Genomic DNA, 49,705 nt, shown 5'->3' with positions numbered 1-49,705 from the left:
CCGAACCGCTTGGCCGCCGCCCGGCGGGACTGCCCGCCCTCCACGGCGGCAATGAGCCGCGAACGCAGGTCCAGGGAAAGAGGTCGCGTCATGCCGGCTGGCCTCCTGCTCCAGCCCGCACCTTGAAACATGTCCCGCAGAAAAGGGGAATCCCAATACGATTCCGTCAGACAGAAAATCGCTCTAGAAAATAAATCCTGCTTATGCGTGGCGGATTCGATTTTGGGTGACTGAGATGCCGGGTCTACAGGGTGAGAGCGGAATAATCTGCAAGCCCAGCCTTGTTGGAGATTTCACCGCCCGCGGGTGATCTCCACGCCGACGCTGGCGCAGTCGGCGAAGGCGTCCAGCTTTTCCAGGCGGATGGTGGCGCTCTGGATGCGGGAATCGGCCAGGAGGTCGGCGGCGATGCGCTCGGCCAGGGTTTCCAGCAGATGCACATGGCCCTGCCGCACCAGGGCGGTGACCCGGTTGACCGCATCCTCGTAGGAGACGACGGCGGTGATCTCGTCGCGGACCTGCGGTGTCCAGTCGGCCACAGTCAGGTCGAGATTGATGCGCAGGCGCTGGGCCGCCCCCTTCTCGCGGTCATAGATGCCCACCAGCGCCGGCAGCACCAGATCGCGCACGAAGATGCGCGCGGGCGAACGCTTGACGCTGTGGATCTGCACGGGGACGGGGGCCGGCCGGGTGACCTGGGCGAACAGGGTCTTGGTCTTCATGGGGCCGGCATCTAGCACCCGGAGCCGCCCCGGCACAAGGCCGCGCACCCCGGTAAAATCGGGGCACGGAGGCGCAGAGGAAGCAGGGCTCAGGCCGCCGGCGCCCTGTCCGGCCCGGCCTCCCGCCCGGCCTGCCACCCGGCTTCCTGCTGGCGCAGCTCGCGCGGGCCGGGCGCCCGCTGCAGCAGCAGGGCCAGATAGAGGAAGAAGGTCACCGCCGTCGGCGCCGACAGGGCATTGTCGGTCAGGCTGTAGATGCCGAGGCAGAGCAGGGCGGTCCAGGCCATGATCCGGATCTCCGCGGGCTGGCCGCGGGTCTGGCGCCGCAGCAGCGCCAGCAGGCCGGTGACGAACAGGCCGAGGCCGACCCAGCCGCCATCCACCAGCAGCCGCAGATATTCGTTGTGCGGCGCGCGGATATTGCCGGGGATATGGGCGTCCAGCATGAAGATGATGCCGGTGCCCAGGCCGCGGCCGATGACGGGATTGACCTTCAGCACCTCGCCCGCCAGCTCCCAATAGAGCATGCGCCCCATGAAGTTCAGCGATCCGCCGGTGTCGCCGGGGCTGCCGGAACTGACGAAGCGGCTGATCAGCGCGTCGGCGAAGGCGACCACGAACAGGGCCAGACACAGGCTGCCGGCCAGCAGGATGATGAAGCGGCGCTCGACGCCCAGCACGCGGAAGGGCAGCAACAGCAGCAGCGACAGGGCGTAGAGCATGCACAGCGCCAGCGGCATGCGCCCCAGCGTGGCCAGCAGGATGGCCAGATTGACCGCGGCCAGCAGCCAGAACACCCGCCGCCGGTCCAGGATGGCCTCGTTGAGGGCGGCGACGAAGCCGGTGAAGCAGAGCGAAGCCAGATAGGCCGGAATGGTGCCGCCCTGCAGCCGCAGCACGTTGGAGATGGGATCGATCTCCAGCATGCGGCCCAGACCCGCCGCCTCCTCCGCCAGACCGCCGACGACGCTGAGGGGCGGCAGCAGGGCGATGACCCAGATCAGCCGGCGGCAATCCTGCGGCCGGTAGGCCAGGTTGAAGACGATGAAGACCGATCCCAGCCCGATCAGCGATTTGATGATCTGGAACCGGGTCAGGGCGGGATAGAGGTCCGGGTTGAACAGGCTGTAGAAGGCGATGACCGTCATGGCCAGCAGCGGCCAGTTGGTCCGGCGCAGCAGCCCGAAACGGGCGGCATAGAGGATCAGCACCCCCAGCAGCCCCAGCTTGTACCAGGAACTGCCCTCCATGCCGCCGATCGGGTCCAGATACTCCTCCGGCCGCAGCGCCATGAAGGCGGTGAGACCCAGCAGGTACAGATCCGGCCGCAGCAGGCCGCCCAGGGCCAGCAGGGCCAGGATCACCAGCCCGTACAGCATCAGCACCAGCGTCGGCTTCAGCACCGCCAGCGCCAGGATGGCGGCCAGGGCCAGGCCCGACAGGGTCAGCAGCAGCCGCAGGCGCGGCTGGTCGGGGGCAAGATCGGTGCTGCTCATGGCCGGGTGGTCGTCCGCTCCGCTGTCACTGCCGGCAGCTAACGCCGGCCCCCCGGCCACAGCCAACAAAGCATTCGGGCTAACCAGAGTTTCGCACCGCGGGAGAGCCGTTGCCCGCCCCGGTGCGCACAGCCTTTAATCCGACACGCGCTTCATTCTTCGGACGATCATGACCGCATTGACTTCACCGGCGCGCCTGTCGGATCTGGACGGGCTGCGCGGCTGGCTTTCCCTGTGGGTGGTCAACGCCCATGTGGTGCAGTTCGCCCTGCTGCGCGAGACCTATCCCGGGTCCCGTCTGGCCGGCCTGCTGGGCAATGGCGAGCTGGCGGTGGCCGTGTTCGTCATCCTCAGCGGATTCGTCATCGGCCGCCAGCTGCGGGTGGCACCGGAACCCTATGCCATCTTCATCCTGCGGCGCTTCCTGCGGCTCTATCCCGCCTTCCTGCTCTGCTTCGCCGCCGGGCTGCTGCTCTATACAGCACTGCCCCTGTTCGCCGCCCACAAGGCCGATATGGCGGAGCATGTGCTGCTGCACCTGTCGCTGATGCATGGGCTGGTGCCGGACAGCTGGCTGCCCGGCAGTTCCACCGCCTTCCTGGCGCCGGGGTGGAGCGTATCGGTGGAATGGCAGTTCTATCTGCTGGCGCCGCTGATCGCCGCGGGTCTGGCGCTGCCGCGGCTGCGCTGGCTGGTGCTGGGGGGCTGCGGCCTGCTGGTGCTGGCCATGGGGCAGGTGCCCCTGGCCTGGGCCAAGCCCAGCTTTCTGCTGCTCTGCCTGCATCTGTTCCTGCTGGGCATGCTGACCGACCGCTGGCTGGCCGCCATCGCCGCGGGACGGCTGCCCGGCGACGGGCCGGTGCGGCTGGCGCTGGCCGTGGCCATCGCGGCCGCCCTTGCCCTTCTCAACCTGCCGGTGGCGGCCTGGCTGCTGGTGGCGCTGATGCTGATGCCGGGATCGGAGCGGCTGCCCGTGCTGGGGCGTCTCTGGGCTGTCAGCATGACCGGTCCGCTGGCCCAGTATCTCGGCCGCATCAGCTATTCCCTTTATCTCGTGCATTACCTGGTGCTGGAAGCCGTGGCCTGGGGCGCCGGCGCCTGGTCCGGCCTGCGCGGCCCGGCGGTGCTGCCGCTGCTCTATCTCGGGGTCCTGCTGTCGCTGGGGCTGGCCGATCTGATGGTCCGCACGGTGGAACAGCCGGGCATCCGCATGGGCCGGCGGCTGGCGCGGGCCCTGCTGCCGGGCACCCGCGCCGGGTCCGGCGCGTTGTCCTGAGAACCGTCCCGGATTTTCTTGAGGTTACCGGATGCAAGAGCCCCTGGTGTCGATCATCGTCCCCGTCTGGAATGCGGCGCGGACCCTGCGCGAGACGCTGGAATCCGCCCTGGCCCAGACCTGGCGGTCGCTGGAGCTGATCGTCGTCGATGACGGCTCGCAGGACGCCACCGCCGGGATCGCGGCCGAGCTGGCGGCGCGCGACCCGCGGGTGCGGCTGCACCGCCAGCCCAATGGCGGCTGTCCCGTGGCCCGCAACACCGGCCTGCATCTGGCGCGCGGCGAGTTCATCGCCACCCTGGACGGCGACGATCTGTGGCAGCCGACCAAGCTGGAGAAGCAGATGGCGCTGATGCAGGCCAGCGGGCCGGGCACGGCCCTGGTCTATTGCTGGTCCTGGGCCATCGACGAGCGCAGCCGCGTCATTCCCAACGGCATCATCCATGCCTTCAGCTTCGACGAGAATCCGTTCCCGCCGCTGATCATGTACGGCTTCATCGGCAATGGCAGCACCATGCTGATGCGGAAGGCGGCCATGCTGGCCGTGGGCGGATACGACACCAGCCTGCCCCATTACGACGAGGGCATGATGGCGCTGCGTCTGGCCGAGCGCTGGCGCTTCGCCGTGGTCCCGGAATTCCTGGTCGGCTATCGCATCCTGGCCACCAGCCTGTCCCACCGCACCCATGAGACCGAGCAGTTCCACGCCGAACTGCTGGACCGGCTGCAGGCCGAGCATCCCGAGCTGCCGGCCTGGCTGTTCCGCCTGACGCGGGCCAAGTTCGAGCTCTATGCGGCCAAGCGCGATCTCAAGGTCGGGCGGCACCGGCGCGGTCTGGCCCGGCTGGCGCGGGCCATGGCGCTGGACCCGCTGCTGCCCCTGACCATCCGGCCCAAGGGCGTCGTGGCCCAGCTGGCCCGGCTGACCGGCCGGGAAATGGCGGGCCGGGTGCCGGCCGAGCATTTCCTGCGCGTCGGCGACCGGCTCGACCGGGCGGGGGCGCCGGTGATGCCGCCGCTGGAGCGCCGCCGCCGCGCCCGTGTCGCCACCCTGGCGGCGCACAAGCCGGCCGGGGCGCCCCCGCGTCTGATGCTGCCGGCGGCGTCATGAGCGCAGGGGGCCCGCCGCCAGGCCGGTGAGCCGCAGGCCCAGCGTGTAGAGGCCGATCCCGGCCCCGATCAGCAGTGTCAGGGCCGCAGCCGGCGGGAGGTGGTCCGGCAGCAGCCGGGCCAGGGCGGCGACCAGCGCGGCCATGCCGGCCGCCAGCAGCAGCGGCGACCAGGCGGCGGCCAGGGCCGCCCGCGGCAGGGCCGGACAGAGCCGGTGCAGCCGTCCCGCCCACAGGCCCAGGCCCAGCAGGGCGCAGGCCGGATCGACCCAGGCCACGGCCGTCAGGCCCTGGGGCAGGGCCAGCAGCACGGCCGTGATCTTGACGAAGGCCAGCAGCAGGTTGGTGCGGACAGCCTCGCCGCCGCCGCCCAGGGCGCGCAGGGCCGCGATCAGCAGCCAGGCCAGGGCGGTGAACAGCCCGCCCAGCGCCAGCAGCGGCAGCAGGGCGGCGGCGTCCGCCCAGGCCGGCCCCAGCAGGGCGGCCAGCAGCGGCCCGGCCACCACGGCCAGTCCCAGGAAGGCGGGGGCGGCGGCCAGGGCCAGCAGACCGGCCTGCCGCCGCAGCGGGTCCGCCGCCGCGCCCGGCGGCAGGCGCGACAGGTCACGGAACAGCAACGGCCCCGCCACCCCGGCCAGGGCGAAGACCAGATTGTCCACCAGCCGCCGCGCCAGCCCGTAAAGGCCCAGCGCCGCCGGCCCGGCCAGGGTGCCGATCAGCACCCGTTCGGCCTGCAGCACCAGGAAGCCGGTGATCTTCATCGCGGTGCCGTCGGCGGCATCGCGCAGCAGCCGGACGAGGTCCGGGCGGGTGATCCGCGGCCGGGGCAGCCCCAGCCCGGCCACCAGCAGGGCCAGCTCCAGCCAGCGCAGGGTGGCCTGGGCCGCGACCATGGCCAGGGCGCCCTGGCCCCAGGCCGCCAGCAGCACGGCCAGTCCCCAGGCCGGGCCATGCGCCAGCACGCCGCGCAGGGCCAGCAGCCGAAACCGCTGCTGCCGGCGCGCCAGCCCGTCGAGAACGGCGGCTGGGCCGGTGGCCGGCAGGGACAGCGCCCCCAGCAGCAGCAGGGTCATGAAGCCCGGCCCCGCCGCAGTCCCCGTTGCTGCCGCTGCCGCTGCCGCGGCGGCGGCCAGCAGGGCCAGCACCAGAAGCCCGGCCAGGGCGCTGGCCCAGACAGCCGTGGCAAGCCCCCCGCGGGTCAGGCGCTGCCGGCGCAGCACGGCGTCGGTCAGCCCGTCCAGCAGCAACCCCTGGAGAAAGGTCAGGGCCAGCAGCACCAGGGCGGCGGTGCCGAAGGCCTGTGGCCCGATCAGCCGCGCCACCAGCAGCGCGCCGGCCAACTGCGCGCCCTGCTGGCTCCAGCGGTCCAGCACGGCCCAGCCGCGTCCGGTGCGTCGGCGGCTGTGCATTCGGCGGCTGTGCATGGGATCAGGCCGTGGCCGCGCCGGAGCGGGTCAGACGCCGGCGGACGGCCCCCAGCAGGTGCAGCACCTCGCCCCGGATGCGGTCATGGACCAGCAGGGCCGAGCCAAGCCAGGTCAGGCACCAGACGCCGGCGCCGACCAGGACCAGGCTCCAGTCGTGGCCGGCCGGCACCAGCGTCAGCACGGCCAGCATGGCGGCACCGCAGGCGGCGGTCATGGCCAGGCTGGGGCCGGTCGCGCGCCACAGGTCGGCCAGGGTGAAGTCCAGCTTCATCTTGATCGGGCGCTGCATGATCCAGGCCTTGATGCCCCAGTCCACCACCAGCGTGGCGGCCAGCCAGGCCAGTGACAGCTGGGCGGCGCCGATGCAGAGGGCCAGCCGGGCCAGCTGCGACCAGGCCAGCCGCCGCAGCCACACATCCAGCGTGCCCAGCACGATGACGAACTGGATCGACAGATGGGTGAAGGGCATGAACAGGCCGACGCCCGACAGGATGCGCACCACGGGCACCGCCTCGTCCCACTGGTGGCCCAGCAGCACGCCGACCAGCGGCTCGGCGAACAGGAAGACGAACAGGAAGAAGGGCCAGCAGGCCGCCGACAGGAAGGCCAGCTTGGTGGTGTAGAGCGGCTTCAGATCCCGCCCCTCCCGCGTGGCGGCGCCCAGCGCCGGCAGGATCACCGGCGTCACCGCCTGCAGGATGACCTTGTCGAACAGGGTGTTGACGGCCTGCGCCCGGTTCAGCAGGCCGACGGCGGCATAGCCCAGGAAGACCTGCCCCACCACCAGCGTGCTGGTATTGCCGAACTCGTGCAGGATGCCCATGCCGGTGGCCAGCCGGCCGAAGCGGAACACCTCGCGCCAGCGCGACAGGCTGGGCTTGCGCACGGGATAGCGCTTCAGCAGCAGCAGGGCGCAGACAGCACCGGACAGATGCTCCGCCGCCATGCCCCAGGCCAGCGACAGATAGCCGAAGCCCTGCCAGGCCAGGATCACGGACACCGCCACATTCATCAGCGTCTTGAAGGTGCCGATGTAGAACAGCGTGTCGAACCGCATCTGCCGCTGGGTCATGGCCATGATCGGCAGGGTCAGCGGCTGGACCAGCAGGCAGACCGCCAGGATGGACACCGTGGCCGCCAATTGCCGGTCCCAGACCAGTCCCACGCCGAAGGCGGCGGCTAGATAGACGCAGGCGGCACAGGCCAGCGACACCAGCAGCGACAGGCCCAGCGCCGTGCGCTCCCGCTCCGGCGTCAGCGCCGTCTCCTGGATCAGATATTTGGTCAGGCCGAACTCGGCCACCACCAGGATCAGCATCATGATGGCCTGGCCGGAGGCGAAGACGCCGAAATCGTCGGGCGACAGCAGGCGGGCCAGCAGCACCAGACTGACGATGCGGACCATCTGCGAGCTGTAGCTCTGGGCGAAGGAGAACAGGAAGGAGCGCCGGATCATGCGGCACGCGTGGGCTGCGGGGTGCCCAGGCGGGGGGGCGGCCCCATGCGGTAGCTGTCGGCCAGGCCGCGGTACCATTGCTCCCGCCAGAGCATCCAGAAGCGCTTGCGCGACGGCGGCAGCGGCCGCACCAGCGGCGCCGCCGCCCGGTAGAAGGCCAGCCGGGCGGCGACGGCCAGCGGCAGGGCGCCGATCATCGGGCCGCCGCCGCCGCGGTCCGGGTCGAAGCGGCGGATGCCGCGGCCATGGCGGTAGGCGCGGCCCAGGATCCAGCCTTCGTCCATCTGTTCCGGCCGGATCATGTGGTGAACCAGGGCGTCGGCCACGAACCAGGCCCGGTGGCCGGCCCGCTCCAGCCGCGTGTTGAACTCCGTCTCGCTGCCCATGGCATAGGCGGGGGTGCCGTCGGGTCCGACCGTGTCGTCGAACCGGTGTCCCTGGCGGAAGACCGCCGCCCGGATGGCCATGTTGGGACCCCAGACCAGGGAGGCGGCGCAGGGACCCTCCTGCTCCTGCGTCACGGCATAGAGCACGTTCAGCGGCAGCTTGAACCGGGCCATCCAGTCCGGCGGGTCGTGCGGCCAGAAGGGGCGGATGGCGCCGCCGAAGATGTCATGCTCCCGGTGCGCATCCGCCGCGGCCCGCAGGCGCAGAAGCCAGTCCGGCTCCGGCACGGCGTCATCGTCGGTGAAGACGAACAGATCGCCCTCGGCCTGGGGCAGGGCCCGGTTCAGGGCCCGGTTCTTGCCCTTGCCGGCTTCACGCAGCAGCGTCAGCGGCAGCCGGCCGACGAAGGAGGACAGGATGGCGGGCGTGTCGTCGCTGCTGCCGTTGTCCACGGCGATCAGGCGCCAGCCACCCCGCGGCGCGATCAGGCGCGTGTAGGCCTCCAGCACCCGCGGCAGGGTGCGGGCCCCGTTGTGGGACGAGAAGATGACGGTGAGCATGGACCCCAGATCCCTCCGCTGCCGGTCTGTCCGGCGGGTAACGCGCGGGAGCCCGACCGGGCACGGGGCGCACGCCCTTCGCGTGCCGTCGAAGCCAGGGGAACCATAGGCAGAGCGGAGGGTGGCTGTCGCGGCACCTTGCGCGGCTATCCAGACGGTTAGTCGGGGGGCAAGGGCGGTAAAGCCGGCGTGGCAGGGCTGGCAGGGGGTGTTTCGCCGCGATAAGGTGGTGGCGGATTTCCCGGCATGAGGACGCCATGCGGTATGAACAGGAGTTGGCCCAGCGGGCAACGGTGATGCGCAAACTGGCGCGGTCGCTGTCCGATGCGGTCGTCCAGTTCGAGAAGAGCGTGGGTCAGACCCTGCGCACCTTTCCCGACTACAAGAAGGCCCGCGCCCAGTATCTGGAAATCCAGTCGATGATCTTCACGATCAGCGACAAGGCCGAGGAGGCGCCGCGCCAGGGCGTGCCGGAGGATCTCAAGGGCTGGCTGGTGCGCATGCGCCTGCGCGGCATCGCCGCCTTCACCCGCATCAGCCTGGCCTTCTTCCGCCATCCGCCCGACATGCTGGTGCATGCGTTGGGGGCTTACGAGATCCTGGAGATGGAGCGCGACGCCTTCGAGGGGGTGCTGCGCGACTATGACATGATGCTGCTGGAAGCGGCACTGGACGACAAGACCTCCGAGGAGCTGGACAAGGTCCGCCTGGAGATGGAGGAGATCGTCGGTCTGCTGGAAGAGCTGCTGAAGACGGCGCCGCCGCCCTTGCAGCGCTTCGGGGATTAGCGCCGGCCCCTGCCGGCGGGACCGATCCCGCATCGGCTCCCACATCGGCCGTGCGGCGCTTCGGGGCTGGATTTCTGACGGGGCCGCGCCCATTTGCCGGAAACGATGCCGAAAGATCCGCTCCCGACTGTCCCGTCCCACCATACCGCGGGTGGGTTCCGCAATCCGCCCGGAAGTCCGCAGCGCCAGCCGGGGTCCTGGCGCGCCATGCTGTCCTTCCTGAGACGCACGTCGCAGAAGGGCGGCCAGCCCGTCGCCATTCCAGACGGTCATGTGCTGCCCCTGGCCGAAGCGGAGGCCCGGCTGGCGGCGGCCCGTGCCGCCGGTCAGGACAGCATCACCTGGCTGTGCCATGCCTGCTTCCTGATCCGCCTGGGCGGCCTCACCATTCTGACCGATCCCTGGCTGTCCGACTGGGCCAGCCCGCGGCCCGGCTGGGGGCCGAAGCGCTATGTGCCGCCGGGCCTGCCGGTGGAGCGGCTGCCGCCGGTCGATCTGGTGCTGCTGTCGCACAGCCATTACGACCATCTCTGCGTGCCGACCCTGAAGGCCCTGGCGCGGCGGGGCATCCGCACCGCCGTGGTGCCGCTGCGGCTGGCGCCGCTGGTGCGCCGGCAGGGATTCACCAGCGTGCAGGAGCTAGATTGGGGCGACAGCCACCGTCACGGCGGGCTGACGGTCACGGCGACGCCGGCCATCCATGCCAGCGCCCGCGGCCTGTTCGACAGGAACCGGACGCTGTGGTGCTCCTATGTGCTGGAAGCGGGGGGGCGCAAGCTCTGGTTCGGCGGCGATTCCGGCTATCACGCCCCGGTGTTCCGGCAGATCGGCGCCGCGCACGGCCCCTTCGATCTGGCCATGATCGGCATCGGCGCCTATGACCCGCGTCCGCTGATGCGCCCGGTCCACACCACGCCGGAGGAAGCGGTGGCCATCGCCGGCGATATCCGCGCCCGCCGCATCGTCGGCATGCATTGGGGCACCGTGGTGCTGACGCTGGAAGATCCGTTCGAACCGCCGGCCCGCTTCCGCGCCGCGGCGTCCGCTGCCGGGCTGGATCAGGCCTGGCTGCTGCGCATCGGCGAGACACGGGGGTTGGCCGGCGCGGCAGACGGCGACGGAGGAGCCGGCGTGGGCTGACCCGCTGTCCCGGCGGGAGGCCTTGTCCCGTTGGTTCTGTCCGGGCGCCGCTGCGCCCGATCGTCAGCGCCGGTCGGCGTCATCCGGAGTGCGGGCAGGGGGACGGCTCAGTGCCGGACGTCCCAGGTGAACTCGACCCGGCAGGGGGCGTTGGGCATGGCGGCGATGGGGTTCATCTGCAGCCAGGTCCAGAAATCGCGGAAGGACAGCTGCGGACGGGCCTGGGCATAGGCGCCGAATTGCCGCGACACCCGCTCGCTCAGGGTCCGCGTCACCTCCTCATAGGCGACCTCCGGCACGCCATGGGTCACCGCGACCTCGCCCAGGCGGGGGTCGGCGGCCCGGAAGGTGTGGGCGCCGTTGCGGAACGCATATGCAACCTTGATCGGCTCGTCCTGATACATCATGTCCATCCTCGACCGGATATGGAACATTATGTATCGGCCATATCGGTTAATGGAAAGAAAAAATCACATGCGCGCGGCGCAGTGCAGCAATCGGCCGCAGATGTCCGGGCCTGGGTATCCAGGCCTGGGTATCCGGGCCGGCGCTGCGTCCGCAGCCGGCCCGGATGCTCCTGACCGAGCGGCCGGTCTTACTCGATGACGATCTTCGGACCGGCGCGGCGGGGGCCGGCGCCGATCTTGGCCCAGACCGTGCTCGCGATCTGGCGGTAGACCTTGGCGTGCTCGCTGTCCGGGCGGGCCATGACGATAGGCGTGCCGCCGTCGCTGGTCTCGCGGATGGCGATGTCCAGCGGCACTTCGCCCAGGAAGTCCACGCCCAGCTTCTCCGCCTCGGCCCGGGCGCCGCCATGGCTGAAGATGTCGCTGCGGTGGCCGCAGTTCGGGCAGCAGAAATAGGACATGTTCTCGACGATGCCCAGCACGGGCACATCGACGCGGCGGAACATGTTCAGCCCCTTGCGGGCGTCCAGCAGGGCGATGTCCTGTGGCGTGGAGACGATGACGGCGCCGGCCAGGGGCACATTCTGGGCCATGGTCAGCTGGGCATCGCCGGTGCCCGGCGGCATGTCCACCACCAGCACGTCCAGCTCGCCCCAGGCCACGTCGCGCAGCATCTGCTGGATGGCGCTCATCACCATGGGGCCGCGCCAGATCATCGGCGTGTCCTCGGCCACCAGGAAGCCCATGGACATGACCTTGATGCCGTAATTCTCCATCGGCTCCAGGGTCTTGCCGTCGCGGCTGTTCGGCTTGCCGGTGATGCCCATCATGCGCGGCATGGACGGGCCGTAGATGTCGGCGTCCAGCAGGCCGACGCGCTGGCCGTTGGCGGCCAGGGCCAGCGCCAGGTTGGCGGCCGTGGTCGATTTGCCGACGCCGCCCTTGCCCGAGGCGACGGCGACGATGGCCCGCACGCCGGGAACGCCGGCCTTACCACCACCACCCTGGGGGCCACCCTGGGCCGGCGCGGCGCCATGGGAATGACCGCCGTGCCCGCCATGGCCGCCATCATGGCCGCCACGGCCCGGCATCTGCGGGCCGGCGCGATGGGCGGTGAGGATGGCCGTCACCGAGGTGACGCCGCGAATGGAATCGACGGCCTTCTCCGCCGCCTGGCGCAGGGGCTCAAGCGCCGGACCGCGCTTGGGATCGACCTCGATCGAGAAACCCACATTGCCGCCCTTGATCGCCAGGCCCGAAATCATGCCCAGGCTGACGATGTCGTTCCCCCTGTCGGGGTCTTTTACGGTCCGGAGCGCGTCCAGAACTTGGGCTTCGGTGACCTCGGCCATGGTTGAAAACTCCAATCCCTTCCCAATATTGGCAGGCATCTCTCGGCCGAGAGGCTTCCCTGCGCAGCCCCGGATATATACGGTGGGGACCCAGGCGAGGAAAGGACCGCGGCACGAAAGCCGGGGCTCTCCCGGAACGGTTTCAAGCAAAGGGTCGGTGAACATGCCCTGGAACAATCAAGGCGGCGGTGGAGGCGGCGGACCGTGGGGATCGCCCCCCGGAGGCGGCGGAAACAACAATCCCTGGGGCCGGCCATCCGGTGGCGGCCAGCCGCCGGGACCCGATCTCGACGATCTTCTGCGCAAGGGGCAGGAGCGGTTCAAGCGCATGGCGCCGGGCGGTTTCGGCAGCGGCAAGGGCGTGGCCCTGGTCGTCGGCGTTCTGGCCGCCCTCTGGCTGGCCAGCGGCATCTACCGCGTGCAGCCCGACGAGCGCGGTGTGGTTCTGCGCTTCGGCGCCTATGAGCGCACCACGGAGCCGGGCCTGCGCTACCATCTGCCGGCCCCGATCGAGCGGGTGCAGATCGCCCAGGTCACGACCGAGCGGCGGCTGGACATCGGCTATCGCTCGCAGGGTGATTCCCGCCGTCCCGGCGCCAGCGACGTCCCGGACGAGTCGCTGATGCTGACCGGCGACGAGAACATCATCGACATCGACTTCACCGTCGCCTGGAACGTCAAGGACGCGCCGAACTTCCTGTTCAACATCCGCGATCCCGAGCAGACCGTGCGCAAGGCCGCCGAAAGCGCCATGCGCGAAGTCATCGGCCGCACCGAGATCCAGCCGGCCCTGACCGAGGCGCGCTCGGAGATCGAGCAGTCCACCCGCAAGCTGTTGCAGGAGATGCTGGACGACTACGCCGCCGGCATCGAGGTGCAGCGCGTGCAGCTGCAGAAGGTGGACCCGCCGGCCCCGGTGGTCGACGCCTTCAACGATGTGCAGCGCGCCCGGCAGGAGCGCGAGCGCCTGCGCAACGAGGCCGAAGCCTACCGCAACGGCATCATCCCCACCGCCCGCGGTGAGGCCGAGAAGCTGATCCAGGAGGCCAGCGCCTACCGGGAGCAGGTGGTGAGCCTGGCCCAGGGTGATGCCAAGCGCTTCCTGTCGGTGCTGGAGGCCTATAACCAGGCGCCCGAGGTGACGGCGCGGCGCATGTATCTGGAGACGATGGAGGAGGTCCTGGGCAAGACCAACAAGATCATCCTCGACGGCAAGAACGGTGCCGCCGGCGCCCTGCCTTATCTGCCGCTGAACGAGCTGCTGTCCCGGCAGTCCGGCCAGCCGGCCCAGCCGCGCCAGTAAGGAGCGACCGCGATGAGCAAGAAGCTGGTCTCCCTCGGCGTTCTGGTGCTGGTCCTGGCGATCGTCGCCACCGGCGCCATGTTCACCGTCCCCCAGACCCAGCAGGCGCTGGTGCTGCAGTTCGGCTCCATCGTCCGGTCCGAACAGGACCCGGGCCTGAAGTTCAAGATCCCCTTCGTGCAGGACGTGGTCTTCCTGGAGAAGCGCGTGCTGGACGTGGACCCGCCGGTGGAGCCGGTGCTGCTGGCCGATCAGAAGCGGCTGGAGGTCGATGCCTTCGCCCGCTACCGCATCACCGATCCGGTGCTGTTCTATCAGCGCTTCCGCACCGAGGCCAACGCCCAGAGCCGTCTGGCCTCCATCGTCAACTCCTCGCTCCGCCGTGTGTTAGGGTCGGTGACGCTGCTGGCGGTGCTGTCCCAGGACCGGGCCAAGGTCATGGCCCAGATCAAGGAGCAGGTGAACATCGAGGCCCGCGCCAACGGCATGGAGATCGTCGATGTGCGCATCCGCCGGGCCGATCTGCCGGAAGCCACGTCCCAGTCCGTCTATCAGCGCATGAGCTCCGAGCGTGCCCGTGAGGCCGCCGAGGCCCGCGCCCAGGGACAGGAGCAGGCCCAGCAGATCCGCTCGCGGGCCGAGCGCGAGCGCACCGTGATCCTGGCCGAGGCCCAGCGCGACTCCCAGGTGCTGCGCGGTGAGGGCGACAACCAGGCCATCCGCATCCTGGCCGAAGCCGCCGGGCGCAATCCGGACTTCTACCAGTTCTACCGCTCGCTGGAGGCGTACCGGACGGCGCTGAAGGACGAGAACACCTCGCTGGTTCTGTCGCCGGACAGCGAGTTCTTCCGCTTCTTCGACAGCATGTCCGGCGTGCAGGGCAACACGGCCGGTTCCCGCCGTTAAGCCCGGCCCGTCCCCGTCAGCCGGGCCGGAGACCGCTCCGGTCCGGCTGAATTCTGTCCGCCTCCCCCCCCCTCGCCTCTGCCGTGCCGCCAGGGACATGACCCCGTGACCGACCTCGTGACTGCCCTGGCCCTCGTCCTGGTGATCGAAGGGCTGCTCTACGCCGCCGCCCCGGCGGCCATGAAATCCATGGCCGCCAAGGCCTCCGATACGCCCGACCGCCTGCTGCGGCGTGTCGGACTGATCGCCATGACGTTGGGCGTGGCCCTGGTCTGGCTGATCCGGCGTTAGAGGAGGGCCGGCGACGCGGCCTGCAACGCGGCCAGACGCGAAGGGCGGCCAGACGCGAAGGAATGCTTCGCGCCGCCCGTGGCTCCGCCTATAGTATGTCGCGTGCAGGGTGCCCAGCAGGGGCGGGGACCCGGCGCGCCGCCACCGCATCGCGGAGCTGACGGCCAGCGTTTCCCGAAGGCCAGCGGTCCTGGACCCGGGGCCGTGGACGGGTGACGTCGGACCGTGGGACAAGGGGCGGCCATCGCAAGGCCCATGGAGATTGACGTGACCATACCCGTTCGCTCCCGCCCGATGCAGGCCCGGCCGGCCCTGGCTCGGCTGGTTCCCTGGCTGCTGATCCTGACGCTGCTGGCGGCGCTGCTGTCCGGCGGGCTGGTCCATGCCCGGAGCGCGCCGGAGAGCTTCGCGCCCCTGGCCGAGCGCATCCTGCCGGCCGTGGTGAACATCTCCACCACCCAGACCATCCAGGCCAACCGCCAGGGCCGCAGTCCGGTTCCCATGCCGGAATTCCCCCCGGGATCGCCGTTCGAGGAATTCTTCCGCGATTTCTTCGACCGGCAGCAGCAGGACCCGAACGCGCCGCCGCGCCGGGCCCAGTCGCTGGGCTCCGGCTTCATCATCGACTCCTCCGGCTATGTGGTCACCAACAACCACGTCATCGACGGGGCCGACGAGATCACGGTCATCCTGCAGGATGCCGACCAGACCGAGCTGAAGGCCGAGCTGGTGGGCACCGACAAGGAAACCGATCTGGCCCTGCTGAAGGTCAAGGCCGACCGCAAGCTGCCGGCCCTGTCCTGGGGCGACAGCGACGGCATCAAGGTCGGCGACTGGGTCGTGGCCATCGGCAACCCCTTCGGCCTGGGCGGCACCGTGACCGCCGGCATCATCTCCGCCCGCGCCCGCGACATCGGCGCCGGCCGCTTCGACGACTTCCTGCAGACCGACGCCGCCATCAACCGCGGCAACAGCGGCGGCCCGCTGGTCAATCTTGAGGGGGAGATCATCGGCATCAACACCGCCATCTTCAGCCAGACCGGCGGCTCGATCGGCATCGGCTTCGCCATTCCGGCCAACATGGCCAAGGGCGTGATCGCGCAGCTGCGCGAGGGCGGCAAGGTCCGCCGCGGCTGGCTGGGCGTGCAGATCCAGAGCATCACCCCGGAAGAGGCGGAGGCGCTGGGCCTGAAGGAGCCCAAGGGCGCGCTGGTCGGCGTCGTCACCCCGGACAGCCCGGCGGCCAAGGCCGGGATCAAGCCGGGCGACGTCATCCTGACCTTCGACGGCAAGGAGGTGGCCAACAACCGCGCCCTGCCGCGCATGGTGGCGGAGATGCCGGTCAACAAGAAGGTCAGCGTCGTCATCTTCCGCAAGGGCGAGCGCCAGACCATTCCCCTGACCCTCGGCGAATTCCCGGAACAGCCCACCGTCCAGGCCAACCTGCCCGGCGGCCGCGGCGGCAACGACCAGGACCCGGCCCAGCAGACGGTGGACTCTGTCGGCATGACCGTGGCGGCGCTGACGCCGGAATTGCGCAAGCAGTTCGAACTGGCCGAGCAGTCCAAGGGCGTGGTGGTCACCCGCGTCGCCCCCAACAGCCCGGCGCAGCAGCGCCAGCTGAAGCCCGGCGACATCATCGTCGAGGTCAGCCAGCAGGAGGTCGCCACCCCGGCCGATGTGCAGGACCGGGTGAAGAAGGCCCAGGAGGCCGGTCAGAAGGCCGTGCTGCTGCTGATCGAGCGGCAGGGCGAGCTGCAGTTCCTGGCCCTCAGCCTGGGCGAAGGCTGACCCGGCCGGTCAACGGGACAGGACAGGGCCGCCGCTCCCCCGGGGACGGCGGCCCTTTGCCTTGGGGCTTGGGCTGGCGTTCCCGCGTCAGTCCAGCAGGGCGGCGATGCCGGTGACCAGCAGCACGCCGATGGCGATGGGGCGGAAATTGGCGCCGCCGCTGCGGCGGAACCAGCGTTCGCCCAGCCAGGCCATGGCCAGCAGCGGCGGGATCAGGATGCCGGCCAGCACCATTGTGCGGGCATCGATCAGCCCGTTCCAGACCAGGGCCGTCAGGGAGAGGAGGTTCAGCAGGGTGAAATGCAGGATCAGGCTGGCCCGCGTCACCACCGGCGGGATCGGCAGGGCCAGCAGCAGCAGGATCACCGGCGGCCCGCCCATGCCCACGGCCCCGTTCATCAGCCCGGACAGGGCGCCGGCCCCCAGCTTCAGCCCCGGCCCGGCCTTGGCCAGCCGGAAGCGCGGCCGTGACAGCAGCAGCGAGGCCAGGATCACGCTGACGCCGATGGCGGTTTCCAGCGTCTGCGCCGGCAGCACGGTCAGCAGATGCACGCCGAAGGGCAGGGCCACCACGCAGGCGGCGAAGAACCAGCCGACGGTGCGGTAATCGGCCTCCCGCCGGGCACCGGCCAGCAGGGGGATGTTGGTGCTGCCCACGGCCAGGATGTTCACGGCCACGGCATGGGTCGGGTCCAGGAACAGCGACAGGCCGGGCACGATGACCAGGGCGGCGCCGAACCCGGTCAGGCCGCGGATGAGGCCGGCCACGGCGCCGACGGCGACCAGCCCCAGCGCCTGGGGCAGGGTGGGCAGCAGGGGAAGCAGGAAATCCATCGGGGTCCTCGGCCCCGCTCGGTTGCGGGGGGGCTCTTGTTCAGCGCTCTGTCCGGGCCTGCGCCGCGGAGCACGGGTCAGGCCGCCGCGATCTCCGCGGCCCGGTAGCCCTGGATGTACAGCAGGGCCGTCAGGTCGCCATGGTCGATGCGGGCGCGGGCCTGGGCGGCCACGGCCGGCTTGGCGTGGAAGGCCACGCCCAGGCCGGCGGCCTGCAGCATGGGCAGGTCGTTGGCGCCGTCACCGACGGTCATGCTGGCGGCCAGCGGCACCCGGCGGGCGCCGGCGATGCGGATCAGCGCCTGGAGTTTGGCATCCTTGTCCAGGATCGGCTCCAGCGGCCGGCCGGTCAGGCGGCCGTCGGCCGCCTCCAGATCGTTGGCCTGATCCTCGTCGAAGCCCAGCCGGTCGCGCACATGGGCGGTGAAGGGCTTGAAGCCGCCGGAAACCAGGGCGCAGTGGACCCCGTGCCGCTTCAGCGTCGCCAGCAGCGGGACGGCGCCCGGCATCAGGGTGATGCGGCCCATCATGTCGGCCAGCGCCGTGGCGGGCAGGCCGGCCAGCAGGGCCACACGCTCCCGCAAGGCGCCCTTGAAGTCGATCTCCCCGTTCATGGCGCGGCGGGTGATCCCGGCGATGCGGTCGCGGGCGCCCACCAGCTCGCCCAGCTCGTCCAGCATCTCCTGTTCGATGATGGTGGATTCCATGTCGGCCACCAGCACCGCCTTGCGCCGCCCCTCGGCGGCCTGTGCCACCACATCGACCGGGTGCCCGGCCAGGGCCCCGGCGGCGGCGGCCTGGGCCTGGTCCGGGTCCAGACTGTCGAAGGCCAGATCGCAGGCAATGCCGGGGGCCAGCCAGTCCGGCGGTGAGACCGATGCCCCCAGCGCGCGCAGGGCCGCGCGCGCGGCGCGGGCCATGCTGTCGTCCAGTCCCGCCAGGGCGGGGGACGTGATCAGGGTCAGCACATGGGGCATGGGGCACATCCGGATCGAAAGGGCGGCAGGGCCGGAGATGTAGCATGGAAGCGGCCGGCGGGGCCATTGCCCGTGGGCGGCGAGCGGTCCCGCAGCGGGCTGGACAGGATGCCCGGCGCCGGGCTTAATCCGCGGCGCGATCACACGCGGGCAGGGTGCAGCATGTCGACAGTGGCTGAGAAGGTGCAATCCGTGGCCGGGACGCCGGCAGCCGCCACGGAGCAGATGTCCACGCCGCAGCTGGCGCTCTATGTCTCGGCCCTTCTCCACAAGGAGAAGAAGGCCGAGGCCGTCGTGGCTGCCCAGGCGGCGCTTGCCCGCCCCGATCTCGACCAGCGCTCGGCCGGCTGGATACAGGGCCTGCTGTCGCAGAACGTGCCGCAGTTCCACCGGACCATCCTGACCGACCAGTGGCGCAACGACGTCTATGACGCGGCGCTGCGCCGGGCCATCGGGCCGGGCGACCATGTGCTGGATATCGGCACCGGCAGCGGCCTGCTGGCCATGATGGCGGCCCGCGCCGGTGCCGGGCGGGTCATCGCCTGCGAGATGAACCCGGTGACCGCCGCCCTGGCCGAGAGCGTCATCGCCGCCAACGGCTATGCCGACCGCATCCAGGTGGTGGCGCGGCATTCCAAGGAGCTGGAGCTGGGCCGCGATCTCGAGCGGCCGGTGGATGTCATCGTCTCCGAAATCGTCTCGAACACCCTGGTCGGGCAGAATGTGCTCGAAGTCCACCGCGATGGGGTGGGGCGTCTGCTGCGGCCGGGCGGCCGCGTGATCCCCGGCCGGATCGCCGCCCGGGTGGCGCTCGGCTACAATCCGGACCAGTCCCCCTCGCTGGGCACGGTCAGCGGATTCGATCTGCGCCGGTTCGATCCGGCCGTGCAGCCCGTCGCCAAGCTGAAGCCGGGCCATGCGGGGCTGGAGATCCGCTCCAGCGTGGCCGAGCTGTTCGCCTTCGACCTGGAGCACCCCGACAGCTGGCAGGACATGCGGGCCAGGGTCACGGTCCAGCCCACGGGCGCTCCGGTCAATGTGCTGCTGCAATGGCTGCATCTCACCATGGATCCGTCCGGCGCGGCCGATGCGGTCTATGAGAACCGGCCGCAGGCCGGGCTGAAATCCTGCTGGGCCGTGCTGTCGCACCGCCTGCACGGCGGCGTCTGGGACGCGCCCGACGCGCAGGTCGCCATCAACGGCCTCATCACCGACGACAAGCTGTCCGTGTGGCTGGATGGGCCGGCTGTCCGCTGAGTCCGACATGGCGGCGCGGACGGCTGTCCTGGTCATCGGCGGCCCGACGGCGTCGGGCAAGTCGGGCCTGGCCCTGGCCCTGGCCGAGCGGGCCGGCGGCACCGTCATCAATGCCGACAGCATGCAGGTCTATGATCTCCTGCGCGTGGTCACGGCCCGCCCCGATGCCGCGGAGATGGCGCGGGCGCCGCACCGGCTCTATGGCGTGGTGTCCCCCGCCGTGCGCATGAGCGCCGCCGCCTGGCGCGATCTGGCCCTGGCCGAGATCCGGGCCGCCCGCGACGCCGGGCGGCTGCCCATCGTCGTCGGCGGCACCGGGCTCTATCTGCGCACCCTGATGCATGGCATCGCCGATATCCCCGATATTCCCGCGGAGGTGCGGGCGGCAGCCCTGGCCCTGCAACAGCAGGTGGGCAGTCCCGGCCTGCATGCCCTGCTGGCCGGCCGCGATCCGGAAACAGCGGCGCGGCTGGCGCCCGGCGACACCCAGCGGCTGGTCCGCGCCTGGGAGGTGCTGGAGGCCACCGGCCGCTCCATCCGCCAGTGGCAGGCCCAGGCGGCGGCCGACCGCCCGGCCGATCTGGCCTTCCTGACCGTGGTGGCCGATCCGCCCCGCGACCGGCTCTATGCCCGGTGCGACCGCCGGTTCCTGCAGATGCTGGAGCAGGGGGCGCTGGAGGAGGTGCGGCAGCTCGACCGGCTGGGCCTCGACCCGGAGCTGCCGGCCATGAAGGCCTTGGGCGTGCCGGAACTGCGCGGGCTGCTGCAGGGGCGGCTGGATCTGGCCACGGCCACGGCCACGGCCCAGCAGATGACGCGGAACTATGCCAAGCGGCAGGTCACCTGGTTCCGGCACCAGCTTGTCGCAGCGCACCGTGTCGATCCGGCCGATCTATCGGCGTCGGCCGGGCTTGAGAAATTTTATGACCAAATCATGGCTGGTATGACTCAGATCATTTCCTCTGAGGATTGACCGTGTTTCCGTTTTTGTCTAGGGTCGGCTTCCCCCGCTTCGCGGCTGCGGAAAGCGGGGGGCTGCCACTTCGATCCAGGGACCAAGCGGAAAGCGTGCTGCCATGTCTACGGGAACCAAGCTCACCGGTGCCGACATCGTTCTCAAGGCGTTGCGGGACCAGGGCGTAGACACGATCTTCGGCTATCCCGGCGGCGCGGTCCTGCCGATCTATGACGCGCTGTTCCAGCAGAACGATATCCGCCACATCCTGGTCCGGCACGAGCAGGCGGCCGTGCATGCGGCGGAAGGCTATGCCCGCTCCACCGGCAAGGTCGGCGTGGTGCTGGTCACCAGCGGCCCCGGCGCCACCAACGCCGTCACCGGCCTGGTCGATGCGTTGATGGACAATATTCCCATCGTCTGCCTGTCCGGTCAGGTGCCGACGCACCTCATCGGCAATGACGCCTTCCAGGAATGCGACACCACCGGCATCACCCGGCCGGCGACCAAGCACAATTACCTGGTCAAGGACGTCAACAATCTGGCCCGCACCCTGCACGAGGCCTTCTATGTCGCCAAGCACGGGCGCCCCGGCCCCGTGGTGGTCGATATCCCCAAGGATGTGCAGTTCGCCACCGGCACCTATCGCAGCCCCGGCGAAAGCCAGCCGAAATCCTACCGCCCCCAGGTCAAGCCGGACCTGAACCGGGTGGAGGAGGCGGTGGAGCTGATCGCTTCCGCCAAGCGCCCGATCTTCTATGTGGGCGGCGGTGTCATCAATGCCGGGCCGGTGGCCAGCCAGCTGCTGACCCAGTTCGTGCGCATGACGGGCTATCCCTGCACCACCACCCTGATGGGGCTGGGGGCCTTCCCGGCGTCGGACCCGCAGTGGCTGGGCATGCTGGGCATGCACGGCACCTACGAGGCCAATCTGGCCATGCATGGCTGCGACGTCATGATCACCATCGGCGCCCGCTTCGACGACCGGGTGACCGGCAAGCTCAGCGCGTTCTCGCCGGGCTCGAAGAAGATCCATGTCGATATCGACCCCAGCAACATCAACAAGAACGTCCAGGTCGACATTCCCATCGTCGGCGACGCGGCCTATGTGCTGGAGGACATGATCCGCATCTGGAAGGCGCGCGCCAAGCGCGCCGATCAGGCGGCGCTGAAGCTGTGGTGGGACCAGATCGCGGTCTGGCGGGCGCGGGACTGCCTGCGCTACGAGAAGACCGATCAGGTCATCAAGCCGCAATATGCGCTGGAACGGCTGCGGGCGGCGCTGAAGGGCCGCGACGACGTGTTCATCAGCACCGAGGTCGGCCAGCACCAGATGTGGGCGGCCCAGTTCCTGCCCTTCGACAAGCCGAACCGCTGGCTGACCTCCGGCGGACTGGGCACCATGGGCTATGGCCTGCCGGCGGCCATCGGCGCCCAGATCGGCAATCCCGGCGCGCTCTGCATCGATGTGGCCGGCGAGGCCAGCATCCAGATGAACATCCAGGAGATGTCCACGGCCCTGCAGTACCGGCTGCCGGTCAAGGTCTTCATCCTCAACAACCAGTGGATGGGCATGGTGCGCCAGTGGCAGGAGCTGCTGCACGGCTCGCGCTATTCCAACAGCTACAGCGAGGCGCTGCCCGATTTCGTCAAGCTGGCCGATGCCTTCGGCGGTGTCGGCCTGCGCGCCAGCCGGGTGTCCGAGGTGGACGACGTCATCCGCGAGATGATCGAGACGCCGCGCGCCGTGATCGTCGATATGTGCGTCGATCCCAAGGAGAACTGCTTCCCCATGATCCCGGGCGGCAAGGCCCACAACGAGATCCTGCTGGGGCCGGCGGACCAGCCCGCCCAGGCCACACCGGAAGAGGGCATGGTGCTGGTGTGAGCGGCGTGCCGCCGCTGACGCCACGGCTTAGACTGACGGGCTAGAAGAAGAAACGGACTCCTCCCATGTCCCCACACGACACCATCCGCCGCCATACCATCAGCATCCTGGTGGACAACGAGCCGGGCGTGCTGGCCCGGGTCATCGGCCTGTTCTCCGGCCGCGGCTACAACATCGAAAGCCTGACCGTGGCCGAGGTGAACGAGGCGGAGACGCTGTCGCGCATCACCATCGTCACCTCGGGCACGCCGATGATCGTGGAACAGATCAAGGCCCAGCTCGACCGTCTGGTGCCGGTGCACCGGGTCAAGGACCTGACGCTGGACGGCCCCTTCATCGAGCGCGAAATGGCGCTGGTGAAGGTGGCGGGGACCGGGGAGAAGCGGGTCGAGGCCCTGCGCATCGCCGACATCTTCAAGGCCCGGGTGCTGGATGCCACCATCTCCAGTTTCGTGTTCGAGATCACCGGCAGCGGCGAGGACCTGAACCGCTTCATCGACCTGATGCGGCAGCTGGGCCTGGTCGATATCAGCCGCACCGGCGCCGTGGCCATGAGCCGGGGTCCGGCCGGGCTTTGAGGCCATTCCCGATTTCAACTTCCTTTCTCACAGAACGCTAAGGACGAGAGGCACTCCATGCGCGTCTATTACGATCGCGACGCCGACGTGAATCTGATCAAGGGCAAGAAGGTGGCCGTCATCGGCTATGGCAGCCAGGGTCACGCCCATGCCCAGAACCTGCGCGACAGCGGGGTGCAGAATGTGGTGGTGGCGCTGAAGGCCGGGTCCGCCACCCGCGCCAAGGCCGAGGCCGCCGGCTTCCAGGTCATGACCCCGGCCGAGGCCGCCGCCTGGGCCGATGTGGTGATGATCCTCACCCCCGACGAGCTGCAGGCCGATCTCTACGCCACGGATCTGGCGCCGAATCTCAAGCCCGGTGCCGCCGTCGCCTTCGGCCACGGCCTGAACATCCATTTCAAGCTGATCGAGCCCAAGGCCGACCTGGACATCTTCATGGTGGCGCCCAAGGGTCCCGGCCACACCGTGCGTGGCGAGTACAAGAAGGGCGGCGGCGTGCCCTGTCTGGTGGCCGTGCATCAGAACGCCTCCGGCAACGCCCTGGATGTGGCCCTGTCCTATGCCTCGGCCATCGGCGGCGGCCGCTCCGGCATCATCGAGACGAGCTTCAAGGAGGAATGCGAGACCGACCTGTTCGGTGAGCAGGCCGTGCTCTGCGGCGGCCTGACCAAGCTGATCCAGTCGGGCTTCGAGACCCTGGTCGAGGCCGGCTACGCCCCGGAAATGGCCTATTTCGAGTGCCTGCACGAGGTGAAGCTGATCGTGGACCTGATCTACGAGGGCGGCATCGCCAATATGCGCTACTCCATCTCCAACACCGCGGAATATGGCGACTATGTCACCGGCCCGCGCATCGTCACCGACGAGACCAAGGCCGAGATGAAGCGGGTGCTGGAGGATATCCAGTCCGGCCGCTTCGTCCGCGACTGGATGCTGGAGAACAAGGCCGGCCTGCCCAGCTTCAAGGCCACCCGCCGCCGTCAGGCCGAGCATCCCATCGAGGAGGTCGGGGCCCGGCTGCGCGGCATGATGCCCTGGATCGCCGCCAACAAGCTGGTGGACAAGTCGAAGAACTGATCCGGCGTCGCGCCCGGTCGGTGAAGGGGCGGCCCCGCGGGGCCGCCCCTTTCGCATGGTGCGCCTTTCGCATGTCACGCCTTGCGTGTGCCGCCCCTTCGCGTTCCGGTGCGTTCCGCCACCGGCGCCCGCCCCGGCCGCTTCGTTAACATCGCGGAAATTTCAAAGGAGCCTTGCGGCGGCAGACTGTTTATTCCAGTGGAACGGCCTTGCGGCTAATGCTGTTGCGGGCTAATCATGGGGTCGCGGGCCATGGTCCGCTTTCCCGCCCGGCTTGCCGGGCCGCGCAACCAGACCTGCCCGGTCCGCCGGGCCGGACAACAGGCAGGATCAGGCGCCGTGACCGCCCCCCGCACCAGCACCCGCCGTCCCACCGCCCGGGCCCAGCGCCTGGAGCGTGGTGCGCTGCTGCTGCCGGGTCTGCTGGTCGGCCTGCTGCTGGGCCTGCAGGGTCTTGCCCTGCTGGGGCTTCGACTTATCGGCCCCTGAGCGCTTCCGCCCCATGATGTGGGCACCGCGTTCAGGGGACCTGACGCGCAGCACTGCATGATATCTGTCGCAAGACACCGCACTGCATCCCGCCGCGCACACGATCCGTCCGAACCCGCCATCCGTCCGCCTGACCCGGCGACGGGCGGCACGAGGCAGACACCCCCGCTCCGGCGGGGCCTTCAGGGCCGAGAGACAGACATGACCAGCGCCACCGCTTCCCGCGATCCCAACCGCGTCATCATTTTCGACACCACGCTGCGTGACGGCGAGCAGGCGCCCGGCTGTTCCATGAATCTGGAGGAGAAGCTGCGCATCGCCGGGGTGCTGGAGGAGATGGGCGTCGATGTCATCGAGGCCGGCTTCCCCATCGCCTCCAACGGTGATTTCGAGGCCGTGCGCGAGGTTGGCCGCGTGGTCAAGACCAGCGTGGTCGCGGCCCTGGCCCGCACCGCCCGGGCCGATATCGACCGCGCCGCCGAGGCGCTGCAGTTCGCCGAGCGCCGCCGCATCCATACCTTCATCTCCACCAGCCCCGTGCATATGCAGCACATGCTGAAGATGACGGAAGCCGAGGTGCTGCAGCGGACGGTCGACTATGTCACCTACGCCCGCAATTTCACCGACGATGTGGAATGGTCGGCCCAGGATGCCAGCCGTTCCGACATCGATTTCCTCTGCCGCTGCGTCGAGGCGGCCATCACCGCCGGTGCCACCACCATCAACATCCCGGACACGGTGGGCTATGCCCTGCCGCACGAATATGCGACCCTATTCCGCACGCTGATCGAGCGGGTGCCCAACAGCGACAAGGCCGTGTTCTCGGCCCATTGCCACAATGATCTGGGGCTGGCCGTGGCCAATTCCCTGGCTGCCATCGGGGCCGGCGTGCGCCAGATCGAATGCACCGTCAACGGCCTGGGCGAGCGCGCCGGCAACGCCTCCATGGAGGAGGTGGTGATGGCCATCCGCACCCGCCACGACCTGATGAAGGTCCATACCGGCATCCGGACCGAGCACATCACCCGCGCCTCGCGCCTGGTGTCCACCATCACCGGCTTCCAGGTGCAGCCGAACAAGGCCATCGTCGGCGCCAACGCCTTCGCCCATGAAAGCGGCATCCACCAGGACGGCATGCTGAAGCACGCCGAGACCTACGAGATCATGACGCCGGAGTCGGTGGGGCTGAACCGGTCCTCGCTGGTCATGGGCAAGCATTCCGGCCGCGCCGCCTTCCGTGCCAAGCTGAAGGAGCTGGGCTACGACGATCTGGGCGAGAATGCCGTCAATGACGCCTTCAGCCGCTTCAAGGATCTGGCCGACCGCAAGAAGGAGATCTTCGACGAGGACGTCATCGCCATCATGGATGACGAGGCGGGGCGCAAGAACGACGCCATCCGCTTCCTGGCCCTGCATGTGGTTGCCGGCTCGCGCGGGCCGCAGCATGCGGTGCTGGAACTGGAGGTCCAGGGCAAGGCCATCGCCCCGGTGGTGGCCTTCGGCAACGGCCCGGTGGACGCCGTGTTCAACGCCATCAAGCTGGCCTTCCCGCACGAGGCGCGGCTGCAGCTCTACCAGGTGCATGCCGTGACCGCCGGCACCGATGCCCAGGCCGAGGTGACGGTGCGGCTGGAGGAGAGCGGCAAGACCGTCAACGGCCAGGGCGCCGATGCCGACACGCTGGTGGCCAGCGCCCGCGCCTATGTCCATGCCCTCAACAAGCTGATGACCAAGCGGCAGAAGACGGCGCCGGTGGCGTTGAGCGCGTGAATCGGGGCAGGGGGGCTTCGCGCTCCCCTTTCCCTGCGTCCCTGCCCTGCCAGGGAGTCGCGGCACGCGGGCGGCCAGCCCGTGCTATAACAGCCCCCGTTCCGCACACCGGAGCCACCCACCGATCCGTTGACGTTCCGTTACGGCCACGGCAGGCGCCAAACTTGTCCTGGGATGGATGCGGGCAGGGCTTACCGGCGACAAAATCCGGTAGCCGGCCTTTCAGCCCTTGAGGGTTTACGCCGAAATGGTCTATGCAACGGACGCGGACCGGCTTTCCCCGGTGGCCGGACGCGGAGCGGCCCAGACACCGGATTCAGAGACACCCCCCAAACATGTTTCCCAACCTGCTCGGTATGTTCTCGGCCGATATGGCAATCGACCTGGGGACGGCGAACACGCTGGTCTATGTCAAGGGCCGCGGCATCGTCCTTAACGAACCTTCCGTCGTTGCCATCGCCAATGTGCGTGGGAAGAAGCAGGTTCTCGCCGTGGGGGACGAGGCCAAGCTGATGCTGGGCCGCACGCCCGGCAATATCCAGGCCATCCGCCCCCTGCGCGACGGCGTCATCGCCGACTTCGAGGTGGCGGAGGAAATGATCAAGCATTTCATCCGCAAGGTTCACAACCGGCGCAACTTCGCCCGGCCGCAGGTCATCATCTGCGTGCCCTCGGGCAGCACCGCCGTCGAGCGCCGCGCCATCCAGGAATCGGCCGAGGCCGCCGGCGCCCACCGCGTCTTCCTGATCGAGGAGCCCATGGCCGCCGCCATCGGCGCCGGCCTGCCGGTGACCGAGCCGACGGGCAGCATGGTCGTGGATATCGGCGGCGGCACCACCGAGGTGGCCGTGCTGTCGCTGGGCGGCATCGTCTACAGCCGTTCGGTGCGTGTCGGCGGCGACAAGATGGACGAGGCCATCATCGGCTATATCCGCCGCCACCATAATCTGCTGGTGGGCGAGGGCTCGGCCGAGCGCATCAAGAAGGAAATCGGCTCGGCCTGCCCGCCGGAAGACGGCGAGGGCCGGGTCATGGAGATCAAGGGCCGCGACCTGATGAACGGCGTGCCCAAGGAACTCATCATCAGCGAGCGCCAGATCGCCGAGAGCCTGGCCGAACCCGTCTCCCAGATCATCGAGGCGGTGAAGGTGGCGCTGGAGCATACGGCGCCGGAACTGGCCGCCGACATCGTCGACAAGGGCATCGTCCTGACCGGCGGCGGCGCCCTGCTCAGTGATCTCGATTTTGTCCTGCGTCATGCCACCGGCCTGCCCGTTTCCATTGCCGACGACCCGCTCTCCTGCGTGGCGCTGGGCACCGGCCGGGCGCTGGAGGAGATGAAGACCCTGAAGAATGTGCTGATCAGCATGTACTGACGGGGTAACGCGGGATTAAGTTATCCTATCGCACTCTATGATCCGGTCCGGCGGAATCGTTGTCGGGCCGGTGACCGGGAAGCGGCACGTGAAGATGAGGAATGGCGGAACCGTGGTGCGCGTGGCGGCGCCGGTCTGGGCCCTGGTCCAGCGGTTCTACTTCCTGCTGCTTATCCTGGCGGCAGTTGCGCTGATGCTGGTGGCGCGGATGGACCCGGTCCTGGTCGATCAGGCCCGCGCCCGCGCCACCGATGCCTTCGCCCCGCTGCTGTCGGTTCTCGCCCGCCCGGCGGCGGCCGTGGCCAATGTCATCGAGACCGGGCGCGAAATCCTCGACCTCTATGATGAGAATGCCCGGCTGCGGGAGGAGAATGCCCGGCTGCAGCAATGGCAGCAGGCGGCCTTGCGGCTGGAAGCGGAAAACAAGTCCCTGCGCTCGCTGCTGGCCTATCGGCCCGACCCGGCGGCCAGCTTCGTCACCGCCCGCGTGGTCGGCGATCCCGGCGGCGCCTTCGTGCGGACCGTGGTTCTGACCGCCGGCCGCCGCGACGGGGTGCAGCGCGGACAGGCCGCCATGGCCGGCCAGGGGCTGATCGGCCGTGTGGTCCAGGTGGGCGAATGGTCCAGCCGGGTGCTGCTGATCACCGATATCAATGCCCGCATCCCCGTGGTCCTGGAGCAGAGCCGGCAGCGCGCCATGCTCAGCGGCGACAATTCCGACCGCCCCAAGCTGATGTATGTGCCCCGCGACGCGCAGGTGGCGGTGGGCGAGCGTGTCTTCACCTCGGGCCATGGCGGCCTGTTCCCGCCGGGCCTGCCCGTGGGCACGGTGGAGGCGGTGACGGCCGAGGGCGAGGTGCGGGTGTCGCCGCTGGTGGACCTGTCCCGCATCGAGCATGTGCAGATCGTCGATTTCGGCGGCGCCGGCGGGCTGGCGGCCGAGGCGGTTCAGCCCGGCGCCATGCAGTGAGGGCCGCGGCCATGGCCGTGGGTGTTTGGCATCGACTCGATCAGACGGCGCGGCATCTGCTGCCCTCGGCCAGCACGGTGCTGCTGATGCTGGTGGGGATGGTGCCCATGCAGTTGCCGGGCTGGTCCAGCGTGGCGCCGCCGCTGGCGCTGATGAGCATCTTCTATTGGGCGGTGCACCGGCCCGACCTGCTGCGCCCGTCAGTGGTGTTCCTGATCGGGGTGTTGCAGGATCTGTTGAGCGGCACGCCGCTGGGCCTGACGCCGCTGGCCTTCGTGCTGAGTTACTGGCTGCTGCTGACGCAGCGGCGGTTCTTCCTCGGCACCTCGTTCCTGGTGCTGTGGTACGGGTTCGCCCTGGTGGCCTTCGGGGCCGGGGCGGTGCAATGGGCGGTCTTCTCCCTGATCGCCGTCGATCTGCTGGATGCACGCCCGGTGGCCATGCAGGCCCTGCTGGCGACGGTGCTGTTTCCCATCCCGGCGGCGCTGTTCCAGCGCCTGCACCGGGCGTATCTGAGCTGAGCGGGGCCGTCGATGCTGTCCGGGTATGATCGCGATGCCGAGCGCCAGCGGCTGCTGACCCGCCGCACGCTGGTGCTGGGCGGGATGCAGGCGGCGGTGGCCGGCGTGCTGGTGGCCCGTCTCTATTATCTGCAGATCGTCGAAGCCGACCGCTACACCATGCTGGCCGACGACAACCGCATCAGCCTGCGCCTGATCGCGCCGCCACGGGGCCTGATCGTCGATCGCAACGGCGTGCCGCTGGCGGTCAATGAACAGAATTTCCGCATCAATCTGGTGCGCGAGCAGGCGGACGACCTGACCCGTGTGCTGTCCCAGGTGGAAAAGCTGGTGGGGCTGACCGATGTGGATCTGCGCCGTATCCAGCGCGATATCCAGCGCTCCCGCCGCTTCGTGCCGGTGACCCTGAAGGAGAATCTCACCTGGGACCAGGTGTCGGCCATCGAGGTCAACATCCCCGACCTGCCCGGTGTCTCCATCGATGTGGGGCAGGTGCGCTCCTATCCCTTCGGCGAGACCATGGCCCATGTGCTGGGCTATGTCGGCTCCGTGTCCGAGAAGGAGCTGGAGAATGCCGACGATCCGCTGCTGTCGCTGCCCGGCTTCCGCATCGGCAAGAACGGGCTGGAGAAGGAGCATGATCTGGCCTTGCGCGGCGTCGCCGGCAGCCAGCAGCTGGAAGTCAACGCCGTCGGCCGCGTCATCCGCGAACTGTCCCGCGATGACGGGCAGCCGGGCCGCCAGGTCACGTTGACCCTGGATGCCAAGCTGCAGCATTACACCCAGCAGCGTCTGGCCGAGCACGAGTCCGCCGCGGCCGTGGTCATGGACGTCAAGACCGGCGGCATCCTGGCCCTGGGCTCCAGCCCCAGCTTCGATCCCAACCAGTTCGCCATGGGCATCGGCTACGAGGCCTATCAGGCGCTGCTGAAGGACGAGCACAATCCGCTGACCAACAAGGCCATCGCCGGCCAGTATCCGCCCGGATCCACCTTCAAGATGATCACGGCGCTGGCCGCCCTGGAATCCGGCATCGTCAATGCCCAGCACCGGGTCACCTGCACCGGCCACATGAATCTGGGCGACCACCGGTTCCATTGCTGGAAGAAGGGGGGGCACGGCACGCTGGACATGGTTGGCGCGCTGATGAACTCCTGCGACGTCTATTTCTACGATCTGGCCCAGCGCATCGGCATCGAGCGCATCGCCGACATGGCCCGCCGCTTCGGCCTGGGGGATCGCGTCGGGCTGGAGCTGCCCGGCGAGCGGCCCGGGCTTGTTCCGGATCCGAAATGGAAAAAGCAGAAGCTGAAACAGCCCTGGCATCCCGGTGAGACGCTGATCGCCAGCATGGGACAGGGCTATGTCCTGGCCACGCCGCTGCAACTGGCCGTGATGACGGCGCGGCTTGCCAGCGGACGGGCGGTGCAGCCGCATCTGACCAAGGCCATCGAGGCGACCTTCACCGAAACGGTGGACTGGCCCCGGGTGGCGGTGAAGCCGGAGCATCTGGCCGTGGTCCTGGCCGGCATGAATGCCGTGTCCAACATTCCCGGCGGCACCGGCTACAAGGCCCGCATCGCCGTTCCCGGCATGGAGCTGGCCGGCAAGTCGGGCAGTGCCCAGGTCCGCCGCATCTCCATGGCCGAGCGCAACACCGGCGTGAAGAAGAACGAGGACCTGCCCTGGCGCGAGCGCGACCACGCCCTGTTCGTGGCCTTCGCGCCGGTCCAGGCACCCCGCTTCGCCTGCGCCGCCATCGTCGAACATGGCGGCGGCGGCGGTGCCGTGGCCGGGCCGGTGGTGCGCGACATCCTGCTGGAATGCCAGATGCTGGAGGCGTCGCGGGCCAATGTGGCGCAGCAGGCCGATCTGCGCGGCGGACCCGTGGGGACCGGCGGCGGCATGGCGGAGACGGCGGAATGAATCTCGATCTGGGCAGTCCCGACAGCATGACCATCGGCGAGAAGCTCGCCGGCATCGCCTGGAGCCTGGTGCTGCTGGTGATCCTGGTCGCCTCGGTCGGGTTCGCCATGCTCTATTCCGCCGCCAATGGCAGCCTGGACCCCTGGGCTTCGCGGCAGATCGTGCGCTTTGCCATCGGCCTGGTGGCCATGCTGTTCATGGCCCTGGTCGATATCCGCATCTGGATGAAGCTGGCCTATCCGCTCTATGGCGCTGTGTTCGTGCTGCTGATCGCGGTGGAGCTGGTGGGCGATGTCGGCAAGGGCGCGCAGCGCTGGATCGATCTGGGGTTCATCCAGCTGCAGCCCTCCGAGATCATGAAGGTGACGCTGGTCCTGGCCCTGGCCCGCTATTTCCACGGGGCCACGCTGGAGGATGCCGGCCGCATCCCGTTCCTGTTCGTGCCGCTGCTGATCATCTTCGCCCCGGTCGGGCTGGTGCTGATGCAGCCCAATCTGGGCACCTCGCTGATCCTGGTGATGATCGGCGGTGCGATGTTCTTCCTGGCCGGTGTGCGGCTGTGGAAATTCGGGCTGGTCATCGCGGCGGTGCTAATCGCCATCCCGCTCAGCTGGCAGTTCGTGCTGCACGATTACCAGCGGCACCGGGTGGAGACCTTCCTTGATCCGGAAAGCGATCCGCTGGGGCACGGCTATCACATCACCCAGTCGAAGATCGCCTTCGGCTCCGGCGGGCTGATGGGGAAGGGCTTCCTCCAGGGCACCCAGAGCCATCTGAACTTCCTGCCGGAGAAGCAGACCGACTTCATCTTCACCATGCTGGCGGAGGAGTTCGGTTTCGTCGGCGGCGTCGGCTTCCTGGGCCTCTATTGCCTGCTGCTGCTGTTCGGCTTCGTCATCGCCCTGCGCTGCCGGCACCAGTTCGGGCGGCTGGTGGCGTTGGGTCTGACGGTCAATCTCTTCCTCTACATGTTCATCAATGTGGCCATGATCATGGGGCTGATCCCCGTGGTCGGCGTGCCGCTGCCGCTGATCTCCTATGGCGGGACGGCGACCCTGGCGGTGATGATCGGCTTCGGCCTGCTGCTGTCGGTGCATGTGCATCGCGATGTGCGCATGTCGCGCCGCGGCATCAGCGACCTTTGACGGGAATGCAGATCTCCCCTGCCGGAAGTTTCGGCCTCACCGCCGCATTCAGGGTATCGACAAGCCGCTTTGCCTTTGGTATACCGCGCGCCTCGCAACGACGAACGTCGCTTGTGAGCACGCAAAGGCGTGATACGCCGGTGCGTGGGTAAGGGCTGGGTGTATAGCTCAGTTGGTAGAGCAGCTGACTCTTAATCAGCGGGCCCAAGGTTCGAGTCCTTGTACACCCACCAACCCTTCCCACGGCGCCGACACGGTCGGGTGTATAGCTCAGTTGGTAGAGCAGCTGACTCTTAATCAGCGGGCCCAAGGTTCGAGTCCTTGTACACCCACCACTTTCCCTCCCCATGACAGGGCTTCGGCCCATCGGCATAAATCGGCGGCATAAATCGGCCCAACGGTCGCCAAAGGGGTACCCCGGCTGATCCGGGGCGGCCTTAACCGCTGCTTTACCAGGTCTGGCCGAATCATTCGGTGGCCAACGCGCGATCCTCTGCGGCCTTCCGGACGCTGTCGCCGCTGTGCCGACTGGACCGACCAATGCGCCTTCTGGCTCCCCTGTTCCCGCTCCTTGCCGGCATGTCCTGGCCCGTCCTGGGGTGGCGCCGGCAGCAGGGTCGATTGCCGCTCCAGAGGAGCGACACCGGTATCGGCCTCGCGCCCGGGCGGCTGCGCGGGGCCTTCAAGGAGGTCGTGCGGATGCGACACACGGAGCATGACGGGGGCCAGGGCCTTGGATCGGCGATCGTTCGCCGTCTGTCGCTGCTGCTGGAGCATTCCCCGTTGCTGCGCCCAGGCGCGGGTGCGGAAACCGCCGTCGCCATCACGGCGCCGGAGGCGCCGCGCGGTCCGCCACCGCCCGCCCGGCCCGCGGCGCCGCCGGCGCGGGCGCCGGAGAGCGGCCGCCAGGTCACCATCCTGGTGGTCGATGATGAAACCATCATCCTGATGGGGCTTCAGGCCATGCTGGAGAGCTGGGGCTATCATGTGATCCCGGCCAACAGCGAGCAGCAGGCGCTGGAGCGTCTGCGCGCCGCCGCCCTGTCGCCCGATCTGGTCCTGGCCGATTACCGGCTGCGCGCCGGCCAGATCGGCCCCGACATGGTCCGGGCGGTGCAGGCGCTGTGTGCCTGGCCGGTGCCGGCCGTCATCCTGACCGGCGACACCGATCCGGCCCGCATTGCCGAGGTGGAGGGGGCCGGGTTCGGCATCCTGCACAAGCCGGTCACCGCCCGCGACCTGCGCCGGGCGGTGGAAGCGCGCCTTCCCAGCCGTCCAGGACCGGGTGGGGCGGGACCGGGTGGGGCGGGACCAGGTCGTGCGTGATGGCGGCGCGGCGGTTCAGCCGTCGAGATAGTCCCGCATATAGACCTCGATCCGGTCGGCGATCCGTTGCAGACCGGCGGCTTCCTCCGGCTGGCCAGGGCCGATGCGCTGCGCTTCGCTGCGCAGTTCGGCGGCCTTGTTCAACATGCTGGTGCGCAAGAGTTTCACATCCGCCCGGTCCAGGGCGGGTGACGCCACAAGCGGCTGCGGCATGGATGACATGGCTACTCACTCGCGAACAAATGTCACGTTTCTACCACTTTGAAGTAAAGCACGCATTAAAAATGAGACGGGTCTGGTCGGTCCGCGCGGGATTTCAGTCAATATTTCAGCCAATGTTAATGGGGTAATACTTTATAAAATTTATGAAGATACGATTTTGTTCCGAGATTGGCGGTATTGCAGTGGGGATTGATATCGTGTGGCTGGAAGAAACGGATCTGTCGGCGGCGCGCGGCGACCTGCTGGCCTGGGCCGGCGGCGGTGTGGTCTGGGGGGTGGTCTCCGAGCTGGCAACCGGAGCTCCGGTGGGATTGCTGCTGGGGGCGACCCTGGCCCTGCTGCTGCGCCGTGTCTTCCGCAGCGTGGCGGAATTCTAGGCGGATCGACCGCTGTCCATCCGGGGCATCGCGGGCCGCTCATGACCGCTTCCCGGTGGTCGCCTTGACGTCGGCGGGCATGATTTCGACGGTCGCCGTCATGCCCGCGGCCAGTTCGACGCCGGACGGCACCTGATCGATCTGGATGCGGACCGGTATGCGCTGGGCAAGGCGCACCCAGGAAAAGGTCGCCGCCACATTGGGCAGGCCGAGATGGCCCGGCGCGTCGTTGCTGTTCTCGATCCCGCGGCCGATACTTTCGACATGGCCGGTCGCCGGCTGGTCAAAGCCCATCAGCATGATCTGCGCCGGGTTTCCGACACGGATCTTATGGATCTTCGTCTCCTCGAAATAGCCGGTGATCCAGAAGCTGGACGCATCGAGGACGGCGACCTTGGTCGTGCCCGCCGTCGCATAGTCGCCGGGCCGCAGCCGCAGATTGGTGACATAGCCATCGATCGGTGACCGGACCGTCGAGCGGGCCAGATTGAGTCTGGCCAGCTCCAGTGCCGCGACCGCGGCCTGATAGGCGGCACTGGCCACCGCTGCCGCCCCGCCCGATTGTTGTATGGCTTCCTGTGAAACGACATCCTTGAGCTGGCTGTGCCGACGCGCCGTCGCCTGACGCACGAGCATGTCCTGACGCTTGGCTTCGACGTCAGCCTCGGCCAGCGCCACGGCCAGCCGCAGCCGTTCGGGATCGATCTCGTAGAGAATGTCGCCCCGTTTGACATACTGGTTGTCGGCCACGGGCACGGAGCGGATCGTACCGGAGACCTCCGGCGCGATCTGTATGACATCCACCCCAACCCGCCCGTCGCGGGTCCAGGGTGATCGCTCGTACTGGCTCCAGGCCTGCACGGCGACAAAGGCGGAGGCAACGACCACGCCAAGGGTCAGGGCATAGCGGCCGAGCAGAAGCAGAAAAGGTTTCACGACGATCGTCCGATCAATGGCAGGGACTGGATGAGCAGACCGTAGATGATGAGGAAGGTGGCGGCCTCGACGAGCGCCCGGAAAGCGACCAGGCGGAAGACTCCGGCGGCGGTGCAGAAGCGTACCGTTGCCATGGTGATGATCAGCGCGATGAAGCCGAGGACCACCAGACCGGGGATGAAGACGCCGCCGATATTCAAATCAACGATCATGAGCCGGATGCTCCTTGCTTTGCCCTTCCACCGCTGCCGAGGGCGAAGCGGAGGTCGATGAGCAGATCGAGTGTGCGTGACCGGTTTTTGTCTGCGCCGCCGCCCATCATCGCCATCACGGCTTCGATGCGCTGATCGAGACCGACGAGATCGGCCGGCATTGTCGGTCTTCTGGCGCGGAAGCACGCGGCGATCGCGGACAGAAGCGCGCCGAGCGCCGCCCCGGCCTCGCCCTTTGTCTGGGGGACCGTCTTGCGCAGCTGGCCGGCGGCATGCCCGATGCGAAGGTGGCGCAGCGTATCGTCGAGGATATCCGCAGGGGCTTTCCCCGACGCCCGCAGCCGCGGCAGCAGCAAGGCCGTCCGGTCGATCATCAGGCTGGCCCAGTGCGCTTCGTTCGGCGCGCCGCCCAGGGCGCGGCGGCCGACATCCCGTCGGCTGAGGCGAAGCAGCCGGTTGATCGACACGTCCGCCGGGACGGTCTGGAACAGGGACATGCTGACCGCCCCGAAGCCGATCGCCGCAAAGAGCGCGATCACGGTGTTGAGGGCGGCGGCGAAGTCACCGGCGTAAGCGGTGCCCAGCCCCGAGAGGATGGGAATGGTGAGGGTGATGCCCATCGCCATGAACGTCGTCGGCAGTCGGGCCTGGAGCGAGCCGGCGAACAGGAATGCCGGGGCCAGGACCGCAACAAGAACCGGGAAGCTGGTGACCTGGGGCAGGATGGCGAAGCTGTAGACGAGGCTGATCAGCACCCCATAGATCGAGCCGATGATATATTTGACGACAAAGGGCACCGGCGCGTCGAAATTGCCGAACAGGGTGCAGCAGACGCCGAGAATGGAGACGGCCGTTCCGCCCTCCGGCCAGGCCGATCCTATCCAGAAGGCACAGCCGCCGAGGATCGCGACGATGGAGCCCAGCGCGGCGCGGGCCGCCATCCACGGATCACGGTGATAGACATAGCCGCTTGCCCGCTTCGGCCCGTGCAGCGGCGCCGCCTGTCGTGAGCGCCAACGGGTGCTCAGGCTCTGCCCGAGCCGGTCGCAGTCATGAAGCAGCCCGATCATCTCGGCCAGATGGCCGGCGAGATTGGCGCCGACAGCGCCGTCTGGCGCAGTCGCATCGGCGCCCCGCTGCGTCTGGAGCGATCGTGCCCGCCCCATCAGCCGGGCTGCCGTCTTGCCGTCATCCGTGTCCGTGGCGGCACTCCAGGCCCGGACATCGCCGACCAAGGCGGTCAGGTCGTCATCGCCGTCGCCGATGCCGAGACAATGCACCCGGTCTTCGATTACAGCCGTGAGGGGAAGAAGCCGGGCGAGCCGGTCATGGATAAGCTGCAGCGTCCTGCGCCGCGGCGTCACCGCCGCGGGGTCATAGGGCAGATGCGTCGCAAGCCCCTGAAGCGTCAGGAGGTCGAGGGAAAGCTGGTAGCGATCCTGACGGTTTTCTTCCGGCGTTCCCGCCAGCGCGTCGCCGGCAAGCCGGCGCGCGTCCCGCAGCGTCGCCGACAGCTTGCCGGTGAACTGGCCCGTCATCGGTTTCGGCAGGATGTAACGATGGATCAAGGCCGCGCAGAGAATCCCGATGCAGATCTCCTGCACGCGCAGGGATGCCGTATCGAAAACCGCACCGGGATCAAGCACGCTGGGAAAGCCGATCAGGCTTGCCGTGTAGCCTGAAAGAACGAAGGCATAGGCGCGTGGCGTGCGGTCAAGCAGCGAGAAGAACAGGCAGAGGCCGATCCAGCCGGCGAGGATGATGCTGCACAGGATCGGGTCATTCACGAAGTTCGGAATGATCGCCACCGTCGCCATCGCGCCGATCAGCGTGCCGGCGAAGCGATACACACCGCGGCTGAGGGACGCTCCCGCCGATGTCTGCGAGACGATATAGACCGTGACGATGGCCCAGAACGGTTTGGGCAGCCCGATCCGCAGCGAGATGTAATAGGCCAGCATCGCGGCGGCGAAGCTCTTGGCCGAAAACAGGATCGCATCGGCATCGGCCTTCATGGCGGGCGTGCGCAGGACACTCGGTCCCGCCTGCAGCACGGCGGCACAGGCCTTGATCAGGCGGGGGCATATGGACGGCGGCGTGTTCATGCCGACAATTGTGATTGATTTGCATAATCAGTTAAATTCGGTATTAAGACATGAAATCCCTGAAAACTGCCAATCTCATGCCCCTATTGCCCTCCGCCGTTTCCGTTTTCGATCCCGATCTCACGCTGCTGCCGGCGGTCGCCCATAAGCTCGATTTCGCGGACCATGAGGCGGAGGTGCCGTTGCATGTGCATCGCAAGGGGCAACTGATCCTGGCCCTGCACGGTGCCGTCACCTGCACGGCGGGCAATGAGGTCTGGATCGTGCCCCCCCAGTGCGGGGTGTGGATTCCGGGCGGCGTTGCCCACAGCGCCCGCGCGACCGAAAATGCGCGGCTGACCTATCTGTTCGTGGAACCGGGCGCGGTGAACCTGCCGGAGAGCAGCTGCACATTGTCGATTTCATCCATGATCCGGGAAATGGTCGAGCGCCTGGCGCGCGAGCGTGCGGATTACCTGCCCGACAGCCACGCCGCCCGGATGGCCCGTGTGGTGTTGGATGAACTCGCGGAAATGCCGCATGAGCGGTTCAATCTGCCGATTTCCAGCCATCCGAAGATCCGGGCGATCGCCGATGCGCTGACAGCCGATCCTGCGGACCGCAGCACCTTGCGTGATTGGGCGAAGCGGGTGGCGATGAGCGACCGGTCGCTGGCGCGTCTGCTGATCCGTGAGACGGGACTGACGTTCGGACGCTGGCGGCAGCAACTCCACCTCATTGTCGCCCTGCGTGAGCTGGCGAGCGGCGAGGCGGTGCAGAATGTTGCCGCCGGACTGGGCTACGAATCGGTCAACGCCTTCATCACAATGTTCAAGAAGGCCCTGGGCAGCACGCCCGCCCAGTACTTCGCGCAGCGGAATGTCTCGCCCCATCCGGCCCGGACGTGAAGCCGGGCTGTCTTCCCCGGCGCTTCGCGCGCCCGGTCACCGGTCCCTGCGGCCGTCAGGCCGGATGGCGCCGTACACCGGTTCAGCCCGGTGAACCACCCCCGGGCAGCCGCACGCCGGGATAGCCCGCCTCGGCCAGGCCGGAGCAGAGGGGGGACCATGCGCACAGGGCACAGGCCCGGCGGATGCTGCCGGCCCGGAAATCCACCCGCAGCCGGTCGATATCGGCGGCGGAGAGGTGCAGCCGCGTCCCGACGGCCAGGGACCCCAGCAGCGGTTCCAGATCGGCTGCCGCCGCGCGGTCGCGGACGGTGACGGAGGCGCCGTGGCAATGGGCCACCGCCCCCTGCTCCCGCAGCAGAGGGGTGCAGATATCGTCCGGCCCGGCGACGATCTCCACCGTCTCACCGGCGGCCAGACGCCGGATGATGGCGTCCATGCCGGCGGTGAAGGCGGGGCTGTAGCCCTTGCCCACCCAGGTCAGCCCGCACAGCAGGTGATGGGGGCGCAGGCGCATCGGCGGCCTCAGGCCGCCTGACGCAGACGGGTGCAGGCCCGCAGCGTGGCCACGCCGAGGCCGGTCTTCAGGACGGTTCCGGCCAGGAACGGCACGACACCGGCCGCCAGGGCCGTGCTCCAGCCGGTCAGCCCGGCCAGCCAGACCGCACCGGCGGCCAGGATCAGCCCATGGCCGGCCAGCAGGCCCAGCGTTGCCCCGGCCAGGGACCGGGTCCAGCCGCGCTCGGCCATCCAGCCGACCAGCGCCGCGGCGGCCGGGAAGGCCAGCAGATAGCCCGCCGTCGGGCCGACCAGATGCTGCGGGCCGGCGGCACCGCCGGCGAACATGGGCAGCCCCAGCACGCCCTGGGCCAGATACAGGGCCAGCGTGGCGCCGGCCAGCCGCCAGCCGCAGAGAGCGCCCACCAGCAGCACCATGTAGGTCTGCATGGTCATGGGCACCGGGATCATGGGCACCTCGATCCAGGAGGCGGCGGCCACGGCCCAGCTGCCGATGAGGGCGGTCAGGGCCTGACCCGGCAGGCGTCCAGCCAGCCGCCGCAATGGCGGGATGGCCGGTGTCTCGGAGAGGTGTGGCATGGGGAATGTCCGATCAGTCGCAGGGATCAGGAGAATAGCGGAGATGACGGGACCGGTTGCGGTGCCGGTCCCGGATCAGAGCCAGTCCACCGGCATGTGCCAATAGACCGTCACCACCTCGACCCCCGGATTGAGGCTGGTCAGCCCGCCATTGGAGATGTGGCCGAAGGCGACACCCAGCCGGCTTTCATTCTCGAAGCGGTAGGCGACCTCGATGGTGGAGCGGAACTCCATGCTGGAACCCAGCCGCTTGCCGCCACCATCACGATGGAGACCGGCGCCGAAGCTGGGGGTTATCGCCAGCGGCCCCAGTTCCAGGTCCAGGAACAGACCGCCGCCGCCGTAAAGGCCACCATCGCTGGTGACCTCGGCCCCGACCCAGGGCCGCAGGCTGACATGGGAGCCCAGGTGCAGCAGGGCGTCCGCTTCGCCGAACCGGTACTCCAGCCGGAAATCCGCGGCCCGGTTGCGGGGCTCGTTCTTCAGCACGTCGAAGGACCCGGCGCCGAGACTGAGGAGGTTGGGGGTTTCGGGTGCTCGGGCCTGGGTCGCCGTGCTTCCGGACAGCACGAGCATGGCAAGGAGAACGGGCAGGACAGGCTTCACAGCATCATCCTCTGCAGGCAGGGGGGCGGCCTTGCCCGCTCCGACCGCTCTGCGGGGATAGGGGGGCAGGGCCGCGGGCAGGGCGGCCCACCCGCTCCACCAGTGCTGGGAAGTCCCTGTTCTGTCAACTGTTTAGAAATATTAGCCAAAAAAGCCGAAGCGCTGGGTCATGGCATTGCCGGTCCGGCGGATCAGCTCGTACAGCGCGGCGATGGGTTGGAAGATGCGGACATTCTCCTGGCGGTAGTCCTGGCTCTCATCGCCGACATAGGTGGCGGGTTCGCCGAAATCGGCATCGGCCACCGAGTCCCCCGTGACCGGGAAGATGCGGGCCAGCTGGTCCAGGGCCCAGGGCACGTCGAGATGCATCAACCGCCCCACCAGCCGCTTATGGGTGATGGCGTGCTGGCTGGAGAATTGCGGCACCTGGATGGCGTAGCGGAAGACCTCGTGGATCAGGGCCAGACGCAGGGCGTGCAGCAGCCGCAGCGACACATGCAGGTCACTCTCGGCCGCCGGCAGGGCGCCGGCCCCGCCCAGATGCTGGACCAGCAGGCCATAATCGCGGAACAGCCGGCGATAGACGCGGATCAGGCGGGCATGGGTCGGCGCCTCCTCCAGCACGGCGGCCACATGGCGCAGGGCATCGGCATCGGCGGGCTTCTCGGCACGGGCCGCCAGCGACAGCCACAGGCCGGGGTCCAGCGTGTCCACCTGCGCCTTCAGCGCCTCGGGACAGGCGATGGCGGCGCCATACTCGATCATGCCCAGCAGCTCCCGGAACCGGGGGGAGGCGGCATAGAGGGCGCGGAAGCGGTCGGGGTCGCGGTCGATGGCCTCGCCCACGCCCGACAGCGTGTTGGCCGGCAGGCCCAGCTGCTGCAGGATGGCGTTGTGCGGGATGGCACGGAACTGGGCCGCCATGGTCTCGGCCGTGTCGTCGGGCGCCGCATCATGCTGGCGCTTGATGGCGCGGCTGCCCGAGGGATAGAGCAGGTTGGTGCCGAAGGCGGCCAGCAGGGCGCCGTAGTTGGGATCGTCCACCAGCCCGTTCTGGAAGGTCTTCACCGTGGTGAAGAACTCGCGGATATAGTCGCCCTCAGCATAGAAGCGGTCATGCTCCAGGTCCGGCTTGGCGCTGCCCAGCATATATTCCAGGATGCGGGTCACGGCGGCCAGGGCCGAGGCCGGCGAGACGAAGTAGAGATAGCCGTCGCCGCCCTGGAAACTGGTCTCCTGCTTGAACTCGATGCCGTGCTTGGCGGCGAAGGCCAGGGTGGCCGGCGGGCTGACATAGGCCAGACGGCTGGCGAAGCCGCCGGGATGGCCGCCGCGGCCGATGCTCTCGCCATGGGTGTCGAAGATGACCAGCTGCACGCCGCTCAGCCCGTGGCGGGTGAACAGGCGCAGCACGCGCAGGCGCAGCCGCTCGATGGAGGCGCTGGCCGGCGTCTGGCCGAGATAGCGGCCGGCGTCGGAATAGCCGGTCTGGATGCACAGCCGGCCGCGCTGGCGCACATATTGGCGGTAATGCGGGTTGTCCAGCAGCTGCTCGATGACGCGGCTGCCCACCTCCAGCGCCTTCTCCGTCTCGAACAGCGGGCTGATGTCCAGCCGGTCGGCGACCCCGAACAGGCGGGCGAAATAAAGCGCCGACAGCACGGTGAAGGCGCTCTCGGACTCGGCGATCAGGAAGCGGACCGGCGTGGTGGCATCGCTGTATTTCAGCATCTGCGCCACCAGCATGAACAGGCGCTTGGCGCTGGTGCGCTCGGCCATGACGCTGCCGAAATTGATGCGGACCGGCTCGACCCGGTCCAGCAGCTCGGTCAGGGCGTTCAGGTAGGACTGGCGGTAGCGCGGATCGTCGGGCGAGGTCTCCAGCCCCACGGTCTTGCGGATGGCGTTGTGGACCTGGGTGGAGTTGATGCGCACATGGGTGTGGGCCATGCCCAGGCCGAAATTGGCCAGCTCGGCCCGCAGCACCAGCAGCCGTTCCAGCGTCGGCCCGGCGGTCCCGTCCGCCGCGTCCGCCTGCATCCGTTCCGTGCACAGGCGCACGGCGCGGTCGATGGACTCGATGGCCTCGGCCGCATCCACCAGCCGCAGCGGCAGTTCCTCATACATGCGCTTGGCCGTCTGGCGCAGCACGCCGGTATCCTGGCTCAGCGGGCCGCCGAAGGCCGCCATCTCGTCGGTGACCTGCTTCAGCGCCAGGATCAGCCGGCTTTCCACCAGGGCCAGGGTGTGGCGCAGATCGTCGCCCACCGGGGCCAGGGCGCGCAGGTCGTCCAGCTCCGACAGGTAATGGCGCAGCTGGCGCTGCTGCACCACCAGGCGCTTATGCAGCGAGTCGGTCCAGCGGATGTCGGAGCGCCCATCCAGGTCGTAGCCGACCCAGCTGGCCACGGTCATCAGGCGCGGCTTCAGCTCGGTCCAGCGCTCCGGCCAATGGCGCCGGGCCACGCGCAGCACCACCCGGTACAGGATGCGCAGGGCGCTCTGGATGTTGGCGATGGCCTCCAGCGACAGCGCATGCTCGCGCTCCAGAGTCATCTCTTCGGGTGCGTGGCTGCTGGTGGCGACCCGCCGGATCAGGGCCTTGCGGTCGGCGTCGGCCAGCGGCTGCCCCTTGGCGTCGCGCCCGGTGGCCAGCAGGGCCAGCGCCTCCATCATCGGGCCGGGCAGGTTGAAGGTGGGGTGCGCGGTGATGACGATGCCGAACACCTCCCGCTCCACCCGCCGGCGGAAGGTCTCGAACGGCAGCGGCGCTTCGTCCGGACTGGTGGCCAGCGCCTCGATCAGGGCCTCCAGCCGCGCCTCATTGGCCTCGGGGGCGGCCTCGCCGAGATAGCGGCCCAGCCGGGCCGCGCGGGCGATGAAGCCTTCGGCGGCCAGATACTGGATCAGCTGCTCGATGGCGGCATGGGTCAGCTGGCCGCTGCGCAGCCGGCGCGACACCTCCAGCGCCAGCAGCAGCACGGGATTGGCCGCCGGATCGGCCGCGGTGTCGCGGCTGTAGCGGTCCAGCGCCGCCCGCAGATCCGCCTCAAGCGCTTGCAGATCCATGGATTTCGGCGGGGAATAACAGGCGGTCGGTGCGGTCAGCAGCGGGCCCTTTCCGGTCACGGCCGCCAGGCAGTCCAGGTCGGCAGCGGCGACGGAATCGATCGGGTCCAACGGCATCGGGCATGCTCCCCGTTTCAGGTGCAACGGTCATGCTGCGGCGCAGCGGGGAAGCCTGGGACGGGGGGGTAATCCTGTCAATGTCCATTCAGCGATTGCAGTAAGATTCGGTTGAAATGCCGCGATGCGGCGTCAACGGTCCTCGAAATGTCATCAAGCTCGTGTAACTCTCTTGCCATGGACGGGATGACGGCACAGCATCCGGGCGGAGCGGACCCGCAGGCGGCGGTGATGGCCCTGCTGGGCGATCCGGCCACCCATGGCGGTGCGCCGGTGGAGCGCATCGACACCCATGCCAACAGTGTCTTCCTGGCCGGCGACCGCGCCTACAAGCTGAAGCGGGCGGTCCGCTTTCCCTTTCTCGACTTTTCCACACTGGCGCGCCGGCTGGAGGCGTGCCGGGCCGAACTGGTCCTGAACCGCCGCACGGCGCCGGACCTGTATCTGGGGCTGGGCGCCGTGGTGCGGACCGCCGAGGGCCGTCTGCGCCTGCTGGACCATCTGCCCCGGGACGAGGGGGACCTGGTCGAGCCGGTGGTGCGCATGCGCCGCTTCCGTCAGGAGGATCTGGCCGCCCACATCGCCGATGCGGGGGGGCTGACGCCGCCCGTGGCCCTGGCCCTGGCCGACACGGTCGCCGCCTTCCATGAGGCGGCCGACCCCAGGCCGGACGGTCCGGGCGTGCCCGAGATCGCCCATCTCATCGCCATGAACACGCAGCAGTTGCGTCAGCACGCCGCCCTGTTCCCGGCCGAGGCCGTGACCCGGCTCGACCGGCGGGGGCAGGCGGCGCTGGACCGGCATGGCGGCCTGATCGACCGGCGGCGTCAGGCCGGCTATGTGCGCCACTGCCATGGCGATCTGCACCTGCGCAACATCGTGCTGGTGGACGGACGCCCGCAGCCGTTCGACTGCGTCGAGTTCGACGAGTCGCTGGCCGTCACCGACGTGCTCTATGATCTGGCCTATCTGCTGATGGATCTGGAGCATCGGCGCCTGCGGCCCGTGGCCAATCTGGTGTTCAACCGCTATCTCGACCAGACGGAGGATCTGGCCGGGCTGGCGCTGCTGCCGCTGTTCCTGTCGATCCGCGCCGGCATCCGGGCCCATCTGACCGCGGCCGGGGCCGCGGTGCAGTCGGACCCCGGACAGGCCGAGGCATTGCGGGCGGAGGCGCGGGCCTATTTCGATCTGGCCCTGGCGCTGGTGCAGCCGCCGCGCGGGCGGCTGCTGGCCATCGGCGGCCTGTCCGGCACCGGCAAGACCACCCTGGCCCGCCATCTGGCGCCGGAGATCGGGCCGGCGCCGGGCGCGGTGATCCTGCGCAGCGACGTGCTGCGCAAGCGGCTGCTGGGCTGTGCCGAGACCGACCGTCTGCCGCCCGACGGCTATGCCGAGGCCGTGACCGACCGGGTCTATGCCGAGATGGATGGCCGGGCCGGGCTGGTGCTCGACGGCCGTCACGCCGTCATCTGCGATGCCGTCTACGCCCGCACGGAACAGCGGCGCGGCATCGAGGCGGTGGCCCAGGCCGCCGGCATGCCCTTCACCGGCCTCTGGCTGGTCGCCGACCAGCAGACCCAGCTGGCACGGGTCAGCCGGCGCAGCGGCGATGCCTCCGACGCCACGGTGGAGGTGGTGCGCCGTCAGGCGGCCTATGATCTGGGGGAGATGACCTGGGATGTCATCGCTGCCAGCGGTCCGGCCGAAGAGACGGTGGCGGTGGCGCGCCGGCTCTGTGCCGGGTGACCGCAAGGCCCGGTTGACCACGGGGCCGGTTGACCACCGGGGGGCGACGGAGGACGATGGAGGCCGGGCCGGCTTCCAGTCTGCCGGAAGCCGATCCCGGGCCGATTGTTTCGATATAGAATCGACTTTTGCTCCGGGCCGGTTCTGCCGGACGGTCCATTTTGACGCACGTCAATGTGGGGCCGGGTCGGCGGGCCTACCGTTCGCCGGACAAAAGATCCGAAAGGGGGAACAAGCCATGGCTTTCCGGAAACTGCTCTGTGTGCTCAGCGGAGGGCCCGGTGATGCCGCGGCCCTGGGCACGGCCTTCGCCCTGGTGCGTCCGGTCGAGGGTCATGTGGAGGCCTTGTTCGTCCGCACCGACCCCCGCGAGGCCGTCCCCATGGTCGGGGAAGGTGTGTCCGGGGTGCTGATGCACGATATCCTCACCGCGGTGGAGAAGGAGAACCAGACCCGCAGCCAGACGGCGCGGGCGGCCTTCAATACCGTGCGCGACCAGGCCGGGGCCACCCTGGCCGAGGTGCCGCAGGGCCATCATGGCTGCACCGCCCACTTCACCGAAGCCGAGGGGCTGGCGGAGCAGGTGGTGGTCGATCTGGGGCGCCTGTCCGATGCCGTGGTGTTCCCGCGGGTGGGCGCCGAGCAGGAATCCAGCACCTTGCTGGCACTGGAGGCCGCCCTGCTGGACAGCGGCCGCCCCCTGATCGTGGCCCCGCCCACGGCGCCGGAGGCGGCGGGCCACCGCATCGCCATCGCCTGGAACGGCAGCACCGAGGCGGTGCGGGCCGTGGCCATGGCCCTGCCGATCCTGAGCAAGGCCGACCAGGTGACGGTGCTGACGGCGGAGACGCCGAAGACGGCCGCGGCCAGCGGACAGGCCCTGGCCGCCTATCTGGCCTGGCATGGCATCGACGCGGCCGTCCGTGCGGTCAGCCCGGACGGGGAGTCGGTGGGCGCCGCCCTGCTGCGCACGGCGGCCAATCTCCGCGCCGACATGGTTGTCATGGGCGGTTACGGCCATTCCCGCCTGCGTGAGATGATTCTGGGCGGCGTCACCCGCCATGTGCTGAACGCCACGGAACTGCCGGTCCTCATGGCCCATTGATCCGGGGGGCCGGTGTGCGCAGGGGCGCATGCCGGCTCCGGCAGGCCATCGGCCGTCCGGGACCTCAGCCCGCCAGGGCCGCCTGGTGCAGGGCTGCGCTTCCGGCCGTGCGGCAGCAGAAGATGATCTCGTCGAAGGCGCCCGGTGCGGCGGCGACGGCCTCGCGCACGGCCGCCACGGCGATGCGCGCCGCCTGCTCACGCGGGAAGCGGTAGGCCCCGGTGGAGATGGCGGGGAAGGCCACGCGCCGGGCGCCGATCTGCTGCGCCACCTCCAGCGCCCGGCGGTAGGTGCGGGCCAGCACCGTGTCCTCGCCCAGGGCTCCGGTGACATAGATCGGCCCCACGGCATGGATGACCCACCGTGACGGCAGCGCGAAGCCGGGCGTGGCGGCGGCGTCGCCGCGGCCGACCGGGTCCAGGGCCGAGGCCGCCTCGAACAGCTGCGGGCCGGCGGCCGCATGGATGGCGCGCGACACGCCGGTCCCGCCGCCCAGACCGGGGGCGGCGGCATTGACGATGGCGTCCACGGCCAGGGTGGTGATGTCACCTTCGATGACGCGCAGCGTGGTCATGGCGCAACTCCGCTTGTCCGCTGCCCCGGGCGGGCAGCCTCCTCCCCGCGGGGTAGCGCACCCGCCCGCACCGGCGCAAGGAAAAGCCCGCGGCCGGAAATCGGCCGCGGGCTGCTGTCCGGGAATGTGTCCCGGGACTGTCGGGTCAGGCCGGTCAGCTGGCCGGCGACCCTTCGGGGAAGACGATGACCGAGCGCCGGTTCGACGGCTCGCGCACACCGTCGGCGGTCGGCACCAGCAGGTCGGTTTCGCCCTTGGCCTCGACCGTGATCTGGCCGCTGCCGACGCCCTGGCTGACCAGGAATTCCCGCACCGCGTCGGCCCGGCGCTGGGACAGGCGCAGATTGTAGTCGGGCGAGCCCGAGGTGTCGGCGTGGCCGCTGACGGTCACGGCGGTGATGTTGCCCTGGCGGGCATTCTCCACCACGTTGCGCAGCACCTGCTGGGCGTCGGCGGTCAATGTCGCCTTGTCCCAGTCGAAGAAGACCGTGAAATTGCGGCTGATGGTCGGGGCCGGTGCCGCCGGCGGCGGCGGCGGCGGCGGGGGCGGGGGAGGCGTGTCGACCACCGCGGCCGGACGCGGCGGTGGGGCCGGCGGGGCGCCGAAGGTCCAGCGCAGGCCGACCATGGCCGTGTGGTTCTGATAGTCGAAGCTGGCGCGCTGGCCGTTGCCGTCCTGGCTGACCCGGATGATGCCGGTGTCGAGGAAGCGATAGCCCAGCGTCAGATCCAGGTTCGGCGACACGGCATAGGCGACGCCGGCCCCCACCTGCCAGGCCACGCCCGTATCCTTGTCGTTGAAGGTCTCACCGGGGCCGAACAGGTCGGCGGCATCGTCCAGCTTCACCGTGGCGACGCCGACGCCGGCGCTGACATAGGGGCGCACCGGCCCGATGGCGTTCAGCTCGTAGCCGATGACGCCCATATAGGTCATGGCGGTGACGTCGCCGGCTCCGCCGGCCCGGCCCGGCGGCCCGCCGGCGATGTCGCCGATGGTGCTGCTGGTGTAGCCGATTTCCAGGCCGGCGCGCAGGCCGTTGGACAGGCGGTAGCCGCCCTCGACGATGCCGGTCCAGCCGTCCTCGAAGTCGGCTTCATAGCGATAGCTGCCGGCCTCCGTTTCCAGGTCCTGGGTCCAGGTGTAGCCACCCTGCAGGCCGAGATAGGGACCCGAGACCATGTCCTGGGCCTGGGCGACCGCCGGCAGCAGGGCCACCGCGGCAACGGCCAGCATTGGACGCATATAGCGCATTCTTTCCTCCTTGCTCCCTTGGCTGAACTGTGCCCCGGCGCCCGGCGCCGGACGGGAATCAACGGGTCGACAACGGCTGGTGCGGCCGGATCGGCACGGCGCGGGCGGACGATTTGCCGGACATATCCACCTTCTGGTGGCAGGTGTGACCGAAAAGCCGCAGACGGCCCGATGCACCGGGTTCCCGATGCACCAGAACGGCAACCGCGTCGAGACAGCGGGAACGACCTAAAGCTGTTCGATGCATCGCAACAAGGCGGGCAGACAGGGTAGGCACCCTGGGGGAGGGGGCGGTAAGGAAGTACCTCCGCCCGCGGGGCAGGCGGGGTGGGGAGGCCTTTGCCGGGCACGCGTCCCCTGGGCGCGGCACTTGCGCCGGCTGCCGTGCCGCTCTAGCCTGCGTGAAAAACGCCCACCCCGGGCGCGACCCGCGCAAATGAGAGCCTTCCCGTGCCGCATTCCCCCATCGCCTATGTCGGCGACGCCGCGCTTGACCGCCTTCTGCGCGACGCCGGCATCGCCCAGACCGCCGCCGCCATCCGTGACCTGATCGACGGCGTCAACGCCGCGCCGGACGGGGAGGACACCGACCGCTGGCTGCTGCTGGTGGGCGAGACGCTGCCGCCGGCCGTGCGCGACCAGCTGCTGGCCCTGCGGGCCAGCATCGCCCGGCCCGTTCCGCCGGAGGTCGGCGACCATGCCGCCCGGTTGCAGGCGCTGCGGGCGGAGCTGTATCGCCGCGGCCTGGATGGCTTCGTCATTCCGCGCGCCGACGAGCACAATGGCGAATATGTGCCGCTGCGGGCCAACCGCATGGCCTATCTCAGCGGCTTCACGGGGTCTGCGGGCGCCATCGTCGTGCTGCGCAAGAAGGCCGCCATCTTCGTCGATGGCCGCTACACGCTCCAGGTTCAGCAGGAGGTCGATGCCGGCCTGTTCGAGTACCGCAATCTGATCGAGGAGTTCCACGGCGACTGGGCGGCCGAGCATATGCTCGCCGGACAGAAGCTGGGCTTCGATCCCTGGCTGCACACGGTCGGCTGGGTGGAGCGCATGCGCAACAGTCTGGCCAAGGCCGGCGCCGAGCTGATCGCCGTCGAAGGCAACCCCGTCGATGCCATCTGGACCGACCAGCCGCCGGCCCCGCTGGGGCTGGTGGTGCCGCAGCCGGACGCCTTCACCGGCAAGTCCAGCGCCGACAAGCGCGCCGAGCTGGGGGCCGAGCTGGCCCGCAGCCGCACGGCGGCAGCCGTGCTGACCCAGCCGGACAGCATCGCCTGGCTGCTGAACATCCGCGGGGCCGACGTGCCCTGCACGCCGCTGCCCCTGTCCTTCGCCATCCTGCATGACAGCGGGGCGCTGGACTGGTTCGTGGACCGGCGCAAGCTGGCCCCCGGTCTGGAGCGGCATCTGGGCAATCAGGTGGTGCTGCGCGCCCCCGACGAGCTGCCGGGGGCGCTGGACGCGCTGGGGGCGGCCAAGGCCAAGGTGCGGGTCGATCCGGCCACGGCCACGGTCTGGGTGTCCGACCGGCTGCATGAGGCCGGTGCCACCCTGGAGCGGGAGACCGATCCCTGCGTCATGCCGAAGGCGGCCAAGAACGCTGTCGAGCTGGAGGGCAGCCGCGCCGCCCACCGCCGTGACGGGGCCGCGCTGGTGCGCTTCCTGTCCTGGTTCGACCGCGAGGCGCCGGCCGGCGGCCTGGACGAGCTGACAGTGGTCGACCGGCTGCTGGCCTGCCGCCAGCAGGTCCAGCATTTCCGTGGTCCCAGCTTCGAGACCATCGCTGGGTCCGGCCCCAACGGCGCCATCGTCCATTACCGCGCCAATGAGAAGAGCAACCGCCCGGTGGAGCGGGACAGCCTGTTCCTGCTGGACAGTGGCGGCCAGTATCTC

Annotated in this window: 45 protein-coding genes and 2 tRNA genes (1 of these 47 only partly in view); 28 read left to right on the top strand and 19 right to left on the bottom strand. The window is 69.2% G+C overall.

The features are described 5' to 3' along the window. Nucleotides 1–293: 293 nt before the first annotated feature. Both DK368_RS18365 and DK368_RS18360 read right to left on the bottom strand, forming a co-directional pair. Complete coding sequence (locus DK368_RS18365; protein WP_114395430.1) at nt 294–722, bottom strand: dihydroneopterin aldolase; 429 nt, start codon at nt 720–722, stop codon at nt 294–296. Between the two features lie 89 nt (nt 723–811). Next, nucleotides 812–2,218: an O-antigen ligase family protein gene (locus DK368_RS18360; RefSeq protein WP_114395429.1), complete on the bottom strand. Its 1,407-nt coding sequence runs from the start codon at nt 2,216–2,218 to the stop codon at nt 812–814. Between the two features lie 169 nt (nt 2,219–2,387). On the opposite strand from DK368_RS18360, the gene DK368_RS18355 reads away from it, so the two are divergent. Then, nucleotides 2,388–3,494, top strand: a complete 1,107-nt coding sequence (locus tag DK368_RS18355) for an acyltransferase family protein (protein WP_114395428.1) — start codon at nt 2,388–2,390, stop codon at nt 3,492–3,494. Between the two features lie 31 nt (nt 3,495–3,525). After that, the gene (locus tag DK368_RS18350; RefSeq protein ID WP_114395427.1) at nt 3,526–4,605 is read left to right on the top strand and encodes a glycosyltransferase family 2 protein; all 1,080 of its coding nucleotides are present in this window, start codon (nt 3,526–3,528) and stop codon (nt 4,603–4,605) included. On the opposite strand, the gene DK368_RS18345 is transcribed toward DK368_RS18350, so the two are convergent. Genes DK368_RS18345 through DK368_RS18335 form a run of 3 tightly spaced genes read right to left on the bottom strand, consistent with a single transcriptional unit; the run spans nt 4,600 to nt 8,433 of the window. After that, complete coding sequence (locus DK368_RS18345) at nt 4,600–6,012, bottom strand: oligosaccharide flippase family protein (RefSeq protein ID WP_162306096.1); 1,413 nt, start codon at nt 6,010–6,012, stop codon at nt 4,600–4,602. The genes DK368_RS18350 and DK368_RS18345 overlap by 6 nt on opposite strands. A 19-nt stretch (nt 6,013–6,031) precedes the next feature. Continuing rightward, a complete protein-coding gene (locus DK368_RS18340) occupies nt 6,032–7,486 on the bottom strand; it encodes an oligosaccharide flippase family protein (protein WP_162306095.1) in 1,455 nt (484 codons plus the stop codon). After that, entirely contained in the window at nt 7,483–8,433 is a 951-nt protein-coding gene (locus DK368_RS18335) for a glycosyltransferase family 2 protein (RefSeq protein ID WP_114395424.1), read from the bottom strand. The genes DK368_RS18340 and DK368_RS18335 overlap by 4 nt, the downstream gene beginning before the upstream one ends. A 257-nt stretch (nt 8,434–8,690) precedes the next feature. On the opposite strand from DK368_RS18335, the gene DK368_RS18330 reads away from it, so the two are divergent. Together DK368_RS18330 and DK368_RS18325 are read left to right on the top strand one after the other, a co-directional pair. Further along, nucleotides 8,691–9,221 (top strand): hypothetical protein, encoded by a 531-nt coding sequence (locus DK368_RS18330; RefSeq protein ID WP_114395423.1) that lies wholly within the window; start codon nt 8,691–8,693, stop codon nt 9,219–9,221. 207 nt (nt 9,222–9,428) lie between these two features. After that, on the top strand, nt 9,429–10,361 hold the full coding sequence (locus DK368_RS18325) for an MBL fold metallo-hydrolase (RefSeq protein ID WP_162306094.1): 933 nt from the start codon (nt 9,429–9,431) through the stop codon (nt 10,359–10,361). 107 nt (nt 10,362–10,468) lie between these two features. On the opposite strand, the gene DK368_RS18320 is transcribed toward DK368_RS18325, so the two are convergent. Then, nucleotides 10,469–10,768, bottom strand: a complete 300-nt coding sequence (locus tag DK368_RS18320) for a hypothetical protein (protein ID WP_155524633.1) — start codon at nt 10,766–10,768, stop codon at nt 10,469–10,471. Between the two features lie 188 nt (nt 10,769–10,956). Beyond that, the gene (apbC, locus tag DK368_RS18315; RefSeq protein ID WP_114395420.1) at nt 10,957–12,120 is read right to left on the bottom strand and encodes an iron-sulfur cluster carrier protein ApbC; all 1,164 of its coding nucleotides are present in this window, start codon (nt 12,118–12,120) and stop codon (nt 10,957–10,959) included. 163 nt (nt 12,121–12,283) lie between these two features. Between apbC and hflK the strand changes: the two genes are divergently transcribed. From hflK to DK368_RS18295, 4 genes are all read left to right on the top strand, one after another. Beyond that, the gene (gene hflK / locus DK368_RS18310) at nt 12,284–13,423 is read left to right on the top strand and encodes an FtsH protease activity modulator HflK (protein WP_114395419.1); all 1,140 of its coding nucleotides are present in this window, start codon (nt 12,284–12,286) and stop codon (nt 13,421–13,423) included. A 12-nt stretch (nt 13,424–13,435) separates the two neighbouring features. Beyond that, nucleotides 13,436–14,329, top strand: a complete 894-nt coding sequence (gene hflC, locus DK368_RS18305; protein ID WP_114395418.1) for a protease modulator HflC — start codon at nt 13,436–13,438, stop codon at nt 14,327–14,329. A 105-nt stretch (nt 14,330–14,434) separates the two neighbouring features. After that, nucleotides 14,435–14,620 (top strand): DUF2065 domain-containing protein, encoded by a 186-nt coding sequence (locus tag DK368_RS18300; protein ID WP_114395417.1) that lies wholly within the window; start codon nt 14,435–14,437, stop codon nt 14,618–14,620. Nucleotides 14,621–14,887: 267 nt separating this feature from the next. After that, a complete protein-coding gene (locus DK368_RS18295; protein WP_240002561.1) occupies nt 14,888–16,411 on the top strand; it encodes a DegQ family serine endoprotease in 1,524 nt (507 codons plus the stop codon). Between the two features lie 87 nt (nt 16,412–16,498). Here the strand turns inward: DK368_RS18295 and DK368_RS18290 are convergent, their stop codons facing one another. Together DK368_RS18290 and serB are read right to left on the bottom strand one after the other, a co-directional pair. Beyond that, nucleotides 16,499–17,245 (bottom strand): sulfite exporter TauE/SafE family protein, encoded by a 747-nt coding sequence (locus DK368_RS18290; RefSeq protein ID WP_114395415.1) that lies wholly within the window; start codon nt 17,243–17,245, stop codon nt 16,499–16,501. 77 nt (nt 17,246–17,322) lie between these two features. Next, nucleotides 17,323–18,222 (bottom strand): phosphoserine phosphatase SerB, encoded by a 900-nt coding sequence (gene serB / locus DK368_RS18285; protein ID WP_114395440.1) that lies wholly within the window; start codon nt 18,220–18,222, stop codon nt 17,323–17,325. Between the two features lie 162 nt (nt 18,223–18,384). Here serB and DK368_RS18280 point away from each other — a divergent pair, with 162 nt between their 5' ends. The 15 genes from DK368_RS18280 to DK368_RS18210 all read left to right on the top strand — a co-directional run bounded on the left by DK368_RS18280 (nt 18,385) and on the right by DK368_RS18210 (nt 33,500). Beyond that, nucleotides 18,385–19,479, top strand: coding sequence for a 50S ribosomal protein L11 methyltransferase (locus DK368_RS18280; protein ID WP_162306093.1), 1,095 nt, complete (start codon nt 18,385–18,387; stop codon nt 19,477–19,479). Between the two features lie 7 nt (nt 19,480–19,486). Beyond that, nucleotides 19,487–20,452 carry a tRNA (adenosine(37)-N6)-dimethylallyltransferase MiaA gene (gene miaA, locus DK368_RS18275; RefSeq protein ID WP_114395439.1) on the top strand — a complete coding sequence of 322 codons (966 nt, stop codon included), beginning with the start codon at nt 19,487–19,489 and terminating at the stop codon, nt 20,450–20,452. Between the two features lie 103 nt (nt 20,453–20,555). Beyond that, nucleotides 20,556–22,322, top strand: coding sequence for an acetolactate synthase 3 large subunit (locus DK368_RS18270; RefSeq protein ID WP_114395413.1), 1,767 nt, complete (start codon nt 20,556–20,558; stop codon nt 22,320–22,322). Nucleotides 22,323–22,387: 65 nt separating this feature from the next. Beyond that, on the top strand, nt 22,388–22,900 hold the full coding sequence (gene ilvN, locus DK368_RS18265) for an acetolactate synthase small subunit (protein WP_114395412.1): 513 nt from the start codon (nt 22,388–22,390) through the stop codon (nt 22,898–22,900). A 57-nt stretch (nt 22,901–22,957) separates the two neighbouring features. Next, on the top strand, nt 22,958–23,977 hold the full coding sequence (gene ilvC / locus DK368_RS18260) for a ketol-acid reductoisomerase (RefSeq protein ID WP_114395411.1): 1,020 nt from the start codon (nt 22,958–22,960) through the stop codon (nt 23,975–23,977). Between the two features lie 339 nt (nt 23,978–24,316). Beyond that, nucleotides 24,317–24,466, top strand: coding sequence for a hypothetical protein (locus tag DK368_RS21510; RefSeq protein ID WP_155524632.1), 150 nt, complete (start codon nt 24,317–24,319; stop codon nt 24,464–24,466). Between the two features lie 201 nt (nt 24,467–24,667). Beyond that, a complete protein-coding gene (locus tag DK368_RS18250; protein ID WP_114395409.1) occupies nt 24,668–26,236 on the top strand; it encodes a 2-isopropylmalate synthase in 1,569 nt (522 codons plus the stop codon). Between the two features lie 335 nt (nt 26,237–26,571). Then, nucleotides 26,572–27,612 (top strand): rod shape-determining protein, encoded by a 1,041-nt coding sequence (locus DK368_RS18245; RefSeq protein WP_114395408.1) that lies wholly within the window; start codon nt 26,572–26,574, stop codon nt 27,610–27,612. 94 nt (nt 27,613–27,706) lie between these two features. Then, complete coding sequence (gene mreC, locus DK368_RS18240) at nt 27,707–28,582, top strand: rod shape-determining protein MreC (protein WP_240002564.1); 876 nt, start codon at nt 27,707–27,709, stop codon at nt 28,580–28,582. An 11-nt stretch (nt 28,583–28,593) separates the two neighbouring features. After that, nucleotides 28,594–29,103 carry a rod shape-determining protein MreD gene (gene mreD / locus DK368_RS18235; protein ID WP_114395407.1) on the top strand — a complete coding sequence of 170 codons (510 nt, stop codon included), beginning with the start codon at nt 28,594–28,596 and terminating at the stop codon, nt 29,101–29,103. A 12-nt stretch (nt 29,104–29,115) separates the two neighbouring features. Continuing rightward, nucleotides 29,116–31,029, top strand: a complete 1,914-nt coding sequence (mrdA, locus tag DK368_RS18230; RefSeq protein ID WP_114395406.1) for a penicillin-binding protein 2 — start codon at nt 29,116–29,118, stop codon at nt 31,027–31,029. Beyond that, nucleotides 31,026–32,174, top strand: a complete 1,149-nt coding sequence (gene rodA, locus DK368_RS18225) for a rod shape-determining protein RodA (protein ID WP_114395405.1) — start codon at nt 31,026–31,028, stop codon at nt 32,172–32,174. Before mrdA ends, rodA begins: the two co-directional genes overlap by 4 nt. Before the next feature lie 157 nt (nt 32,175–32,331). Then, nucleotides 32,332–32,407, top strand: a tRNA-Lys gene (locus DK368_RS18220). A gap of 26 nt (nt 32,408–32,433) precedes the next feature. Next, nucleotides 32,434–32,509, top strand: a tRNA-Lys gene (locus DK368_RS18215). Between the two features lie 364 nt (nt 32,510–32,873). Next, nucleotides 32,874–33,500: a response regulator gene (locus tag DK368_RS18210; RefSeq protein WP_162306092.1), complete on the top strand. Its 627-nt coding sequence runs from the start codon at nt 32,874–32,876 to the stop codon at nt 33,498–33,500. Nucleotides 33,501–33,515: 15 nt separating this feature from the next. On the opposite strand, the gene DK368_RS18205 is transcribed toward DK368_RS18210, so the two are convergent. Then, the gene (locus DK368_RS18205) at nt 33,516–33,713 is read right to left on the bottom strand and encodes a hypothetical protein (RefSeq protein ID WP_155524631.1); all 198 of its coding nucleotides are present in this window, start codon (nt 33,711–33,713) and stop codon (nt 33,516–33,518) included. A 206-nt stretch (nt 33,714–33,919) separates the two neighbouring features. On the opposite strand from DK368_RS18205, the gene DK368_RS18200 reads away from it, so the two are divergent. Continuing rightward, on the top strand, nt 33,920–34,099 hold the full coding sequence (locus tag DK368_RS18200) for a hypothetical protein (protein ID WP_114395402.1): 180 nt from the start codon (nt 33,920–33,922) through the stop codon (nt 34,097–34,099). A gap of 39 nt (nt 34,100–34,138) precedes the next feature. On the opposite strand, the gene DK368_RS18195 is transcribed toward DK368_RS18200, so the two are convergent. The 3 genes from DK368_RS18195 to DK368_RS18185 are packed head-to-tail and all read right to left on the bottom strand — an operon-like array spanning nt 34,139 to nt 37,352. Next, the gene (locus DK368_RS18195; RefSeq protein ID WP_193552317.1) at nt 34,139–35,035 is read right to left on the bottom strand and encodes an efflux RND transporter periplasmic adaptor subunit; all 897 of its coding nucleotides are present in this window, start codon (nt 35,033–35,035) and stop codon (nt 34,139–34,141) included. After that, nucleotides 35,032–35,247 (bottom strand): DUF1656 domain-containing protein, encoded by a 216-nt coding sequence (locus tag DK368_RS18190; protein WP_114395400.1) that lies wholly within the window; start codon nt 35,245–35,247, stop codon nt 35,032–35,034. The genes DK368_RS18195 and DK368_RS18190 overlap by 4 nt, the downstream gene beginning before the upstream one ends. Next, nucleotides 35,244–37,352, bottom strand: coding sequence for an FUSC family protein (locus DK368_RS18185; RefSeq protein WP_114395399.1), 2,109 nt, complete (start codon nt 37,350–37,352; stop codon nt 35,244–35,246). Before DK368_RS18185 ends, DK368_RS18190 begins: the two co-directional genes overlap by 4 nt. Nucleotides 37,353–37,429: 77 nt before the next feature. On the opposite strand from DK368_RS18185, the gene DK368_RS18180 reads away from it, so the two are divergent. Beyond that, entirely contained in the window at nt 37,430–38,239 is an 810-nt protein-coding gene (locus tag DK368_RS18180; protein ID WP_114395437.1) for an AraC family transcriptional regulator, read from the top strand. Between the two features lie 82 nt (nt 38,240–38,321). Here the strand turns inward: DK368_RS18180 and DK368_RS18175 are convergent, their stop codons facing one another. From DK368_RS18175 to DK368_RS18160, 4 genes are all read right to left on the bottom strand, one after another. Further along, a complete protein-coding gene (locus DK368_RS18175) occupies nt 38,322–38,756 on the bottom strand; it encodes a DUF1284 domain-containing protein (RefSeq protein ID WP_114395398.1) in 435 nt (144 codons plus the stop codon). Between the two features lie 8 nt (nt 38,757–38,764). After that, nucleotides 38,765–39,337 carry a biotin transporter BioY gene (locus DK368_RS18170; protein ID WP_114395397.1) on the bottom strand — a complete coding sequence of 191 codons (573 nt, stop codon included), beginning with the start codon at nt 39,335–39,337 and terminating at the stop codon, nt 38,765–38,767. 75 nt (nt 39,338–39,412) lie between these two features. Then, entirely contained in the window at nt 39,413–39,943 is a 531-nt protein-coding gene (locus DK368_RS18165; protein WP_162306091.1) for an acyloxyacyl hydrolase, read from the bottom strand. A 141-nt stretch (nt 39,944–40,084) separates the two neighbouring features. After that, complete coding sequence (locus tag DK368_RS18160; protein ID WP_114395395.1) at nt 40,085–43,129, bottom strand: phosphoenolpyruvate carboxylase; 3,045 nt, start codon at nt 43,127–43,129, stop codon at nt 40,085–40,087. Nucleotides 43,130–43,315: 186 nt separating this feature from the next. Here DK368_RS18160 and DK368_RS18155 point away from each other — a divergent pair, with 186 nt between their 5' ends. Together DK368_RS18155 and DK368_RS18150 are read left to right on the top strand one after the other, a co-directional pair. Further along, a complete protein-coding gene (locus tag DK368_RS18155) occupies nt 43,316–44,878 on the top strand; it encodes a bifunctional aminoglycoside phosphotransferase/ATP-binding protein (protein ID WP_114395394.1) in 1,563 nt (520 codons plus the stop codon). 238 nt (nt 44,879–45,116) lie between these two features. Further along, a complete protein-coding gene (locus DK368_RS18150; RefSeq protein WP_162306090.1) occupies nt 45,117–45,983 on the top strand; it encodes a universal stress protein in 867 nt (288 codons plus the stop codon). Nucleotides 45,984–46,047: 64 nt separating this feature from the next. Here DK368_RS18150 and DK368_RS18145 read toward each other — a convergent pair whose 3' ends face one another. Together DK368_RS18145 and DK368_RS18140 are read right to left on the bottom strand one after the other, a co-directional pair. Further along, nucleotides 46,048–46,557, bottom strand: a complete 510-nt coding sequence (locus tag DK368_RS18145) for a macro domain-containing protein (RefSeq protein ID WP_114395392.1) — start codon at nt 46,555–46,557, stop codon at nt 46,048–46,050. A 154-nt stretch (nt 46,558–46,711) separates the two neighbouring features. Continuing rightward, nucleotides 46,712–47,809, bottom strand: a complete 1,098-nt coding sequence (locus DK368_RS18140; protein ID WP_114395391.1) for an OmpA family protein — start codon at nt 47,807–47,809, stop codon at nt 46,712–46,714. Between the two features lie 450 nt (nt 47,810–48,259). On the opposite strand from DK368_RS18140, the gene DK368_RS18135 reads away from it, so the two are divergent. Then, on the top strand, nt 48,260–49,705 hold the 5' portion of the coding sequence (locus DK368_RS18135) for an aminopeptidase P family protein (RefSeq protein WP_240002560.1). Its footprint extends 579 nt past the window's final position; the window shows 1,446 of its 2,025 coding nt (coding positions 1–1,446); the start codon lies at nt 48,260–48,262; its stop codon lies beyond the right edge, outside the window.

Source organism: Oleisolibacter albus (assembly GCF_003336875.1).
GTDB classification, from domain to species: domain Bacteria; phylum Pseudomonadota; class Alphaproteobacteria; order Azospirillales; family Azospirillaceae; genus Niveispirillum; species Niveispirillum album.
This window is presented reverse-complemented; position numbering and strand designations above follow the sequence as displayed.

Bases quoted from the DNA above. Each gene is read 5' to 3' on its own strand.
- DK368_RS18365 (WP_114395430.1), bottom strand. From the start codon at position 722: ATGAAGACCAAGACCCTGTTCGCCCAGGTCACCCGGCCGGCCCCCGTC.
- DK368_RS18360 (WP_114395429.1), bottom strand. From the start codon at position 2,218: ATGAGCAGCACCGATCTTGCCCCCGACCAGCCGCGCCTGCGGCTGCTG.
- DK368_RS18355 (WP_114395428.1), top strand. From the start codon at position 2,388: ATGACCGCATTGACTTCACCGGCGCGCCTGTCGGATCTGGACGGGCTG.
- DK368_RS18350 (WP_114395427.1), top strand. From the start codon at position 3,526: ATGCAAGAGCCCCTGGTGTCGATCATCGTCCCCGTCTGGAATGCGGCG.
- DK368_RS18345 (WP_162306096.1), bottom strand. From the start codon at position 6,012: ATGCACAGCCGCCGACGCACCGGACGCGGCTGGGCCGTGCTGGACCGC.
- DK368_RS18340 (WP_162306095.1), bottom strand. From the start codon at position 7,486: ATGATCCGGCGCTCCTTCCTGTTCTCCTTCGCCCAGAGCTACAGCTCG.
- DK368_RS18335 (WP_114395424.1), bottom strand. From the start codon at position 8,433: ATGCTCACCGTCATCTTCTCGTCCCACAACGGGGCCCGCACCCTGCCG.
- DK368_RS18330 (WP_114395423.1), top strand. From the start codon at position 8,691: ATGCGGTATGAACAGGAGTTGGCCCAGCGGGCAACGGTGATGCGCAAA.
- DK368_RS18325 (WP_162306094.1), top strand. From the start codon at position 9,429: ATGCTGTCCTTCCTGAGACGCACGTCGCAGAAGGGCGGCCAGCCCGTC.
- DK368_RS18320 (WP_155524633.1), bottom strand. From the start codon at position 10,768: ATGATGTATCAGGACGAGCCGATCAAGGTTGCATATGCGTTCCGCAAC.
- apbC (WP_114395420.1), bottom strand. From the start codon at position 12,120: ATGGCCGAGGTCACCGAAGCCCAAGTTCTGGACGCGCTCCGGACCGTA.
- hflK (WP_114395419.1), top strand. From the start codon at position 12,284: ATGCCCTGGAACAATCAAGGCGGCGGTGGAGGCGGCGGACCGTGGGGA.
- hflC (WP_114395418.1), top strand. From the start codon at position 13,436: ATGAGCAAGAAGCTGGTCTCCCTCGGCGTTCTGGTGCTGGTCCTGGCG.
- DK368_RS18290 (WP_114395415.1), bottom strand. From the start codon at position 17,245: ATGGATTTCCTGCTTCCCCTGCTGCCCACCCTGCCCCAGGCGCTGGGG.
- serB (WP_114395440.1), bottom strand. From the start codon at position 18,222: ATGCCCCATGTGCTGACCCTGATCACGTCCCCCGCCCTGGCGGGACTG.
- DK368_RS18280 (WP_162306093.1), top strand. From the start codon at position 18,385: ATGTCGACAGTGGCTGAGAAGGTGCAATCCGTGGCCGGGACGCCGGCA.
- miaA (WP_114395439.1), top strand. From the start codon at position 19,487: ATGGCGGCGCGGACGGCTGTCCTGGTCATCGGCGGCCCGACGGCGTCG.
- DK368_RS18270 (WP_114395413.1), top strand. From the start codon at position 20,556: ATGTCTACGGGAACCAAGCTCACCGGTGCCGACATCGTTCTCAAGGCG.
- ilvN (WP_114395412.1), top strand. From the start codon at position 22,388: ATGTCCCCACACGACACCATCCGCCGCCATACCATCAGCATCCTGGTG.
- ilvC (WP_114395411.1), top strand. From the start codon at position 22,958: ATGCGCGTCTATTACGATCGCGACGCCGACGTGAATCTGATCAAGGGC.
- DK368_RS18250 (WP_114395409.1), top strand. From the start codon at position 24,668: ATGACCAGCGCCACCGCTTCCCGCGATCCCAACCGCGTCATCATTTTC.
- DK368_RS18245 (WP_114395408.1), top strand. From the start codon at position 26,572: ATGTTTCCCAACCTGCTCGGTATGTTCTCGGCCGATATGGCAATCGAC.
- mreC (WP_240002564.1), top strand. From the start codon at position 27,707: ATGAGGAATGGCGGAACCGTGGTGCGCGTGGCGGCGCCGGTCTGGGCC.
- mreD (WP_114395407.1), top strand. From the start codon at position 28,594: ATGGCCGTGGGTGTTTGGCATCGACTCGATCAGACGGCGCGGCATCTG.
- mrdA (WP_114395406.1), top strand. From the start codon at position 29,116: ATGCTGTCCGGGTATGATCGCGATGCCGAGCGCCAGCGGCTGCTGACC.
- rodA (WP_114395405.1), top strand. From the start codon at position 31,026: ATGAATCTCGATCTGGGCAGTCCCGACAGCATGACCATCGGCGAGAAG.
- DK368_RS18210 (WP_162306092.1), top strand. From the start codon at position 32,874: ATGCGACACACGGAGCATGACGGGGGCCAGGGCCTTGGATCGGCGATC.
- DK368_RS18205 (WP_155524631.1), bottom strand. From the start codon at position 33,713: ATGCCGCAGCCGCTTGTGGCGTCACCCGCCCTGGACCGGGCGGATGTG.
- DK368_RS18190 (WP_114395400.1), bottom strand. From the start codon at position 35,247: ATGATCGTTGATTTGAATATCGGCGGCGTCTTCATCCCCGGTCTGGTG.
- DK368_RS18185 (WP_114395399.1), bottom strand. From the start codon at position 37,352: ATGAACACGCCGCCGTCCATATGCCCCCGCCTGATCAAGGCCTGTGCC.
- DK368_RS18180 (WP_114395437.1), top strand. From the start codon at position 37,430: ATGCCCCTATTGCCCTCCGCCGTTTCCGTTTTCGATCCCGATCTCACG.
- DK368_RS18175 (WP_114395398.1), bottom strand. From the start codon at position 38,756: ATGCGCCTGCGCCCCCATCACCTGCTGTGCGGGCTGACCTGGGTGGGC.
- DK368_RS18170 (WP_114395397.1), bottom strand. From the start codon at position 39,337: ATGCCACACCTCTCCGAGACACCGGCCATCCCGCCATTGCGGCGGCTG.
- DK368_RS18160 (WP_114395395.1), bottom strand. From the start codon at position 43,129: ATGCCGTTGGACCCGATCGATTCCGTCGCCGCTGCCGACCTGGACTGC.
- DK368_RS18155 (WP_114395394.1), top strand. From the start codon at position 43,316: ATGACGGCACAGCATCCGGGCGGAGCGGACCCGCAGGCGGCGGTGATG.
- DK368_RS18150 (WP_162306090.1), top strand. From the start codon at position 45,117: ATGGCTTTCCGGAAACTGCTCTGTGTGCTCAGCGGAGGGCCCGGTGAT.
- DK368_RS18145 (WP_114395392.1), bottom strand. From the start codon at position 46,557: ATGACCACGCTGCGCGTCATCGAAGGTGACATCACCACCCTGGCCGTG.
- DK368_RS18140 (WP_114395391.1), bottom strand. From the start codon at position 47,809: ATGCGCTATATGCGTCCAATGCTGGCCGTTGCCGCGGTGGCCCTGCTG.